The organism is Gemmatimonadota bacterium, from assembly GCA_009838645.1.
In the GTDB taxonomy this organism is placed as follows: Bacteria; JAAXHH01; JAAXHH01; order JAAXHH01; family JAAXHH01; genus JAAXHH01.
The window spans coordinates 1-57,671 of sequence record VXRC01000017.1; the positions used below are offsets into that span (position 1 = coordinate 1).

Sequence of the window (57,671 nt, forward strand, 5' to 3'; positions counted from 1 at the left end):
GGCGAGAAAACCGTGACCCCGGACTCGGTCACCCAGGGCGCCATCTCCATGTTCGTTGGCGCGGGATTGATGCCAAGGTGATCCTGATACCATTTCGCAAGTCCTTCCGGATCCTCTGCCCGAAAGAAGAACCCGCCGAATCCCTGAACTTTATGCACGCTTCGTACCCTCCTGGCAATGTGGGAAAGAACACCAGTAGATCAGGTTCACTCCACGTAAACAGCAATTCGGTGCATGGCATTGTTCAAATAGCCGTCGGGATTCCACGCGATGGCGTGGGGCTGACTAACGCCGCGCGAATCCGTCGCCCTGGCCCAGACTTCGAAATACCCCTCCTGCGGGAATGAAACCTCCGCCCGCCAGTTCTGCCAGGCGTAGGCGTTCACCGGATCATCCAGCGTTGCGGGCATCCAGGTCGCCCCGAAGTCGCTCGACAGGTCCACCGAGTCGACGCGCCCCTCGCCCGTCCAGGCATGACCGCGCACTTCAACCGAGCCTTCCGTTGTCCGGTGTCCCGTCGCGGGATGAGTGATCAGCGACTTCACCGGCATGCGCTCGATGATGCGGAATTCCTTTTCGTCCACGGTCTCTCCGGGCGCGATCCCCCGGTCTGGCAAGCGGTATGAGGTCCCGGTCATCTTGGGACCGTCGTGTACCTGGTCCCGAACCTCAACGCGGATGAGCCACTTCTGGGAACAGGAACCGGGCCAACCGGGGACGATCAGCCGCAGCGGGCCGCCGTTCATCGGGTGGATCGGCTGGCCGTTCTGGGCGAAGGCGACGAGATTGTGCGGGTCCGTGGCCTTGTCGATCGGAACCCCGCGGGAGATGGGAAGCCCGGCCGAAGCGCCGGACAGATGGGTATCGGCGCCGTAGTGGGCGGTGTAGACGGCATCGGGCCGTACACTGGCGGCTGCCAGGACGTCAGACAACCGCACGCCCGTCCATTCCGAGCAGGCCACCGCGCCGTAGGTCCACTGTTCGCCCTTCGTCTTCGGGTCGAAGAAAGCCCGTCCGTTGCCCGCGCATTCCAGGGCCAGCGCGCGGGTTACGACTTCGAAGCGCGCTCCTAGATCATCGAGACCGAGCGTCAACGGGTGGTCGACCAGGCCATCGATCGCCAGTGTCCAGCGCGATGCGTCCAGGTCCTCGGGCATCAGCCCGTTGTTACGGACGAAGTGTCTTTCGGTGGGCGTAATGGCATCATCGAGGAAGTGCGGCGGGGTCTCCGCGCACATGGGCCGGTCATTGAGGACCGTGAGGCCGTCTTTGCCTGGAATGACCCCTTCGGCAGCCAGGGCCACGGGAATGAAGTGGGCGGGGATGTTGCGGTGGAAGGGGATCGCGGCGCCGACCAGCGCGCCCATGGCCGCCAGGCCTGCGTTCTTCAGGAATCCGCGCCGATCGGAATACGTGCGGCGTCCGAACAACAACCGGTCGGCCTCGTCGGGGTCTTCCCGGTAGAGTGTGTTAAGCCGCTTGATCGAAGGATCGTCGCCCATGTCCGTGCACCTCGAAACCGATTCGACCCCTGCAATGGCGGTAGACTACGACTCGTACAGATCCACCGCGGTCTGCCCCTTGGCGAACCGCAGGGCCGTCGCAGCGGCGGACTGGCTGCCCGTGGCGCGCCGGCTGTCGGTGGCCCAGCGTGCCAGACCGACCAGCAGCTGGTTGCGCGAGGGGTGATCCGCGCACAGGGTCCACTCGTCGAAGATCGTCCGCAGCGTGGAGAGGATGTTGCGGCCGTTGTCGTCCTTGAGGATCACCAGGCCGAGGCCGCGGAGCAGCGCGTCCCCCGAGTAGCCGGAGCGCAGGTAATCCCGGGTCTGCCTACCGATCTCCCTGATCTGGATCTTCTCGATGGACGAAAGGACGCTTTCGATCGCTTCGGACTCGTCCGCGCTCCCCGGCTGCAGACTGCCGCGGGACTCGGACAGGGGCCGGTGGGTGATGTTCAGCCACCGGTCGCCGTAGAACTGCCAGGCGACGTGATACAGGGCCTGGGCGGCGACCCGGGATCCGGCAAACCGCTGGGCCTTGCGCACCGCGGAGGCCATCATCATCTCCCGGACCAGTCCCCCCCAGCCGGGGTTCATGTTCACCGGCGTACGCGCCATGCGGTCCGCGGCGAGGATCACCATGGTCGTCACGATCCGATCGATGGATACACCATCTCTCAACGCCTGCGTGACCGCGCTGAAGGTCGGTCCGATTTCGCCGCTGACCAGGCCTTCGGCGAAGGCATCCTCATCGAACGCCACGGCGGAACCGCCGGCCTGTCCGTCTTCGAGGGCATCCAGCGTCGCCGTGTCGGCGATGAACCGGTCGATAGCCGACTGCCGGATCTCGTCGGGCAGTCCCCGCTCCTGGCCCAGGATCTTGGCCGACAGGTTGCAGACCAGTTCCTCCGACTCGTCCCATCCGAACTCCTCGAGCACCTCCGCGATGTAGCCGATGTTGAGCAGGTTGTTCGAATTGCCCAGGAAATGGGGCGCCATGGCGCATTCGAAGAGCAGCGGAAGGATCTCGTGGTCATGTCCGCCCATCCGCCGGGCGGTGATCAGGCACTTCTCGATGCCTTCCCATTTCTTGTCTTTCGAAAATACCCGGATCCAGCCTTCGAGTTTCTCCCAGGTAACCGGGTCGGGCAGCCGCTGGATGCTCGGCCGGTCCCCGGCGCGGCCCGACAACCCGTGGGCGGCGAAGGTCAGCGGGATGATCCGGTCGTCGCTCTCGTACTGACGGGCTACCTTGATCCCGTTGACAAAATCCGAAACCTCTCCGCCGCCGTCGTTGGCCCCCCGCTCCGTAGCGATGTGCCGGCCGCCGTGACGGATGATGAGGTTGAGCGTGTCCCGCTCGGACACGCCCCGCGCCAGCATGATGGCGACGGCCTTGGATATGGTCCACTGGTCCGTGGAATAGAGCCCTTCCTTCAGCAGCAGTAAATGGGCGTCAGACCGTTTCGATCCGCCGTCTCCCACACTAACGTATACGTCGCCGTTTCGCTCTTCAACCGGGAAGGTCTCCAGGTCGTCGCACCCGCCGGTGAAACAGCCGCCCCCGCCGAGGTCGTAGCTCCATCCGTGCCAGTCGCAGGTCAGCACGCCGTTGCGGACGCGCCCCCGGGTCAGCGGGTAGCCCATGTGGGGACACTGGTTGTCCGTGGCGTAGATCGACCCGTTGTGCCGGAAGAGGGCGATGCTCCGGCCCTCCACTTTCACGGCCTTGGGCTTGCCGTCCACCACCTCGTCCGCACCTGCCACCTTCACGTAGCCATTCTGTTCAGTTGACATGACTGATTACCTCTCCGATGTTTCGCGTATTTTTTTGTCAGAAGATCCGCGTCTGCAGTCCGTTATCTGTAGTCCGGAGATCCCTAGTCGTCGAACACTTCGACCGTCGTCCGTCCTTCCGAGAACCGCATGGCCGTGTTGATGGATGCCATGCTGTTCTTGTTCAGGCGCACGTCCGTCGCGTACCTGGCCAGCCCCACCAGGAGCTGGTACCGGGACGGGTGACCCGATCCGCGGGCGGCGTCCGCGCCGCCTGCGTCCGCGCCGCCTGCGCCCGCGCCGCTCGTGCCTTCCCATTCATTGAAGGTGACGCGCAGCGTGGGCAGCAGCTCCATGTTGGTATCGTCCCACAGGATGGCCCGGCCGATTTCCCTGAGCAGCTCCGAACCGTCGAAGCCGCTGTTCAGGTAACCCACCACCTGGTCGCCCACCCCGTGGATATCCAGCGACTTGATGGCATGGACGATGCGCTCCGAAGCGGAGACCCCGTCCGGCGCGTCCGAAGCATGATCCGGAAGGGGTTCGTCGAGGGCGCGGGAGGGAATGTTGATCCAGCGGTTGTCGAAGATCTGCCAGGCCGCGTGGAAGAGGCCCTTCGCCGCGGCCGCGGGACCGCCGTAAACGAGGACGTGCCGCAGGGAGGCCGCCAGGTTGTACTCGGTGGACAGGGAACCCCATCCGGCGTCGACGTTCACGGGCGTGCGGGCCATGCGGTCCGCCGCGAGCAGGACGAAGGTCGTGATGAGGCGCTCGATGGCCACGCCTTCCCGCAGGGTCTTGGCCACGGCTTCGAAAGCGCGTTCGACGTCCACGCTCAGCAGGGCGTCCACGAAGGCGTTCTCGTCGTAGTCGGTGCGGGTGTTCGCCCCGTAATCCCGGGATTCGAGTTCAGGCGCGAGGCCTTCGAGCAGGCGCACTGCGTCCCGGTGAAAACGCTCCGGCTCGTCCCGTCCCCGCCCGACCATCTTGGCGCCGAGGTTGCAGACCAGTTCGGACGCCTCGCCCCATCCGAAGGTATCCACCACCCGGGCGAGGTCCCCCAGGTTGGCCACGTTCCGGGCGAAGCCCAGGAAATACGGAGCCACGGCGCATTCGAACAGCAGCTTGAAGATGTGCTCTTCCTGGCCGTTTTCGCGGGCCGTGTGCAGGCACCGTTCGATCCTGAAATCCTGCATGTTGCGGGAGAACATGCGCACCCAGCCGTCGATCTGATCCCAGCTCACGGGCGGCGGCAGCGTGATGACCTCGAGCCGTTCAGACGCCCGCCCCGACGCTGCGCGACCGGCCAGCGACAGGGCCATCAGGCGGTCCTCCCCGTCGTACCTACGGCCGACTTCGAGGCCGGAGACCAGGAGGGAAACGATGTCGCCGCCCCCGCCCGCGCCCTGCTCCGACGCCACGTGACGGCCCAGGTGCCGCAGGACCAACTGCACGATGTCGTGTTCCGAAACGCCGCCGGACAGCAGCAGGGCGGTGGCCTTGGAGATCGTCCACGAATCCCCGCTCAGGAGTCCCTCCCAGAGCAGCTGCAAGTGCTGGTCGCGGCGCCGGTAGGTCGCGTCCCCGGCCTGAACCCACAGTTCGTCCCCGCGGATGTCGACCGGGAAGGTCTCCAGGTCGTCGCATTCGTAGTTGAAGCAACCGCCGCCTTCGAGATCGAAGCTGCGTCCGTGCCAGTCGCAGGTCAGGACGCCGTCCTTCACCACCCCGCGCGTCAGTGGAAATCCCATGTGGGGACACTGGTTGTCCGTGGCATGGATGCGTCCATCCACGTTGAACAGGGCGACGCTGCGCCCTTCGCTGATCTTGACGGCGCGGGATTCGCCGGGCGGCACGTCCGCGAGGGAACCTACCCGGATCCAGCCGTTTCCTGCGCTCATTTGAACCTTTCCTTTCTTTCAGGTGTTTTCAATTGTGGCCTTTCAGTTATCATATGTTGCCGGCCTGCGGTCCTGAATCCGACGCTCCCGCGAGCATCCGGGCCGCTAGTGGGCTTCCAGCCAGTTCGCGCCGATGCCGATTTCCACTTCGATGGGCACGGTCATGGGCAGCGCGCCCCGCATGCATTCCTCGATCAGGCCGGGCACGGTGTCCTGTTCCGATTTATGCAGGTCGAAGACGAGTTCGTCATGCACCTGCAGCAGCATCCGCGTGCGGCACGCCTGCTTTTTCAACTCGTTGTGAATCCGCGTCATGGCCAGCTTGATCAGGTCGGCCGCCGTGCCCTGGATGCGGGAATTGATGGCGACGCGCTCCTCGGCGCGCTTGGTGGTGTTGTTCCGGGAATTGATGTCCCGCAGGTACCGGCGCCGGCCCGTCATGGTCTCGACGAATCCGTTCTCCTCCGCGAACTTGACCGTTTCGTCCATATACTTGCGCGTCCCCGGATACTTCGCGAAGTACTGGTCGATCAATTCCTGGCCCTGACCCCGCGGGATGTTGAGCCGTTCGGCCAGCCCGAAGGCGGAGATGCCGTAGATAATCCCGAAATTCACGGTCTTGGCGCGCCGGCGCATCTCGTCGGTCACGCCGTCGTAGTCCACGTCGTAGATCTTCATGGCCGTCGCCGAGTGGATGTCCTCGTGCTGGATGAAGGTCTCCATCATGCCCTCGTCACGGCTGAGCTCGGCCGCGATGCGCAGTTCGATCTGGGAATAGTCCGCGGCCATCAGGAGGTAGTTGTCGTCCCGCGGCACGAAGGCCTTCCTGATCTGCCGGCCCATCTCCGTACGGACCGGGATGGTCTGCAGGTTGGGCCCGTGGGACTGGATCCGGCCGGTGGCGATCACGGCCTGTTCGTAGGAGGTATGCACGCGCCCGGTCTGCTGGAACACGGCGTGGGGCAGCTGGCTGACGTATACGGAATTGAGCTTGGTGCACATCCGGTAGTGGAGAATCTGTTCCACGATCTCGTGCTTGGGCGCAAGCCGGCGCAGTATGGCTTCCGCCGTCGAATACTGGCCGGTCTTGGCCGTGCGCTTGGCGTTGGGATCGATTTTCAGCTTGTCGAAGAGGATGTGCCCGAGTTGCTTGGCCGAATTGAAGTCCACGGATTCCCCGGCCAGTTCGGTGATCCGGTCCGAAGACCGCTGTATCTCTTCATCGAGCAGGCTAGAAAGGTGCTCGAGCTGCCCCACGTCCATCCGCACGCCTTCGTGCTCCATTTCCACGAGAGCGGGCACGAGGGGGCACTCGATGTCCGTGAAGACGGTATCCTGGTTCATCTCGCCGATCCGGGGCCGCAGGAGTTCGGCCAGCTGCAGCGTGATATCCGCGTCCTCGGCCGCGTATTCCACGACCTTTTCCAGCGGCGCATCCTTCAGCGTGCCCTGATCCTCGCCCTTCTCGCCGATGAGCGTGGTGATGGAGATCGGCGTGTAGCCCAGGAGGGCCTGGGAGAGGTAATCCATGGTGCGGCGCAGGTCCGGCACGGTCACGTAGGCCGCCAGCATCGTGTCGAAGATGCGGCAGGACACGGTGATCCCGTGCCACCGCAGCACGGAAAGGTCGAACTTGATGTTGTGCCCGATGAGCTCCCTGCCGGTATCGTCGAAGAGGGACTGGAACTCGCCGGCGACCCTCAGTACCTGCTTCCGTCCGTCGGGCATGGGCACGTAGTAGCCGATATGCGGCTTGATCGAGAAGGCAAAACCCAGGATTTCGCAGGTCTTGGGATCCAGGCTCGTCGTTTCCATGTCGAAACAGAAGGAAGACGCACGGGAAAGCTCGTCGATAAGTGCCGCGCGGGCTTCTGCGGTGTCAACGCAACGGTAGTCGTGCTCCACCTCCGCGATCGTCTTCAACTGGTCGTCGGAAAACAGGTCTTCCTGGCTGCCGGCGACGGTCAGCCGGGGGGCCGCCGAGAAATCGTCCCCGAAGAGCCGCTTGCCCAGGGTATTGAACTCCAGCTCGACGAACAGCTTCTTGAGTTCCTCCTCCTTACGTTCCTTGACGGTCAGCGCGTCCGGGGTGACGTCCAACGGCACGTCCCGCTCGATGGTGACCAGGCTCTTCGACAACACGGCCATGTCCCGGTTATCCTCGATGCGCTCTTTCTGCTTTCCCTTCAATTCGTGGGTGTTTTCCAGCAGGTTCTCTACGGACCCGAACTGGGCGATGAGCTTCTGCGCGGTCTTTTCGCCGACCCCCGGGACGCCGGGCACGTTGTCGCTGGTATCCCCCATGAGTCCGAGCACGTCGATCACCTGGTCGACCCGCTCGATTCCCCATTTCTCCAGCACCTCGGCCACGCCCATGGTTTCGAAGTTGTCCCCGGTGTTCCCGGGTTTGCAGATGTAGGACTGCTCGGAAACGAGTTGCGCGTAGTCCTTGTCCGGCGTGACCATGAAGGTGGTGAAACCCGCTTCGTCGGCCTGCTTCGCCAGGGTCCCGATCACGTCGTCGGCCTCCCAGCCCGGGACGCGGATCACCGGGATGTTGAACCCTTCGATCAGCCGGAACAGGTAGGGCAGCGCGATGCTCAGGTCTTCGGGCATGGCGTCCCGCTGCGCCTTGTACTCGGGATACTGCTCGTGACGGTGGGTCGGTTCGGGCGTATCGAACACCGCGGCGATGTGGGTGGGCCTGTTCTTGTTCAGGATGCCGAGGATGGTATTGGCGATGGCGAACACCATGGATACGTTCATTCCCGTCGAAGTCATCCTCGGATTACGGATCAATCCGAAATGACCGCGATAGGCCAGTGCCATCCCGTCCAGCAGGAACAGGGTCTTCTGGGCCTCAGTCATAGGTGGTACGCTCCGGCTTCAAGGGAACCGGGCGGGGATGGACGGCCCGGGACGAGACAGGACGGCCCGTGTAGATCCCGTGCATCTCTCTTCGACCCGCGGTTCCGGCCTGATGCAGTGTGCTTTCATTGCAGTGTGCTTTCATTATAGCGCGGTAAACTGATTTTACCATTGAATAACGCTATTCCTTCAAAAGTCCTGCCGCGTTCCGGCCGACGATGCGCCGCCTGGCCGCTTCATCCAACCCCAGTTCATCGATGGTCCGCAGCCCCAGGCCGACGTCGGCGATCTGCTGGGGGAAGTCGGAACCGAACATCACCCGGTCGATACCGGCGAAGTCGATTGTAAGGCGAAGCGCTCCGCTGTCCGGCATCCCCGCGGACTCATAGTACATGCGCTTCAGGTACTCCGACGGCGGTCGGTCCAGTTTCTCTCGAGCCTCGGGGTAGGAACGGTAGGCCTGGTCGATCCGGCCCGCGAGAAAGGGGATGGTGCCGCCCAGGTTACCCAGCACGACCTTCAGGTCCGGGAAGGCCGCCATCGTTCCACTGAATACCAGGTGCAGGGCGGCCACCGACGTGTCGAAAGGGAACCCGGCCATGGGCGTCAGCCTGTACGCCGCGTAAACGTCATGGGCATGTGGCGTGGTGGGATGTACGAAGAGCGGCAGGTCCAGGGAAGAGGCCGCCTCATAGAGTTCTTGAAACTCATGGGCGCCCAGTGACAGGCCGTTGATATTTGAAAACAGCATGCCGCCCCGCAGGTTCAGCGACTCCGCGGTGCGGAGCAGTTCCGCCGCCGAAGCGGCCGGGTCTTGCAATGGAAGGACCGCCAGGGCGGACAGCCGTCCTGGATGGCGCGCTACGGTCTCGGCCAGGGCCTCGTTCACGATCCGGGCGAGGCGGCGGCCGGCATCCGGTTCCTCGACGTGCAGTCCGGGGATCGAAAAACTGAGCAGCTGCCGGTCCACCCCGTGACGGTCCATATGCTCTATCACGCGATCCGCGTCGAAATGACCCGGCGCGATCATGCTGTAATCGCCATCCAGCTTCAGCAGGCGATTGCCGGCGGCATCCCTGACCATCACTGCCTGGTATCCTCCCTGTTCGATCTCATCGAGGTAGGCGGAGGTATAGAAATGGGTGTGGAAATCGAATACCAAACGGACCCTCCAGCGGTTGTACCGGGCGTTCCATCAGCGCGCGGCCGATTGCGCGGCCGATTCACGGGAATCTACATAATATAGCCCGTTTTACAACAATAACAACGCCGGAGGTGACGCACGGTAACGACCTCCCGAATTCCCTGTACAAAAACAGCGCAGGCGGATATCTTGGCAGTCGAATTCGCGACCGACCGAAACCGCGGCAATTTCAACTGGAGACGGTGATGCTGATAGATCCTTCCGAGTTCATTGGAACCCAGGGAATAACCCACCTGTGTACCGGCGGCGAGTCGCCCATGCTGAAGACCCATGGCGACGCTGTTCACCGATTCTTCGAGGACAAGCTTTTGGGAGAAGAAGGACGCAGGCGCCTGGAATTGGTTTCCTCGAGATGCAAGGAAAAAGTCGGGCGGCTGTTTGGCGTACAGCCCGACGATATCGGTTTCCTGACCTCTACTTCCGAAGGCATCAATCTGCTGGTCTACGCCCTCGACTGGAAACCCGGCGACAACGTGGTAGTGGCCGACGTGGAGTTCCCTTCGGACGTATTGCCGTGGACTCTGTTGAAGGACCGCGGCGTGGAACTTCGGATCGTGGAAAACAATAACTGGCACACGGACTTGGAAGATCTTGATCAAGCGATAGATGAAAACACCAGGGTGGTTAATGTCAGCCATGTCAGCTATTTCACCGGCCAACGCCTTCCCCTTCCCGAGCTTGCCGATATCGTACACCGCAAGAACGCCCAACTCTGTCTCGACGTCACCCATTCCGCGGGCGTCGTTCCGGTCGAAGCGCAGTACGCGGACTTCGTCGTATCCAGCTGCTACAAATGGCTCATGGCCGTGCACGGGGTCGGTATCTTCTACTGGAACCGGGAACGCGTACCCGAGTTGAACCCGCCATTCGTCGGCTGGCATACGCCGGCCTACCTGCCCGACTGGAAGGATCCCTCCGCGTACATTCCCCGGGAGGATGCCAGCCGGTTCACGCCGGGCAACGAAACCTGGATCGGAGTGTACATCCTGGACAACGCCCTGGACTGCCTGCTGGGCATCGGGATCGACCGCATCGAGGAGCACGTGCTACACCTGAGCACCCGCGTGTGGGACGGCCTGTCGGACCTGGGCTGGGAGGTCATCACGCCCCGGGCGGAAGCGGAACGAGCCGGAAACGTCTGCTTTACCGCGGCGGACGTCAACGCGGTAACCCATGCCCTGGAGGATCAGAACATATTGATCTTCGGCGCCTATGGCGGCGTGGGCAGGGCCCGTGTGTCCACCCATTTCTACAATACGGACCGTGACGTGGACCGGTTCCTCGAAGTGATGCGGGAGATTCCGGTGACCCGTCCGGCGTCGACCCCCGGCAGAGACTTCAGTAAAGCGGGCGGGGTGGCGGCCGAAAGCCAGGGCTGAATAACCAGGTCTGAATATGGAATTCGAGTTAAGCGAAGAACACCAGATGGTCGAACGGATGGTCTATGATTTCGCCCGCAACGAGATCCTGCCCTCCATCCGGGAGCACGATCGAAACGGAACTTTCCCCCACGACCTGCTGCCCAAAATGGCGGCGCAGGGATTCATGGGCATCTGCCTCCCGGTTCGCTACGAAGGGGCCGGCATGGACTTCATCTCCCTCGGCCTGCTGGCGGAAGGCCTGGAATGGGCCGACTCTTCCGTACGGGAGACGATCGCGGTCCACCTCGGCCTGCACGCCCTGCCCATCTTCCAATGGGGCACCGAAGAACAGAAGGAACGGTTCCTGCCGCCCCTGGCCACCGGCGAAAACATCGCCTGTTTCGGACTGACCGAACCCGGCGCGGGTTCGGACGTGGCCGCCATGGGCAGCCGGGCCCGGAAGGAAGGCGACACCTACCTGGTCAGCGGCGAGAAGATGTGGATCACGCTGTCCGACGTGGCGGACCGCTTTCTCGTTTTCGCGAAGACGAACCAGGAGGAAGGCACGCGAGGCATCACCGCCTTCCTGCTCGAACGCGGGTGGGAAGGTCTGACCACCGGCACGATCAAGGGCAAGATGGGGGTGCGGGCCAGCAACACGGGCTGGATCAACATGGACCAGGTCCCCGTGCCCGAGTCCCACCGGCTGGGAGAAGAGGGCGAAGGATTCAAGATTGCCATGTCCTGTCTCGACAATGCCCGCTATACCGTGGCGGCTGGCGCCGTAGGCCTGATGAAATACTGCCTGGAAGCGTCCGTGTCGTACGCCCGGCAGCGCCGGACCTTCGGCCAGCCGATCGGCGACCATCAACTCGTCAAGCAACTCATCGCCCAGATGAAGCAGCGCGTCGACCTGGGTGAACTGGCGGTGCGCAAGGTCGGATGGCTAAAGAACCGGGGAACGCGGAACACCCGGGAGACTAGCATGGCCAAGTGGTACTGCACGGAGTCGGCCTTCACCACGGCCAGCGACGCGGTGCAGGTCCACGGCGCCTACGGATACTCCGACGAATACGACGTGGAACGACATCTGCGCAACAGCAAGAGCGCGGTAATCTACGAGGGCACGTCGCAGATCCACCAACTCATGCAGGCGGACTACGAGTTCGGCAACCGGACGGACCGCCCGCTCCGGTGCGAGATGCCCGCTTACGATCCGGATTACTGGCAGAACTGACCGCTGACCGTATGCGGCCGCGACGAACGCCGACCGTATGCGGCCATGCTGTCATGTCGAAGTACACAACGAGGTAGAGGTACACAGCGAGGTAACGGTTCCTTGAACATCATCGCCCTGGTGAAGCAGACGCCCGATACGGCGCAGTTGTCCGCCTCCATGGACGGCCTCAAGCTGTCCGCCGAGGGCGGACCCCGTATCGTCAACCCCTGGGACGAGTACACGTTGGAAACGGCCATACAAGCCCGGGAGGAGCACGGCGGCGAGGTGACCGCGCTGTGCCTGGGGCCTCCCGAAGCGGCCGACGCGTTGAAGACCGCGCTGGCCATGGGCGTGGACGAAGCCGTCCTGGTATCGGACCCGGCCATGGCGGATAGCGACAGCCTCACGTCGGCGCGTATCCTGGTTGCGGCCATCCGCAAAATCGGTGCCTTCGACCTGATCGTTGGGGGCCGGGCGGCGATCGACGGCAATACGGCCGCGACGGCCGTGCAGGTCGCGGCCCTGCTCGATGTACCGCTCGTTTCCTATGTGGCTGAGCTCCGGAACCTGGACCCGTCGAACGGGACCATCTCGGCGGTCAGATTACTCGAGAAAGCGCGGGAGACGGTCACCAGCCGGCTTCCGGCCCTGATCTCGGTCGTCAAGGAGATCAACGAACCCCGGTATCCGAGCCTCATCGGCATACGCAAGGCGGCCCGGACCAGCATTCCCGTATGGCGTTGCGAGGATCTCGGTCTCGATGCGTCGGGCGTGGGCGCCGGGGCCTCGGGGGTCGAATGGCGGACGGCCCTTCCTCCCGTGCGGGAAGCGCACATCGAAATGATCGATGGCGGCCCCGAAGACGCGGCCAGGACCCTGGTGGACCGGTTGATGGAAGAAAAGGTCATTTAGGCGGGAAAATCGAACGGATGGCAAGCAACTTACTCGTATGGATTGAACTGGTGGACGGGCAGGCGGACCCGATCGCATGGCAGGCGATGGCCGCTGCGGGCAAAGTCGCCGGCGAAATCGGCGGTTCCCTGACCGCCGCCGTGTTCGGTGACGGTGTCGACGAGATCGCCCGGCAGGCCGTCGAGGCCGGCGCGGACCGCGTGTACACCGTCGATGATCCTTCACTGGGCCGCTACCGCGTGGAGCCCTACGCGAAGCTCCTGGCGCGGATCCTGGAGAACGAACCGCCTTCCGTGGTCCTGATGGGGGCGAGTACGGCCGGCCTGGAGCTTTCGGCCTACGTCGCCGCCCTCGCCGGTGCGGGCCTGGCGCCGGACTGCACCGACCTGCTTGTGGAAGGCGATAGGTTGGCCGCGGTCCGCCCCGCGCTGGTCGGCAACCTGATATCCACCGTGACGTTCCGGGGCACCGGGCATCGTTTCATCACGGTGCGGCGCAATATCTTCCAGCCGGCGGATCCGGATCCGTCCCGGTCCGGGGAGATCATCGAGGTGCCTGCCGTGCTGTCCGAGGACGAGATCCCCACCAGCGTGACGTCCGTGGAGACCGCGGACAGCACCGTCAGCCTGACCGAAGCAAGCATCATCGTATCGGGCGGCCGCGGCGTGGGCGGACCGGAGGGTTTCCAGCCCGTTCGCGAACTGGCGGACGCCCTGGGCGGCGCCCTCGGCGCCAGCCGGGCCGCGGTGGACGCCGGGTGGATACCCTATGCCCACCAGGTCGGCCAGACCGGAAAGACGGTACAGCCCGACCTGTACATCGCCTGCGGGATTTCCGGCGCGATACAGCACCTGGCGGGCATGAAGAACGCCCGCGTGATCGTGGCCATCAACAAAGACGCCGACGTGCCGCTGTACAAGTACGCCCACTACGGCATCGCCGGCGACCTCTTCAGTTACCTGCCCGCCATCGCGGAAGAAGTGAAGAAACGGCTGGGCCGATAGCCCGGACACCGTGCATCGCGTCTTCCTTCGGCGGCACATCGGGATTGCGGGACGCCGATGCTTTCTCCGTACGAAAAGATCCTCTTCGCCCTCCTTGCGGCCGTCTCGCTGTACCTCGCGTCCGTCACCTTCAGGCGCATGACAGGGACGATTATGCGGGGCCAGGGCCGCCTTGCCTGGGATGGTCTTCCGGGCCGGCTGTGGACCGGAGTCAAGGCCCTGGCCGGCCAAAACAACATGATCCGCAACCGGCCGCTGGTTTCCCTCGCGCACACCGGGATTGCGTGGGGATTCATCCTCTACATGGCGGTCAACCTGGTGGACGTGCTGGAAGGCATGTTAACCGGTTTCGTTTTTCTGGAGGAGGGGGCCGCCGGTCAGGTCTATCGCCTGCTCGTCGATCTCATGACCCTGGCCGCGCTGGCGGGTATGGCCGCCCTGCTCATCCGCAGGTTCATCGTGAAATCCACGGACCTCGCCATCGCGCCCAACGTCAAGCTGCACCCCCGGGCAGCCGGCGGCATCCGGCGGGATTCCCTGATCGTGGGGCTTTTCATCCTCGGCCACGTCGGTTTCAGGCTCGTGGGTGCATCCTTCGACATCGCACTGCGCGGACCGGACCCCTGGCAGCCGGTCGCGGCGCTGGCAGCCGGTCTCTGGTCGGGCCTGGAACCTTCCGTGCTGACCTTCGGCCTGCACGCCAGCTGGTGGATCGCCATCGGGCTGGTACTGGTATTCCTGCCCTGGTTCCCCTTTTCAAAACACGCCCATCTGTTCATGGGCCCCTTCAACCTGATGACCACCCCGGAACGGACCGGTCCGGGCGCGCTGGATGCCCTGGATTTCGAAGACGAGACCATCGAGCAGTTCGGCGCGGGCCGGATCACCGACCTGGACCGGACCCAGATTGCGGACGCCTTCGCCTGCATCATGTGCAACCGGTGCCAGGACGCCTGTCCGGCCTATGCCACGGGCAAGGAACTGTCTCCCGCGGCCCTGGAGGTGAACAAGCGGTATCACCTTCGCGACCACATGACATCTCTGGCGGCGGGCGGAGAAGACACGGAACCGATGCTGGGCTACGCCATGAGCGAGAGCGCTCTCTGGGCCTGCACGGCCTGCGGCGCCTGCACGGAGGCCTGCCCCGTCGGCAACGAACCCATGTTCGATATCCTCGCCATGCGCCGGAACCAGGTGCTCATGGAGAGCGCATTTCCTAACGAACTGAAAGGCGCCTTCACCGGTATCGAGCGGAACGGGAACCCCTGGCAGATGGCCGGCGACCGGATGGAATGGGCCGAATCCCTGGACTTCAAGGTGCCGACCGTCGCGGAGAAACCGGACTACGACGTGCTGTTCTGGGTCGGCTGCGCCGGCGCTTTCGACCCCGGCGCCCGGGACACGGCCCGGGCCATCGCCACGGTCCTGCACCGGGCGGGGGTGGACTTCGCCGTGCTGGGAAACGACGAATCCTGTACGGGAGATCTGGCGCGAAGGGCCGGAAACGAGTATCTTTTCAGTATAGCCGCCGAAGGGAACATCGAGACGTTGAACGCCGCGGGCGCCGACCAGGCCGGCCGGAAGCGCATCGTCACGGGTTGCCCCCACTGCCTGCATACCCTCGGAAACGAGTACGGCGCGCTGGGCGGCCGTTTCGAGGTCCTGCACCACACGCAACTCATCGGTGAGTTGTCGAAGGCGGGCAGGCTCGCGATGCCGGGGCGTGACGAAACGCGCACCACCTATCACGATCCGTGTTACCTGGGCCGTCACGGCGGAGAATACGAAGCGCCCCGCCAGGCGTTGGCGGCAGCCCGGCCTTCCCTGGTGGAAATGGCCCGAAGCAGGAACCGGTCTTTCTGCTGCGGCGCGGGCGGCGCACAGGTCTGGAAAGAAGAAGAGGAAGGCAGGGAGGCGGTCAGCGACAACCGCTTCCGGGAAGCCCGGGAAACCGGGGCCGACACCCTGGCCGTGGGCTGTCCCTTCTGCGCCAGGATGATGAACGACGCCAACAAGCGGGCCGGCGAACCCATGCGGGTCCGGGATATCGCCGAAATCGTGGCGGAATCCATTCAAGACGAGCAGGGAGCGAACGCACCATGACGACCGTTAGCGAACGCATGGTCTTCCTGGACGGATCCAGGCTGATCATCGAGGCGATGGCCCGGGCCGGCGCGGGCGCCTACATCGGATATCCCATCACGCCCGTCAACTGGCTCTTCGCGGGCGCCAAGCAGCGCATCCCCATCGCCCTCGAGGCGCCGGACGAGATCACGGCGCTGCAATGGGCCGCCGGATTCTCCTCATCGGGCGTGTTCCCCGTCACGGCCTCCGCTTTTCCCGGTTTCGCCCTGATGATCGAATCGATCAACATGTCCTTCATGATGGAACTGCCCATGGTCATCATTCTCGCCCAGCGACTGGGACCGAGCACCGGGTCGGCCACGACGGGCGGCCAGGGGGACCTGCTCCTGCTCCGGGGATGCATCTCGGGCGGGTATTCGCTTCCGGTTTTCTGCCCTTCGAACCTGAACGACTGCTGGGACATGGCCGCGGCCAGCGTGCACACGGCGGTAAACCTCCGCACCCCGGTCGTATTGCTGACCTCGAAGGAAATGGTCATGACCAACCAGAACCTGGACATTTCCGGCCTGAAGGAAATCGAGCGCGCGGAACGCCACATGCACGAAGGGAACGGGGAATACAAGACCTACGGGGCAAATGGCAACCTGGCGCCGCCCTTTCTGCCCCTGGGCAACGACCTGCACCAGGTCCGGTTGAATTCATCGACGCACGACATGGAAGGCATCACGCAGAAGAACAGTCCCGAGGCCCTCGGCAATACCGAGCGGCTCAAGGACAAGGTCGAACAGAACCTCGATGACTATACTTATTACGACCATGATCGGGACGAAAGCGCCGATACGGTCATCCTGACCTACGGCATCTCGGCGGAGGCCGCCAGGGAGGCCGTCGTCCTGCTGAGAGCGGGCGGCGAATCCGTATCGCTCCTGGTCATGAAGACATTGCTGCCCGTACCGCCTCGCATCTACGAACTGCTCGCGAAATACCGGCACGTCGTCGTCGTCGAGGAGAACATCGTCGGCCTGCTGCGGGAACTGCTCTACGGTAACCATCAGCACGACCGGGTCCACGGCGTCAACAAAATCGGCCACATGATCACCCCGCAGGAGATCTCGGAAGGAGTAAGGCAATGCAGGAAACCATCCTGAACGACCTGAAAATGCCCTACTGCCCGGGCTGTGGTCATACCGTTGCCAACAAGTCCATGAGCAAGGCCCTGGCGGACATGGACGTACATCCCCTCGACGTCATCGTGGTGAGCGACATCGGCTGCACGGGACTCGTGGACCCGCTGCTGACCTGTCATACCATCCACGGGCTCCACGGCCGGGCGGTCGCTCTGGCCATGGGTATCCGCATGGGACTCGAGCATCCGGACAAGAAGATCATCGCCCTGCAGGGAGACGGCGGCGCCACGATCGGACTGCAGCACCTGCTCGAGGCGGCCCGGCACAACCTGGACCTCACCCTCGTCGTGCAGAACAACATGGTCTACGGCATGACGGGCGGCCAGACCAGCGGGCTGTCCTCCACCGAGTTCAAGGAACCTGACCGGCCCGAGTCGGCCGTGCCGGGGTACGACATCTGCGCGCTGGCCCACAACGCCGGCGCGGCCTACACCGCGCGGACGTTTATCGGCAAGGATACGGCCGAACTTTGGAAGGAGGCCCTTTCCACGCCGGGGTTCTCGCTGATCGAGATCGTTGAAATGTGCCCGGCGTACGGTATGCGGAAGGTCCAGGAACTCCACGATACGGCGGACTACGAAAGTGTGGTGACGAGGAACACGCGCGCGGTCGGCTTGCCGCACAAGATGTCCGGCCGCTCCCTCCTGGATGGTTTGAAACCGATCGAACACACCTGCGAGGCGCCGCTCGACGGCCGGCTGGAAATCATCGTAGCGGGGTCGGCCGGCGAGGCCATCCAGTCCGCGGGAGACCTGCTCTCCACGGCGGGCATTACCGCCGGCCTTTCCGCCACCAAAAAGGGCGACTATCCCATCACCATCGGAACCGGGTTCTCCGTGGCGGAGGTGATCCTTTCCCGGCAGCCGATCCACTACACCGGGATCGACTGTCCCCACATTATGATCGTCATATCGCAGGACGGACTGGACAAGGTGCGGTCCCGCATCGGCGAACACACCCTGGTGATCGCGGACACGAAACTCGGCCCCGAGCTTGCGGGGCTGGCCAGACCGAACGGTGCCGCCAGACCGAACGGTGCCGCCGGGCCGAACGGTACGCCGGGTCCGAACGGTGCGAATGGTCCGAACGGTCCGTCCAACCTGGTGACCCGCGACTTCAGAAAGACGGGCGGTTTAAAAGGCGCCGCCCTGGCCGCCATCGCCCACTGGCTCCAGGACAACGGGTTTCTGCCCATCGAAGCCCTTATCGAAGCCGCCGGCCGCCACAAGCACGGCGACAAGATGAAGGTCATCATCGACAAGGCCATCGCGGCCTAGCGGCAATTACTTACCCAGGACACCGGTAATCCTCTTTGCGCATCGTCTTCTTCGATATCGACAGTCTGAGGCCCGACCACCTGGGTTGCTACGGTTATGGCCGGCCAACCTCCCCCGCCATCGACGAGATCGCCGCGCAGGGCATGCGTTTCGACCGGTACTACTGCGCGGACTCTCCCTGCATGCCGTCGAGGCACGGATGGATCACCGGCCGTTTCGGGATCAACAACGGCGTGGTGACCCACGGCGGTCCCGCCTCGAAGCTGCATATCCTGGAACAGCGGTACGGCGGGCCCGACGAGCGGAACCAGCTGGTCCAGAGAAGACTGCGCCAGCACGTCTACGACACGGTCTGCTTCTCTAATTTCCCCACCCGGCACTGCGCGACCTGGTTCGGGCTGGGTTGGTCGGAGTTCCATTCGCCCAACCTGAAGACGGGATCGGAGACGGCGGACGAAGTCAACGAGGCCGTGCTTCGCTGGATCGCCGCGAACGGCGGCCGGGACGATTTCCTGCTGTACATCAACTACTGGGACCCGCACCGGGTCTACGAAGCGCCCCGCGACGGGTTCGACCGCATGGCGGCCCAACCGCCGGCGGTGGACTGGCCCGACGAAGAAGCGATACGCGGCCACCAGGATATCGACGGATGGTTTACCGCGTCCCACCTCTTTCCCGGGGACCGGCCGAGCCCCACGGCGAACATGCCGGACGCCATCCGGAACACGGACGACCTGAATCACATGGTGACCGGGTATGACGCGGAAATCCGCTACTCCGACCATCACGTTCAGCAGGTGCTGGACGCCCTGGGCGACCTGAACGACACCGCGGTCATCATCTCGGCGGATCACGGCGAAGCCATGGGGGAGCACGGCATCTACGGCGATCACGTCTGCGCCGATGAGTGCATACACCGGATTCCGCTAATCATCAAGTGGCCTGGGGTGACGCCAATCGGGTCCTCCTGCGGCGATCTGCTATACAACGTGGATCTCAGCGCCACCCTGATCGACCTGGTCGGCGGGGAAGTGCCGGAATACTATGACGGACGGTCCTTCGCGGAGGGACTCGCCACCGGACAGTGCCGCCTGCACGACTACCTGGTCTGGGGCCACGGGCTGTACACGCTGCAGCGTGCGGTGCGGACGCCCGACCACCTCATGATCAGGACTTACGACGACTTCGGATACCGGTTCGACCCGGTGGCCCTGTACGACATGCGGAACGACCCGTACCAGACGCAGAACCTGGCCGATCACCAACCGGAAATCCTGCACAGGATGGATCACTATCTGTCGGAATGGCTGCACGAACAGCGGGTCAAGCCCTACGCCATCCCCGATCCCATGGAGGTCGTGTGGCAGGAACGCCAAACTCCGTAATCACGTCGCGGTCCCTCGCCACGGGCCTCGTCCTGGCCATCGTCCTCAACCTCTGGGTGACCTACGGGACCTATATCCTGCACTCGTCCCGCATGTCGGTGGCCCACCTGCCCATCTCCGCCCTGGCCCTGTTTCTGCTCGTCGTATTCGTATACAATCCCTTCGTCCGGGGCATCGCCCAAAGGGCCGCCTTCACCGGCCGCGAACTGGCGCTGATCTTCTGCATCCTGCTCATTTCGAGCCTTATACCCGGCAAGGCCTTCGTTTCGTACTTCCTGACCATCATTTCGACGCCCTTTTATTTCGCCCAGCCCGAGAACCAGTGGGTGGAGCTGTTCCACCCCTATCTTCCGGGATGGCTCGTGGCGAGCAACCAGAACAACGCCATGGGATGGTTCTACGAAGGATTGCCTCCGGGCGGGACCATACCCTGGTCGCCCTGGATCATACCCGTTGCCTGGTGGATGAGCTTCTTCGTCGCGATATTCGTCGTCGGCGCCTGCGTGGCGACCATATTCCGGAAACAGTGGGTGGATTACGAGCGGCTCACCTTTCCGCTGGTACAGGTCCCCCGGGAGCTCATTGCCGGGGACCAGTCGCCCGGCCGCTGGCCGAACCTGGTCTACGACCGCCTCTTCCAGATCGGATTCGGCCTCGCGCTGGCCGTCGCGGTCTGGAACATCTTCTCCTTCGCCCTGGTCGTACCGCAGCTGCCCGTGGGCACCTTCTTGGAGACGCCGCTCCAGCTGAGCCCGATGTTCCCCTCCATCCCCCTGCGCATCAGCCCCTACATGCTCTGCTTCGGGTATTTCATCAACATCGACATCCTCCTGAGCATCTGGGTCTTCTTCATGCTGGGTCTCTTCGAGATCGGCGCGCTGAATTTCATCGGGCTCAACACGGCCAGCAGCGGTCCCGGCGGCAGCGGCGGCGTCAACGCCCAGTTCTTCGGCGGGTTCCTCGTGTACGTGGGGTACAGCCTCTGGACCGCGCGTCGGCACCTGGAGGGGGTGTTCAGAAAAGCGTTCGGACGTGATGCCGGGAATGAAGTCGGACCGGACGATTCGAAGGAGCTCGTATCATACCGGACCGCCGTGATCGGGTTGCTGCTGGGATCCGCCTTCATCTGCGCCTGGCTTTACCAGTCCGGTCTGTCTCTGCCGGTCATGGCCGTGTTCCTGGCCTTCCTGTTCATTCTCTACTTCGGCACCACGAAGGTCATCGCGGAAACGGGCGTGGTGTTTCTCGACCTGCCCGTGAACGCCCACCAGATCACGGTGCTGTCCCTGGGATCTGGAAATGTGCCGGGACCGAGCCTCACGTCACTGGGCCTGGCGAGCGCCTACGCGCGGAACTGGCGCGGACTGGGGATGGGATCGGTCGTGCTGGCCGACCGCCTGACCGATGGCTTCTGGCCGCGGAAGAAGGGGCTGCTGCTCGTGCTCACCGCCACCTTCCTGGTGAGCATGGTCACGGCGCTGGCTTACTCGATCCAGTCGGGATATGCGATCGGGGCGTACAACTTCGGAGGCGGGGCGTTCACCAATCTGAACACACACTACTATGAAGAGATCGTGACCTGGATGAAGAACCCGCTGTCCCTGGGGCAGAACGAGCCCTGGTTCATGGCGGCGGGCGCGGTGATCTTCCTGGCCCTGCTGAAACTCAGGCACTGGCTGGTCTGGTGGCCCCTCGCCCCGGTGGGATTCGCCATCTGCTTCGCCAGCAATATCCGGGACTCGATCCTGTCCGTCTTCCTCGCCTGGCTCGTCAAGTTCATCCTGCTGAAGGTCGGCACGAACGCATACCGCACGGGCCAGCGGTTCTTCCTGGGCGTGCTGCTAGGATACACCCTGGGCATCGTCCTGTCCTTCATCGCCGATGCCCTGTTCTATCCCGGACAGGGCCACATGATGCACGACTGGTAGCAGGCGGTTACCGGCCGCTAGTACGTACTCTTCGCCGTCGTCAGGGGACACCACCGCGAGGCCTGCAGCCAGTGCAGCAGCGTGCGCAGTGCCTCCGGCGTGCCGATCTGTTCAAGGGCGATGGCGGCCTGGCCCTGCACGTACCGGTTTTCATCGTAGCACGCGTCCGCGAGATGCGGAATGGCCGTCTGGGCCTCGTCCCCGAACCGGGCCAGCGCGTAGGCGCTCCTGGAACGCACCTGCTCGTCCTCGTCCTTCATCATGCCGACCAGCGCGGGAACGGACGCATCCGCGGCCAGCTTGATCTGGCCCAGGGCATCGGCCACGTTTTGGCGGACAAAGGGCGACGGGTCGTCTGTCAGATCTGCCAGGCGCCCCGCAACCGAAGGGTTGTGGTGCCGGATGTCTCCGAGGGCGTAGACCGCGTAGCCCCGGACGCGTTCGTTTCCGTGTCCGAGCAGGGAGACCAGCGGTTCGACGGCCGCGGCGCCCAGCGCGCCGAGCCCGTAGCACGCTTCCCGCCGGACTTCGTCCTGTTCGTGCTGAATCGCCTCGAGGAGATGCGGAAGCGCGGCCTCACCGCACTCCGCCAGGGTATAGGCCGCGTGCAGGCGCTTCTGTTCGAGTTCGTGGGTCAGATCGCCGGCGAGCGCTTCGACGTGTTCCGCGCCTTCCCGCCGGGTCCCGGCCGACCAGTTTCCGGCAAGCCAGTGCCACATGTTCCGCCACATGGCGCTCCGGGGATCTTCCGACAGGTTTCCGAGGTCGATATCATCGCATTGCCGGTTCCACCACGGGCGCTCGGGCTCCGACATCCGCGTGAACTGGAACTTCATCATGTACCGGACCTTGTCCGTCTGGTTCGGAAACGCCCGGTGCCATAGATCGAAGTGTATGATGGTAACGGTTCCCGCCTTGCCGCTTGCGGGGAACCCGTCGGGGACGGACCCGTTCCCGCCGACCGTCTCCTCGCGGGACTCGACGTAGTGGCTGCCCGGTATCACCCCCGTCGGACCGATTTCCACCGGGGTGTCCTGGGGATAGTACATGGCCATGATCCAGCGCGGATGGTGGTCCCGCACCTTGGTATATCCCCAGTAGCTGTCCTTGTGCCAGGCGCCTCCCCGGCTGTTCGGCGGGTTCACGTGCGGGTGGCGGTGGGCGTGCATGACGTAGTCCGGTCCAAGCAGGCTCGTCAGCGCGCCCTGCACCCTGGGATCGTCGTAGACCTGTTGGATCTCGGGCACACGAGGCAGCAGGTTGTTTCCCGGATTCCCGTCTTCGTCGATGATCGCCTTCGTTTTCTCGTATATGTCATCATGCAGCGCGGCCGGCTTTTCCACGCTGATCACGTGATAGCCGTTCACGATGAAGTCGCGCATGGCGTCATCGTCGAAAAGGTAGGTTCTGTCCACCATGAGTCACTGCTCCTTTTTAGTATGGCTCCCTTTGGCATGGCGGCCGGCCAGGACGGTCGCCATCCACGATGGTCGACATGACGGGCCCCACACGGTTCGTTCGAGTCGCGATAGCGACCAGATGCAATCTTTCATCCATCAGTGAAGCAGACCGACATATCTTCAAGAAACGCTTCAGGTTCCACGGGTTTAAACCGGTTCTCGAACCACGGCCGGGAGGTCATTTCCGTGTCGCCAAGCTTCTCCACGCTTCCACGAGGCAGACGTTCCAGGCTCTCCCTGATGACGTCCGCGGCAGACCCCGATGCCCGGACTTCCAGGTTCCCATCCTCGCAGTCGTAAAACCAGACGGATTTCAGCCTTCCGCTCAACAGTCTGTACGCATAATGCGAAAGCGGTTCATCCACGGTACCGGGTTTGAATGAAGCCGGCCAGAACAGGCGGTTGACCTGGAGGCGGAATGCCGTCTCGAGCATGCCGGCCGGCGTCGCCGGACAGAGATGCCAGTTGGTTTCCGGCCAGACGTCAAGCCATCCCCAGGCACTTCCCATCTCCGGGATGGAGAGGTCCCGGTCACCGCTTCGCGTGTGAACGCGCCCATCCCGTCCCCCGATGAACACGTGATGCTGGGGATAATTGAAGAACTCGCTCCCTTGCAACCGGAGGCAGTCGTAGAACCCGGTCGCCAGGCCGAGGACGGCGCCGGCCAACCCGAACACGCCGTCTTCCAACCGGGGTGAGACCAGTCCCACGCGGTCCTGCGGATGGTAATCGGGATACGCTTCGGAAAAGGACAGGACTTCCGACTTCGAATCCTGCCGCCGGCGATAGAAGAAGTTCGATTGCGTTATGCGTTCGCTGGTATGCAAAACATCACCCGTTTCGCACGTATGATGTTCCTTATTGATTCGCCGCGTAATTACCGGACTAGCCGGCTGCGCGTCAAGCAGAATATCCCAGGCTCATGCGGTTACGGGACCGAGTCCACGACGGTTTCCGGATGCTCGTCCAGCTTCAATTCGACCATCTCGATACCGGATTCCTCCACCAGCCAGTCATACACCTTTTCGACGGACTTCGTGTAGGCGTACTCCTCTGCGTAGACCACCCGGCGAATCCCCGCCTGGATGGACTTTTTAAGACAGCCCAGGCAGGGCTTGTTGGTCGTGTAGAGCGTGGCGCCGCTCGTCGACGACCCGTGGCGCGCGGCGAAGACGATGGCGTTTTCCTCGGCGTGTATGCAGACGCATTCGTCGAGGTTCGCGCCGGACGGCCCGTCCGAGTTGCATCGCTTGCATCCGCCGTCGAAGCAGTTGGGTATGCCCATGGGGGTGCCGTTGTAGCCCGTGCTGGTGATGATCTTTTCGTTCACGATCACGGCGCCGATGTGCCGGCGAATGCAGTTCGATCGCGCCGAAACGGCATAGGCGATGCGCAGGAAATACTCGTCCCAGGAGATTCTATCCATTCACTGCTCCTTCACCGGTTGAGATCCCTTCAGAAACCGTTTGTAGTACGAGTGGGCAAGGAACGTCACCGGCAGCGCGATCAGCAGCCCCAGGATACCCAGCAGTTTTCCCCAGATGGACAGGGAAAGGAGGATCACGGCCGGGTTGAACCCGGTTGCCTTGCCCATAATTCTGGGCACCAGGATGGCGTCCTGGATGACCTGTACGACGGCGAACACGGCCAGGACGAGGACGAGCATGATCCAGATGCTCTCGCCGGCGCCCAGGGCTCCGACAATCGCGAAAAGCACCGCCGGGATGAGGCCCACGACCTGCAGGTAGGGCACCATGTTGAGCAGCCCGATGAAAAGGCCCAGCAAAATCCCCATGGGCAGGCCGATCAGCCAGAAGCCCAGCGCGAAGAGCAGTCCGACGATGAAGGCGATGAGGGCCTGGGCGCGGAAATAGACCCGCATGGCCCTCGTAAAGTCGGATACGACGTCGAGTACGACCTGCCGGTACTGGTCGGGGATCAGTTCCTTCCAGCCTTCGGAGATCTCGTCGAAGTCCAACAGGATGAAAACCAGGTAGAGCAGGATGACGATGACGACCGCGAGCCCGATGATGAAGCTGATGGTGCCTGAGAATACCCCCCAGATGCCGGGCAGGACCTGTTGAAAGAACAGCCGGATGTTTTCGAAGTTCAGCAGCTGGACCAGTTCTTCAAACCGGACCAGGTCCGCGATGTATATCCTGATTTCCTCCGGAACATAGTCCTGCAGTCTCGCCTGCCACTGGTCCGCGTCCACCAGCCCGGAGAGCAGCCGCTGCATCTGCGCGACTTCGGACACGACCATCGGGATCAGGAGGGAAAGGAACAGGACCACGGCGGCGAGGATGATCGTCAGGCTCAGCAGTACGGAGACGATTCGTTGCTTGAAGGGCAGTTTCCGTTGCAGCCAGGAAGTCAGGGGATTGATCAGGTAGGCGAGCAGCAGTGCGACGGCAAAGGGTATGAGCACGTCGCTCAGATAAGCGACAAGGGTGATCAACAGCCAGATCACGCCCACGGCGATTGCGATGCGGACTACGCGGTCGAAGGTAATGGGGCTTTCGGACAGCATGAGCATGACCCGGGATGGAACACCGATCTTGACGAAAACGCCGTGTAATCAAGTAGGCGCGGTGATGGCGGATGTCAAGCAAATACAGGACGACGGACAATCTCTTGACCTGCCTTCGCCGGCGGGCCTATATTGACCGCTCATCGACGGTACAGACGACTCAGAATCAGCTAACCCCGGAATCCCATGCACAAGGTACTTTCCGTACTTTCCGTCCTGCTGCTGGCCGCGGCCATCCTGGCGCCGGCCGGTGTTTCCCATGCCCAGTACACGAATTCCGTCGGCGTCGCGCTTCCGGCCGACGCGGCGCCGCCCGACCGGCAGGTATTCCGGGTGATGAGCCCGGAACCGCGCAGCCTCGACATCCAGATCAATCTGTACGACGGGGAATCCACGCTCCTCCCCTTCGAGACCCTGCTCATCCGGGACGAACTCTGGCAGCCCATTCCAGGCGCCGCCACCCACTATGACGTCTCCGACGACGCCATGGAATGGACGTTCCACCTGCGGCCCGGCGCCCGGTGGAGCGACGGCAGGCCCGTAACGGCCCACGACTTCGTCTTTGCTTTCAGACGGATGCTGGATCCGGCCAACGCCAATCCCTACGCCTTCTTCTACTACGACATAAGGAACGCGAAGGCCATCAGCCTCGGAGAGATCACCGACCTGACCCGGCTCGGGGTCCGCGCCGTCGACGATCTCACACTCCAGGTGGAAATGGAGCGCGGCGCGCCCCATTTCCCCCACGTGGTATCCTTCGGACTGGCGTACCCGGCGCCGCGCTGGGCCGTGGAAAAACACGGACGGAAGTGGACCGAGGTCGACAATATCGTGTCGAACTCCGGTTTCAGGATGGCCGAGTGGGCCACGGGCAGCCACATGACCTTCGTCCCCGATCCCATGTACAACGGCCCCCACAAGCCCCTGCTGGAAAAGGTCATCCATCCATTCCGCTACGCGGCGGCACAGACCGTCCTGGCCTATGAGAACAACGAGGTGGACGTGGAGACGGTCGATATCAACGACATGGACCGGATAGAACGGCATCCCGTACTGAGCCGGGAACTCGTGAAGACGCCGGGAAGAACGACCTGGTACCTGTTCTTCAAGGTAGCGGAGCCGCCCTTCGACGACATCCGCGTGAGAGAAGCCTTCGCCCGGGCGCTGGACCGGGACGCGATTTGCCGGGTCGTCCTCAGGGGCGCGGCGGCGCCGGCCTATTCCATGATGCCGCCCGACTTCAAGGAATACAACGGCGACGCGATGAAACCGTACCAGGCATTCGATCCGGCCCGCGCGAAGGCGCTGATGCGTGAGGCCGGCTATCCGAACGGCAGGGGGTTTCCGAGACAGGAAATGTGGTTGCGCGCGCCGACGCCGTCCATGAAGATGGCCGGCGAGGCCATTCAAAGCATGCTGATGGAACACCTGGGGGTCAACGTCACCGTTCGTACGCTCGACCGGACGGCCTACATGAGCAAGCTGTACAACTGGGAAATGGACTTCGGCTTTCTCCGGTTCGTCGCCGATTACATGGATCCACGCAACATGCTCGACATGACGTGGCACTCCCAGCCGAAAGGCGCGGGACGGCACGACTGGGCACGGCCCGAATTCGACGCGCTGGTCGAGAGAGCCGGGGCCGCACTGGACCCGGCCATGCGAACGGACCTCTACAGGCAGGCGGAGGAGATACTCGTGGGGGACTACGCCGCCGCCTTCGTCTTCCATCCCCTGACGCTTCAGCTCCGCAAGTCCAGCCTCAAGGGCTATTCCAGGGATTACGACGGGATCGTGGGCGCCCTCATGTATTCCCGGCTATACAAGACACGGGAGTAGGGGAGAGTAACACCGAATACCGTTCACCGTTCAGACCGAGGGAACCGGACAGGCGACCCGCAACGCGCCGGGCACCGCGATGATCTCCGCGGGAGTCTCGCCTGCGGGCTCGCCGTCGGCGAACAGTACGACCGGCCGCTCCGTTTCCATGCTCAGACGGCCCGTCCTGTAGGAAAAGATGTCGGGGTGGGTCAGGTGTCCGCCCCAGTATACCCGGGGAAACACGCGCAGGATGCGGCCCGCGCTCATCATGCGAACGAGGCAGATGTCGAGGGCACCGTCCACCGGGCTGGCGTTCGGCACGATCCTGATCCCGCCGCCGTACGTGCTGGTATTCCCGGTGGCCGCGAGCAGGACCGTCTGGTCGATGGTGCCGAAGTCTCCGGTCATGCGCAGGGCCACGCCGCGATAGACGCGAAGCATGCGCGCCAGGCCCCAGAGATAGGCCGCCGTGCCCTTGAACGGAACCTGCCCTTCGTACACCAGCCTGGCCACCTCCGAATCGAATCCCAGCGTCACCACCGTCGCGAAGTACCGGTCGTTCACCTTGCCCAGGTCGAAGGGACGGACATAGCCCTGCTGCAGGACGGATGCGGCCTTTTCGGGCGGGGACGGTATCTCCATCGCCCGGGCGAAATCGTTGCCGCGTCCGCAGGGCAGGATGCCGAGCGCGACGTCCGTTCCGGCCAGCCCGTTCACCACCTCGTGGACGGTTCCGTCGCCCCCGCAGGCGGCCACGCAGGCATACCCCTCCTGCACCGCTTCCGCCGCGAATGCTTCCGCCTCGCCCCGGGCCGAGGTAGGGCGGATCTCGACGTCCGCATGGTTTGCGGCCAACAGGTCCCGCACCCGCTCCGCGTATCTCATACCGCGTCCGCTGCCCGATGTCGGGTTCGCGACGATAAGCGTCTTACCGGTCATTTACTTTCTCCAGACGAAGTCGACTGCGCCGACCCCGCGCGCGGCGCAACACATCCCTGGACCCGGATGCGCCCGGCCGGAGCCCGGAAGCGCCCGGCCGGAGCCTGGTAGCGCCCGTCGGGTCCCCGGACCGAACATCTTGACAGGGGCAGGCCCCCGTCCTAAGATAGTGGGCTGGCCGGACAAAGCCAATGCAACCCACCGGATTGAAGGTCGCAAGGACGTATATCGCGCAAGGACCTACACCGAACAAGATCGAAATCGTCCATCATCCGGACCACGGTATGACTGACTACAGAAGGCTCTTCGATTTGACCGGCCGAAACGCGCTGGTCGTCGGCGGCGGTAGCGGCATCGGCCGCAGTTCGGCCCGGTGCCTGGCCCAGTTCGGCGCCCACGTGGTCTGCGCGGACGTGCGGCAGGTGGCGGCAGAATCCGTCCTGGCGGAGATTCGCAAGGACGGCGGCTCGGCCGAAGCGGTAACGCTGGACATGCGAGATACGGGTCAAATTCAGCGCGTGCTCGACCGGATTGCTCCCCCGGACGTCCTCGTCAGCACGCCCGGCGTCAACATACGCAAACCGCTCCTCGAGTACACCGACGAGGAGTACGACCGGGTCGTCGACCTCAACCTGAAAGGCACCTTCCGCCTGGTGCGCGAAGTCGCCCGGTCCATGTCCGAGAAGAGCGGGGGCAGTATCATCGTCTTCTCGAGTATTCGATCACAGGTCGTAGAGCCCGGCCAGGGCGTCTACGCCGCGACTAAGTCCGGCGTGGTGCTCATGATCCGCGCGCTGGCGGCCGAACTCGCCGACCGGGGCGTGCGGGCCAACGCCATTGCCCCGGGCGTGGTGGACACACCGCTGACCGCCCAGATCAAGCAGCATCCGGAGTGGTACGGCGCGTACGCCGACAAGACGATGCTCCGGCGATGGGCCAGGCCCGAAGAAATCGCGGGTGCCGTCCTCTACCTGGCTTCGGACGCCAGTTCCTACACCACCGGTTCCGTCATGTTCGTCGACGGAGGGTGGACGGCGGCGGACGGCCGCTTCGATCCCTTCGGGGGCTGACAGCCGTACAACGCACCCACGCTAGTTCATCCGAATCCCATCCCCGGCGACCCGATGCCATTCCTGAACATCCTGCTCGACATCATCGCCCCGATTTTCGTCCTCATCTCCCTCGGCTACCTGTTTCAGAAGAAATGGCATTTCGACATGCAGGCCCTGACGCGGGTCCTGCTGTACCTGGTCATGCCCGCGACCCTCGTCGTATCCCTTACCCAGTCCGAACTCTCCGCCGATTTCGTCTGGGACACGAGCGTGTTCTGCCTGCTCATGCTGGTCGCGCTCTATGTCTTGAGCCTGGCCGGCTCCCTGATCATGCGGTACCGGAAGGACATGAAGCAGGCCTTCAGCCTGTCGGTCATGTACTACAACAGCGGCAATTACGGCTTTCCGGCCAGCGAACTGGCCTTTCCCACGCTGGGCCTGGCCGTGCAGTCCATCGTCCTGGCCGTCCAGAACTTTCTCGTGTTCACCCTGGGGCTGTTCTTCGTCTCGGTCGGCCACATTTCAGCCCGGAAGGCGTTCCTGCAGTCCTTCAAGATGCCTTTCGTATACGCGCTGATCCTGGCCTTCGCCATCCGGAACTTCGGCCTGCAACTCCCCGGCTTCGTCTGGCTTCCCATCGAATACCTGGCCGAGGCGCTCGTTCCCATGGCCCTGGTCACCCTGGGCATGCAGCTGGCCCGGACCCGCATCACGCAGGCGTGGCAGGCCAGCCTGGCCTCCCTGGTATGCCGCCTGGTGATTTCCCCTCTGATCGGCTACGGACTCGTGCTTCTGCTGGACATCGATCCCAGGATCGCCCCGATCCTGGTGGTGTCCACCAGCTATCCCACCGCGATCAACACCGTGCTGATCGCCCTGGAATTCGGCAGCAGGGAGGACTTCGCGGCCAACGCCGTGTTCCTGTCCACTGTCTGCAGCATCTTCACGGTCGCGGTGGTGATCTTCCTGGTCAGGTGAGTGCCGGCCGGGCCGGTGAGCACGCCGGCCGGTCGTAGGATGTCTCCGCCTCAGACGTATCCGTCGCGGTCGCCGTACACCCGGGCGCCCTTGCTGACGGCCGTTGAGAGAGCACCCAGCGGTTTGTCGGACCCCGGGTACCGGTCATCGTGGGACGTGCCGTTCTCGAGCTTGAGCACGCCGCGGGGACACACGGCCGAGCAGACCCCGCATCCCACGCAGGAAGACCGGACGATGTTCTCTCCGCGCTCGGCGTAGGCCCGCACGTCGATCCCCATTTCGCAATAGGTGGTGCAGTTGCCGCAGGACATGCACTGGCCGCCGTTGGTCGTGATGCGGAAGCGGGAGAAGAAGCGCTGGATGATACCGAGCACCGCGGCCATCGGGCAGCCGAAACGGCACCAGACCCGGTTTCCGAGGACGGGATAGAACCCCACGCCGATGACGCCCGCGAAGACCGCGCCGATGTAGAAACCGTACCATTGCTGCAGTGGGGCGGAAATGCTGCTCAGCGCGCCTTCGGACGTGCTGCTCACCCAGAGCACGGCCGTCGTCAGGATGATCAGCAGGAGCACGGCATAGATGATCGCCCGTTCGATCTTCCACGACACGGTCGACTTGGGCGTCAGGTGCCGCCAGGGATCGCCGAGGGTCTCGGCGAGTCCGCCGCATCCGCATACCCATGAGCAATACCACCGCTTGCCGTAGTAATAGGTCAGCACAGGCGTGGCGATGAAGGAGCAGACCGCGCCCCAGAACACCATGAAAGAGCCCAGGGCGCCCGGACTGTTGACGAGGTAGTCCACGGTGCCGGGGAACAGGTAGTCGTACTTCAGCGGCCAGAAGTAGCTGAAATAGAACTCCGGTTCGTTCAGGGCGCGGAGTAAATGGGGCAGTATGAAGGCCAGCACCAATTGAAAGAACATGACCGAAATGGTCCGGATGATGTGGTAGCGGTTGTGGCGGTACCGCATGAACATGCGGAAACCGAAGAGCACCACGGCCATGGTGTAGAGAAACCCGTAGAGAAACCACTGGTTCGCCGGTTGCCCCGACAGGACCAGCGAGAGCGGCTCGACGAGCGCGATGGCGCGCGCCAGGTATTCGGGCCACCAATACAGCACGACGTAGAATCCGGTGAGCGCGATGCCCAGCGCCCAGGCGATCGCGCCGCGGTGCGTGGTGTTTCCGAACATGATACCGTCGTGCTTGATACCGGGCACGGTGTCCTTGTAGGCGAACCAGGCGTAACCGATCGTACCGGCCGACAACAGGCCGAAGGAGAGCAGGAAGGGCGTCCAGGCGCCGGCGAGGGGCATACTGCCGAGCAGGGAGACGGCGAGTGCGAGGAAACCCAGTCCGATCACGCCGGCGGAGACCATCAGGCCCGGGTTCCTGGGCGCCTCGGCCGCGGAGGCGGGTTCACCGAATCCGTCGGCCTCTTCGTCGTAGAAGTACGCGATGGTCTCCGGGTCGATCAACGTCGTTCCAGCGGGCGGTGTGCTCATGCGAGTTGCTCCTTTAACGAGCGAACGATTTCCGTCTCGTGGCGGACGAAAAATTCCGGATCGAAGTTGGCTTCTTCCAGGTGGTCCAGGACGTACTCCACGGTGCGCCGCTCGGCGATCCAGCGTTCGCACACCTCGTGGCGGGCGCGTATTCCCATGAAATTGAAGGCCTTGATGCAGCCGTCGACGCCGACGACGCGGACGGCGTGGCGGTGGGAGGGATGTTCCCAGTACAGGTGCTGCTCGCCGGGCTGTGGTGTGCTCAGTATCATGCCGTAGGTCTGGTATTCCAGGTCGAAGAACTTGGCCGAATTGAACCAGATCCCCGGATCGTATGCCGTATCCTCCCCGGCCAGCACCTCACCGGCCGCCTTGCCCTGTTTCTTTCCCGTATACCAGACCTGCTGGATCAGGTTGCGGCCTCCGTTCCGGCTGACGATTTCCGCGCAGTCTCCGGCGGCGTAGATGTCGGGGATATTGGTGCGGAAGGAATGGTCGACGAGGACGCCCCGGCCGGTTTCGATGGGGGTCGACTTGACCAGGTCCGTATTGGGCGATACGCCCGGCGTCAGGCCGACGAGCTGGCAGTCGATCCGGTCGTCGAACTCGGTGACGACCGCTTCGACCCTGCCCGAGCCGTCGTCCACGATCTCCTTCAGGTTGGTCTCCCGGATCAGGCCGATGCCCTGCTCCTCGATCAACCGGTTGATCATGCCCGACTCCTCCATGGGCAGGATGTTGCACCAGTAGGACGACTCGCGGATGAGAAAGGTGACGTGGATGTGCCTCGAATGGAGCATCTCGGCCAGTTCGATGCCGATCAGCCCGCCGCCGACGATGACCGCTTGACGGGCCTGCTCCGCGTTCTTGTAGAGCTGGCGCAGGTCTTTCAGGTTGTACAGGCCCTGAACGCCCTCGAGGTCCTGCCCCAGCCAGCCAAACTTGTTGGACTTGGCGCCGGTGGCGATCAACAATCGGTCATAGGGCAGCCGACCGTTCCGGTGCAGCACCAGCTGCTTGTCCTCGATATCGATGCCGGTGACCCAGTCCCTGACGAGGTCCAGGCGCTGGTCGCGCCAGAAACGGTCCTCGAAGGGTTTCGTCGCCTCGTAGGTCATGTGCCCCATGAAGATGTACATGAGGGCGGGGCGGGAGTAGTGGAAGGCCGATTCACCCGATACCAGCGTGATCTTCCAGTCCGGCTGAAGCTGCCTGAGCCGCGTGGCGGCCGTTACGCCGGTTACGCCGTTCCCAACGATCACGGTGTGCAATGGTCCACCTCCGTCAGGCCGTTCGCCCATAGAACAGTTTCTGTACCTCCCGGCTGTTGCGGACATTGGGCCGGTCCTTATAGCAGAACGCGGCGACGTACCGGGTTACCGGACCCTCGACGGGAGTCACCCGGTGCATGGACCGGTAGCCAACGAAGAGGATGAGCGTGCCGGGTTTCACCGCGAGCGTACGAATGTCGGGGTAGCTGCCACGCAGCACCTGGTCCACGATCTCGTAGCCGTCTCCGTCCGCGGGACGTACGTCCGGGGCGTACTCGAAAACACCGCCCGCTTCGGGCGCCTGCAGCATCAGGGTGGTCGTCGCCTCGGATTCGTCGAAGTGCCAGCCGTGATTCTGGCCCTCTCGCATCACGTTTACGGTCAGCGCGGCCAGCGGGTCCGCCATCCGGTAGTAGTGCTCCTTGTCGAGTACATCGGCGACAAAGGACAGAAGCGGATCCCAGGCGTACAGCCGGGGCAGACCGTCGGAGGGGCGGAACTGGTCGAAGGCGACCGAATCCAGCTCCGTGGCCTGGGGCCTCCGCCGCGGGTGGTCGGGCGGAAAGGCGTCGTCGTGTTCTTCCAGGTAGACGTTATGGGGTCTTCGGCACGGAAAGGCGTCCGGGGCGGCGCGGTCCACCTCGGCCACCATGCGCACCCGCGCTTCCTCCGTGACGAAGCCGGGCAGCAGGCAGGCGCTCTGGGCCGCCAGGTCGTCCCTGCACTTGGCGACCAGCGTGCGGTATGCGGCCGATCCGGGCTGGTGAATAGGGTAGGTCGTCGAGTCGATGAAGTCCAGCGCCGAATCGTTCACCTCGGGGTTCCTTTCCGCTTTGCGGTCTCGCCCGGTTGCGTCCGCCCGTGCCTGGCCGTGCCTGGTCGTGCCTGGCCGTGCCTGAACCTGCCCAGTCAGTCCCGCCTTGACTTCGGCGGGCCGTACCGGTAAAATGGACGTTCGTTTTCGACTTCTCTATGCCTGTGCCGGCGATAACCGCACCTGCCGGATGCGGCTGCCCGGCGGAACGACTTCTACCCTCAATATATGGCAATTCCGAGCGAGCAAAAAGAAAAGACTGGCCTGGTCCGCCAGCTTGGCCTTTTCGACACGACGATGATCATCATCGGCATCGTGATCGGATCGGGGATCTTCCTCACGACCGGCCTGATGGCCCGGGGCATACCATCCGCGTCGCTCATTCTCCTGGCCTGGCTGTTCGGCGGCCTGCACGCCCTAGCCGGCGCGCTGGCCTACGGTGAACTCGGAGCCGCCATGCCCCGTGCAGGCGGCCAGTACGTGTACCTCCGGGAAGCCTACGGCCCGTTCTGCGGATTCCTGTTCGGCTGGGTATCTTTCACCATGTACCTGACGGGCATCATCGCCGCCCTTGGCGTGGGATTCGCCGAATACGCGGGCTACTTCATCCCCGCGATCGGGATGACCAAGGTATTCTTCGAAACCGAAATCGCTCTGCCCGGCTGGACCTTTCCGTACGCCCTTTCCGCCGGGCACCTCTCCGCGCTCTTCCTCGTCCTCCTGCTCACGGTGGTGAACTACCGCGGCGTAAACTTCAGCAAGTACATCACAAACGTTTCCTCGGTGATCAAGGTCGCCGCGCTAGGGTTGTTCATCCTGTTCGGGCTTTGGACAGGGTCCGATCAGCCGATCGACTTTCGAATCAACGCGCAGGGGATCGACTTCGGGCAGTTGGTGGTCGCCTTCGGCGTCGCCCTGATCGCCGTGTCCTGGGCCTTTGCCGGCTGGGAGGAGGTCACCTTCGTCGCCGGCGAAGTCAGGCAGCCCGGACGGAATCTGCCGCGGGCCCTCGTCATGGGCACCGCGACCGTCACCATCGTCTACCTGCTGGTGAACTACATCTACCTGAAAGCTTTACCGGTGGGGGAAATGGCCGGGGTCGTCCGGGTAGGGGAAGCGGCCGCCAACGTGCTCTTCGGTGAAACCGGCGCCGTACTGCTGTCGGCCGCCGTCATCGTGTCCATCGTCGGCGCGCTGAACGCCACCGTCCTGGTGGGCCCCCGCGTCTATTTCGCCATGGCGAGGGACGGGCTGTTCTTCAGGCGGGCGGGATCGGTCCATCCCAGGTTCCGCACGCCGGGGCCGGCGGTGGTGTTTCAGGCGGCCTGGGCCTGCGTGCTCACCCTGAGTGGCACCTTCGAAGACCTGATCACCTTCGTCACCTTCGCCAATCTAATGCTGTGGATCGCCGGCGCCGCCGCGGTATTCACGCTTCGCAGGAAACGGCCCGACCTGCCCAGGCCCTACCGCGCCTGGGGCTACCCGGTCGTCCCCCTGCTGTTCATCGCCGGTTCCGCCGGTATTCTCGCCAACATGCTCTTCGAGACGCCCGTCGAATCCATCGCGGGTCTCGCGCTGACCGCCCTGGGTGTCCCCGCCTACCTGTTCCTGCGACGTCGCACGCCTGCGCCGTCAGCAACAGACAGCTAGGCCGGTCCGTCCGTGACTGGCTGGCCTGCGGGCGTCAATCGTGTTCTCCTGTCAGACAGGTCTGCCTCGACTGGGTTTCCTCGACTGGACCGCCAATCAGGGTATGTAGACCAGTCCGCCCGCGGGTCCGAGGGGGATGCCCATCGCCATCCAGGCCACGAGGAGAACCGTCCAGATGACGGCGAATACCACAGTGTAGGGAAGCATCGTGGTGATCAGCGTCCCCATGCCCCCCCTGGGCACGAACTGGCGCATGAAGACCAAGATGATCACCAGGTAGGGGTTCAGGGGCGTGATGATGTTGCTTACGGAGTCGCCGATCCGGTAGGCCGCCTGTGTCAGCTCGGGACTGATGCCCACCATCATGAACATGGGGATGAAGATCGGCGCGAATAGGGCGTACTTGGCGGACATGGAGCCAATCAGCAAATTGAACGCCAGCGTGACGAGGATAAAGGCGATCATCAGCATCCACGCCGGCATCTGCGCCTGGCCGAGGGCCTGGCCGCCGGCCATCGCCAGCATCTGGCCGAGTCCCGAATACTGGAAGTAGGCGATGAACTGGGCGGCGAAGAAGGCCAGGACGATGATCGGGGCCATGGTGGCGATCGTTTCGATGAGCAGCCGGGCCGCGTCCTTGTCGCTCTTGATAGCGCCTACCGAGATCCCGTACACGATGCCGGGCAGGATGAAACAGAAAAGCAGCAGGGGTACGATGGCCTCCACCCACCGGTCGAACAGACTGCCGGTGCCGTGCAGCGGAGCGCCGGGCCACAGGATCATGAACACGATGGCCGAAAGTACCGCCAGGAACGCCAGGGACGCCCGGGCCATGCCCCGCTTCTCCACGGCGGTCAGGGCGTGTTCTTCCGGACCGTCAGACGACGCGGGCGCGGGGCCGCCTTCCTCGGGCGGCTTGCCCGCCAGGCGCCGCTCGACGAACCAGGCCGTGACGAGCCATCCCGCCAGGGTCATGACGACCGTCGACACGATCATGAAATACCAGTTGCACGTGGCAGCGACCTGGTAGGCCGCGTCGATCGTCTGCGCCCCGGCCGTGGACAGGCCGGCCAGCAGTGGATCCAGGCCCGTCACGAAAAGGTTGGCGTTGAATCCCGCGGACACCCCCGCGAATACGGCGGCAAGTCCGGCCAGCGGCGACCGGCCAACCGCCTTGTACAGCGCGGCCGCGAGGGGTGGAAGTATGACGTATCCGGCGTCGAGCGTCATGGACGACATGATGCCGATGAAGACCATGGCCGGGGTCAGCAACCGGCCCGGGACCGCCAGCATGAACGCCTTGAGCAGGGCGCCGATCATGCCTGTCCGCTCCGCCACGCCGATGCCCAGCATCCCGACCAGCACGACGCCGAGAGGCGGAAACCGCATGAAGTTCTCCACCATGTTGGCCACGACCCAGAAGAGCCCGTCTCGGGAAAGCAGGCTGGTGGACCTGAAAGTCTCCCCCGTCTCGTGCCATTCCACGCCGGTCGAACCGTCGGGCAGGACCACCTGTTCCGGCAGGCGCTGGACCACGGTCCACTGGCCGCGGGCCGCGATGTCGGAGAGGACGATGATGAACAGTGCGCCGATCAGGAAGAGCGTCGCGGGATCCGGCAGGCGGTTCCCGACCCGCTCGATGGCGTCGAGGAATCCGCCTGTAGGTGCAGCGCCCGCGGGTGTCGCTCCCGCCGGTGCTGCGCCCGCGGGTGCCGGTTGCTGCTGCGGGGGTGGTTGCCGATTATCGGTATTCATGGCCCTTCCGTGGCGTTTATTGTGGCGAGAGGTACCGCCGAGGCGGGAGGCGCCGCCGTCGCGGGAGGCGCCGCCGTCGCGGGAGGCGCCGCCATCATGGTGATTCGGTCCGGCCTGCTCAGTGCGCGGATCTCGAAGACTTCGCCCGCAACAGGTCGTTCAGCGCAGCCTCCAGGTCCCCTTGTTCGAACTGGAAACCCGATTCCAAAAGCTGTTCGGGTACGACACGCGCGCTCGAGAGCAGCAGGTCGCTTCCCATTTGGCCGAACAACAGGCGGACGGCGAAGGCGGGTACCGAAAAAGGGGTCGGACGATGCAGCACCCGGCCCAGCGTCCGGGTAAATTCCGCGTTGGTGACGGGTTGCGGAGAAACCGCGTTCACGGGACCGGCCAGCACATCCGACTCCAGGGCGTAACGGATGACGGAAACCAGGTCGTCCCGGGTGATCCAGTTCATGTACTGGCGCCCGTCCCCGACCTTTCCGCCCAAAGCCAGCCGGAAGGGCGCACGCATGGCGGCCAGCGCGCCACCCTCCGGGGTCAGCACCATGCCGATGCGAAGGTTGACGACGCGGATCCCGGCGTCTCGGGCCGGTTCCGTCGCCGCTTCCCACTTCCGGCTCACCGTCGGCAGAAACCCGTCCCCCGGCGGCGACGCCTCCCCGAGCGGTTCGTCGCCTCGGTGGCCGTAATAACCGGTGGCCGACGCGCACACCAGGACCGAAGGCGGCGACGCCATCCCGGCGAGAAACGTGCACAGGTTGCGTGTGGGGCCGACGCGGCTGTCCCGGATCCGAGCCTTCTTGGCCTCGGTCCACCGTCCCAGGATCGACTCGCCCGCCAGATGGACAATGGCGTCAATGGAACCGGATTCGTCCCATTCAAAGACGCCTTCCGAGGTGGACCAATAGACCGCCTTGTCGCCGGCCAGGTCCCTGGACCGGACCATGCGAAGGACGCGATGGCCCCGCTGCTCGAGGCAGGGGATCAGCCGGCGGCCGATCAACCCCGATCCGCCGGTAACGAGTGTGGTCATAGTGTGGCGAAAGTTAAAACCGGCACGGCAAGGTGTCAAGGCCGGGGAGACCGCCCGACCTGGCTGCCCGGCCTCCCAGCCCGGCTAATGTGGTTTGACTCGCTTCGACGATTCCCGTAGTATCCAGATAGCGCGGTTGCGTTCCGTGCCGGTCGCCCGTAGACGCCATGGACCGGCCGCGCCTTGACTGCATTGACAGGAAGGGAAACCCGGACTGGAGCGCTGAATTCCCATGCACGTCTACCGGTTGCATCGCACGCAGATCCTGCCCGTATCCCTGGATGCCGCCTGGGATTTCCTGTGCCGGCCCGAGCACCTGCGCGACCTGACCTCTCCGGGTGTCCGGCTGACCGTGACTTCCGATCTCCCGGACCGCATGTACCCGGGTCTCCTCATCACGTACCGGCTCGGACTCTACTCGATGTTCTACTTTAACTGGGTCACGGAAATCACTCAGGCAGAACCACTTAGCTACTTTATTGATGAACAGCGATCGGGTCCGTACAGGTTCTGGCACCATGAACACCGGCTGCGTTCCGTGGAGGGCGGAGTGGAAATGGATGACCTGGTCCATTATGCCTTGCCATTTGGTGTGCTGGGCCGTATGGTACATGCGGCGATCGTGAAGAACCAGCTCAACGCCATTTTCGACTACCGGCGCGAAGCCCTCGCCGATAGATTCGGTACTCCCGTTCGCTGAGGGTTCATACGTTCCCAACGACCAACACAGACTGACTTCTCTCCGTAAATCCCCGGTACCATGAACGACCTCATTATCGTACTTCTGCTGGTCGCGTTCAACGGCTTCTTCGTAGCCGCGGAATTCGCCCTGGTCAAGATCCGGATGGCCGAAATCGAGGTCATGGTCCAGGATGGAAGCCGAATCGCGCAGACCGTCCGGAATATACTGCAGAACCTGGACACCTATCTTTCCTCGTGCCAGCTGGGGGTAACGCTTGGAAGCCTGGGCCTGGGCTGGTTCAGCGAACGGACGGTGGCCGCCCTGCTGGAACCGCTCGTGCTGTCACTGGGTTTTTCCGCGGCGACCGCCCATCTCATCGCGATCCCGCTCGCTCTCGTGGTGATGACTTTCCTGCTCATCACGGCCGGCGAGCTCGTGCCCAAGTTCGTCGCCCTGCAGAAGTACCGGCAGGTGGCGCTGGTCATCGGCATTCCCCTCGTCGTGTTCTACCGGGTGTTCAGGCCCTTCATCTGGCTGCTGAACGTAAGCGCGAATCTCATGCTTAGATGCCTGGGCATCCGGGTGATCGACGCGCACGGGGAATCGTTCACCGAATCGGAACTGCGCATCGCCCTGGTCAGCATGGTGGCCGGCGGGCACGTCTCCCGTCGGGAACGCCGGATCATGGAAAACGTGCTCGACCTCGAGGAAAAGGTGGCCCGGCGCTACATGCTACCCCGCAACCAGATCGTGTTCGTGAACCAGAACGACCCCACCGAAGAGAAACTGCGCGTCGTGGCCGAATCCGGACACACGCGCTTCCCGCTCTGTGACGAGGATCTGGACCAGATCATCGGGATCATTCACGTCAAGGACCTCATGAAGGGCCTTTACGACGAAGACCAGTTCGCCTCCCTGGAAAGTATCGCCCGCGAACCGCTGTTCCTGCCCGAGACCATCCGCCTCGACGCGCTGCTCCTGGAGTTCCAGCGGCGCAATTCCGTACTGGCCGTCCTGGTGGACGAGTTCGGAACGGTTTCCGGGATGATCACGCTGGAGAACGTACTGGAAGAACTGGTGGGCCCGATTCAGGATGAATTCGACAGCGAAGCGCCGCTTATCGTGCGGACGGGACCTCACCGGTTCGAGGTCGATGCCAGTTGCCCCGTCGACCAGGTCGTCCGCGCCTGCGGCCTGGAACTGCCCGATGAACTGACTTCGGATACCACGGGCGGGGTCATGACCGAACTGCTCGGCCACATCCCCAGGCAGGGAGAACAGGTCCGCGCCGGCACACACCTGATGACGGCGCTGCGCGTGGAGCCGACCCGCGTCCAGCGGCTCAGGATCGACCGCATGGCCGGCATGCCCGATGCGGCGGATGCGAATGCGGGAAACGGTCAGGGGTAAGCGCTACTCAACCCGGCCGAGCCGGTCCGGAGAGGAAGCCTCGTCCAGTCTGCTTCGCATCTCGGGGGGCAGTTGCCAACCCGCTCCGCCGCAAACCTCTTCCACGTGTTCCGGCAGGTCCGGCCCCGTCATGGCGGCCGTCACCTCGGGATGGTCCAGGATCCACGCGAAGGCGACCTGCGCGGGGGTTCTACCGAGTTCCGCGGCCACGTCGATCAAGGTGGCGACGAGATCATCGACGGCCGGGGTCATGATCTTCCTGAACCGATCGACGTCCTTCGCCCAGGCCGAACCCGCGGGGGGATCCTCGCCCCGTCTGCACCGGCCCGTAAGCAGGCCGACGGCGATTGGGCTGTACGTCATCATCCCCAGTCCATGCCGGCGGCACCGGTCGAGCAGTTCGGTCTCCACGCCGGTTCGATGGATCAGGTTGTACTGGTTCTGCAGGCATACCGGCGACGCGAAGCCGTGCCGGTCGGCCACCCACAGCGCTTCGACGACCTGGGCGGCCGTGTAATTGCACATGCCGACATACCGGGCCTTGCCCTGCCTCACCACGTCGTTCATGGCGTCCAGGGTCTCGTCCAGGGGCGTGTCGGGATCGAAGTGGTGCAGGAGATAGAGATCGATATGATCCAGCCCCAGGCGCTTCAGCGAACGGTCGATCTCCCGCATGATATGGTAGCGGGAGGTGCCCTTGTCGTTCGGCCCCGGTCCGATCTCGCTCCAGACCTTGCTGGTGATCACCAGGTTGTCCCGCTTGTCCTTCATGGCGGCCAGGGCCTTGCCCAGCACTTCCTCGCACCTGCCTCCGAAGTAGAAGTTCGCGCAGTCGATGAAGTTGATCCCGAGATCCACCGCGGTTTCGATCGTGCGTATGCAGGTTTTCTCGTCCGTCCGGCCGGCCCAGAAGCCCCGGAACGCCGTACCGAGACAAATGGGGGACACGCGCACGCCGTAGCGGCCGAGTTGCCGGTATTCCATGAGTTCCTCTCCGTTTTCGGACGCGGCTGAAGGCCGGAACGCCCCGGTTGCACCGCAGGCGCATGTGTCGCAGGAATGAAACGGTATGGCAATGTAGCGTCTCGCCGATAAATAAAAAGCACTATCTTAATCACGTCGTCCTGGTGCTCCGACCGCCCAGGTCCCGAGACCCCTATCCGGCAGCCCCTGGTCCCGCGGTCCGTTCGAACCGGAACGTCCGGTGCTGTCATGAGCGCTCCCGCAGATCGGGTTACGCGGCGTCCGGCCAGCGTGCGGACCGCATGATCAACTTGACAGGACCCCGGGGCGGCGTATCTATGGCAGTAACACGTTTCCCGGATTTTCGCCGGGTTCGATTTTCGCCGGGATCGATTTTCGCCGAGATCGATCTCCTACGGGTTCCCGACGAACTGCCACCAGATCATGACTGAAACCGAATCGAAAGCCCCATCGCCCATCGGTCTCATCGACTGCGACCTGCACCACGGGGTCGTGGAAATCGATGATCTCTTCCCCTTTCTCCCCAGCCATTACGTGGAATATGTGAAGGATTTCGGGTCCATGATGCCCGGCCTAGTGTATACCAATCTCCCCAAGGGCGGCTGCCGGGCCGAACTCTGGGAACACACCGAAACCCATCCCAGCAGCAACATCGAACTGGCCCGCAGGCACCATCTCGATGAATACGGCATTGACGTCGCCCTGTTGACCGGAGTAACGGTGTACGGCGCGGCCGTCCACCCGGACGCCGACTTCGGCGCCGCCATGTGCCGGGCTTTCAATGACTGGACCCTGGAGACCTGGATCAAGTCGGACGGGCGATTCCGGGCATCGGTGGCCATCGCGCCGTCCGATCCGAAGCAGGCGGCCGCGGAGATCCGACGCATCGGCGGTCGTCCCGAGGTGCTCCAGGTCATCATGCCCGCCGGGGGGCGCATGCCTTTCGGGAACCGGTTCTACGACCCGATTTACGAAGCTGCGCAGGAATGCCGGCTTCCCATGTGCGTGCACTTCGGCGTAGAGGGCGCCGGCTTTGCCAATGCGCCCACGGCCGCCGGATATCCCTCCTACTACCTGGAGATGCGCATGGCCCGGCCCCAGATCGCCATGGCGCATGTATCGAGCCTGATCTGCGAAGGCACGTTCGAGAAATTCCCCGGTCTGAGATTCCTGTTCATCGAACACGACACCTTCTGGGTGCCCGGCCTCATGTGGCACATGGACGCCGACTGGAAGGCGGTCCGCGACTACACGCCGTGGGTCAAGCGGCCGCCCAGCGAATATATCCGGGACCACGTAAGGTTCGGATGCCAGCCCATGGAACAGCCGCCGACCCGGAAGGACCTCAGGACCTTCCTCGACTGGCTGCATGCGGATGAGATCCTGGTCTATGCGAGCGACTATCCCCACTGGGACTGGGAGTCACCGGATTCGGTACTGCCCGGCGTGGATGCGGAGTTGAAGCGGCGGGTGTTCGTGGAGACGGCCCGGGAACTGTACGGCCTGGACGAAAACGGAAACCCCAGCGAATGAGCCGCCGTTACGTGGTATCCGCCGTGGATGACTTTCCGCCGGGTGAACGGCGCATCGTCCCCGCGGGCGGGCGCGGCGGGATCGGCGTGTTCAACGTCGGCGGCCGGTATTACGCCCTGCGGAACCGTTGTCCGCACAAGGGCGGTCCGCTCTGCCTCGGCCGCCTGAGGCCCCATGTAACGGCGGATGAGGTATACTCGGTCGAACATCACGAGAAGCAGGTCCTGAAGTGCGCCTGGCACCAGTGGGAGTTCGACCTGGCAACCGGCCAGGCGCTTTACGATCCTCGCATGCGTGTCAAGACCTACCGGGTGGAGATCGAAGCGGATAAAGTGGTCCTGTACCTGGATGGACCGGAATCGCCTGCGAGGGAAGAAGGGAACATCCCGTGACGGTCCGGTTTGCCATTGCGCTCCTCTCCGCGGCATTGATTGGCTGCACGGCGGCATTAGCCTGGCCGGACGCGGATCCGCCCGCGCCCTTCACCAATTCCATCGGCATTCCGATGCCGCCCGACGCGGCCCCGCCCGAGTACCAGGTCTTCACCAGTTTCAAGGCCGAGAACCGCTACCTGGACATGGCCACCTCTCACTACCAGGTGATCGGACACGACTACGCCCTGGTCAACGAACCGCTGGTACGCATGGACCGGGACTACAACCTGCTGCCGGCGGCCGCGACCCGTTGGGAGGTGTCCGGGGACGGGCTCACCTGGACGTTTCACCTCCAACCCGACCTGATCTTCGCCGATGGCTATCCCCTTACCGCTTACGACTTCGAGGACACCTTCAAACGGTGGGCGGACCCTGCCACGGGATTCGATCTCGAGTGGTACTATCGGTCGATCAGGAACTGGGGAAGCGTCGTTGCCGGCAGGCTGCCCCTCGATTCGCTGGGGGTCAGCGCGCTGGACGATCACACCGTCGCGTTTACGACCGACGATCCCACACCCTACCTGCCCCTGATCCTGACCTTCAGCTGGGTGACGCCCTCGCACCTGTTCGAGAAACACGGTCCGGGCTGGTCGACCCGTCCGGAGACGCTGCTGGGCAGCGGTCCCTTCAGGCTGGTGGAGTGGTCGAAGCTGGACCGGATCGTGATGGTACCGAATCCACACTACCGGGGGCCCCACAAACCCTACCTGGAAAAGGTGGTCTCGAAGCTCTTCAACGCCGCGGTACCCCCGCCGATGCTGTCGTCCTACGAGGCCGGCGCGGTGGACCACGCGACCCTGTCGAACCAGGCGGAAATCAACCGCGTTAAGCACGATGCAGGGCTCAGGGACCAGCTCGTCACCTATTCGGCCTTCGGGACCACCTACCTGATGATGGACACCTTCAAGGCCCCCTTCGACGATCTCCGGGTGCGGCAGGCCTTCAGCCACGCCATCGATACCGAAGCGCTGGTGGAGTCCGCCCTGCTGGGGGTCGCCGTACCCGCGGTGTCCATGCTGCCTGAAGGGTTCCCCGCGGCCAGTACCGGGGCACTCGCGCCGGTTCAGCGGTACGACCCGGACCTGGCGCGACGGCTGCTCGCGGAAGCCGGCTATCCGGAGGGCAGGGGGTTTCCCCGGACCGTGATGTGGATCAGGGGGACCAATCTACAGGGGGGACAGGCGCCCCAGGCGGTGCAGGCCATGCTGAAGCGCAATCTGAACCTGGATATCGGCGTGCAGAACACCGAGGCCAAACTGTTCATGGAAACCATGTACCAGGGAGACATCGCCTTCGCCATGATCCCCTACGGGTACGACTACATGGATCCCAGCAATCTGCTCGGTATCTGGCTTTCCACGGGCCGCCATGCCTGGTTCAACCAGCGCTTCGAATCCGTCATGGCGGAAGCTAATCACCTGATCGGCAACCCGGAAAGACGTTTAGCGCTCTACGAGGAGGCCGAACGCATCGTGGTCGAGGACGTGGCCGGCGTGTTCCTGTGGCACAGTCAGCACAACGAGCTGTGGAAGCCTTATCTTCGCACCGAAGCCCTCGAGCGGAACGAGCGGGGTGGTTACGCGATTCGTGTCGACAAGCATCTCAATCTGTCGACGACGTTGTACGTCACGGAGGAGGCCGTTCGGGACGGGTCCGACGGGGATCGGGGCAAGGGACTCTGGCACTGGTTGTTCGGACCCGGCCGTTAAAGGCTTAGGATCGCTCGAAAACCTCCCGGGCTGCCGCCACGCCCGCGCCTTCTTCCACCGCCCATCCCATCCGGTCCAGGGTCTGCTCCAGCGCCGAGATCGTACGCAGCACGTGCCCGGGTACGGCCATGAAGCCCATGGTGCCGATCCGGGCGAGGCTGCTGAGCGCGATCCCGTGTTCTTCGAAGAGGATCCGATTCAACGCGGTCGCGTCGAGGTGGTCCGGCAGTGCGATGCGCGTCGCCACCGGTGCGGCCGACGCCTCCGTCGCGGCCACGATCCCGAGTCCCAGGGCCCGCAATGCCGCGTGCACCGCCCTGGAGGCGACGTACTGGCGGCGGTAAACCCGGTCCGGCCCCTCGTCCATGATGGCCTTCAGCGAGGCGTGCAGCCCCGCGACCAGGGTGTATGACGCATGGGGGCCATGGACGGGCCAGTCCCTGGGATGGGGTTGTCGCGCACGTGGGACGCCGCCCTTTTCGACCGCGCCGTACCCCATCGCGGCCCCTCCTTCCATGCCGTAGCGCCGCCAGGAGTGGAGATCGAGGCACATGGCCCGCGGCGCGCTGCGAAGGTTTTCGATCTTGTCCCAGGCTTTTTCGCTGGCCGCCACGATCGCGAGGCCCTGGGGCGCGTTCAGGCACTTCTGGGTCGTGGTGACCATCAGGTCGATGCCCCATTCGTCGACGCGCACCTCGACCCCTCCAAAGGACGAAACGCAGTCCACCATGTAGATCATATCGGGGAACTCGTCCTTCAACATGCGCCCGACGGCCTCGATGGGATTCAGCGTGCCGGTCGTGGTTTCGCAATGGACCAGCGCGACCTGCCTGATTTCCGGGTCCTCGAGAAGGTGCCCGCGGATCGTTTCCGGGTCGACCGACTGTCCTTCCTCGAGGGCGATCTCGGTCGTGTCCCCGCCCGCGAACCTGGCCAGTTCCGTAAGCAGCCGCCCGAAGACGCCGGTCTGTACCGTCAGCACGCGGTCGCCGGACTCCACGGTGCCGAGCATGGCCGCTTCCAGGCCGTACACGGCGGATCCCGGTATGAGCATGGGACCGTTCCCCGTGTGCATCAGTTCTTTAAGCATGAGGCAGGTTTCTTTTTCGATCTCGGGGTAATGGGAATAGTAGACCGGTTCCACGAGCTGCTCCCCGATGGCCGCGAGGCAGGCGGGCGAAAGGGGCGTCTGCCCGCAACTCATGTTGATGCGCTGTTCCGTCTGAACGGCGGCTTGTTCTCCGGTCATATCGGGCCTCCTCGCCTGTCCTCAGTGCTCACCGATGTAGACCTCGGTCCACATCAAGCTACCGACCGTGCCGTCGGGCCGCTTCGAGTACCCCTTCAACCAGGGCTTGCGCAGGCCGTAACCGATCGGATGGTATACGAATGCCCCGCCGTAGTCGGACACCAGGACCCGTTCGGCCTGTCTGTACATCTTCGTGCGCCTGGCGGGATCGGTTTCCCCGATTGCCCGGTCCACGAGATCGTCGAAGGCGGGATTCGTCCAGTCCTGGCGTTGCGCTCCCCGCGGCCGGGAATGCCAGGTCATGTCCAGCATATTCCTCGGGTCCAGGTAGTCCGCGCCCCAGGCGATGAATCCGAGGGGAATCCGCCAGTCGAAAAGGGCGCTCATGTAGGAACCCATGTCGGCGCTGCGGAAGGTGATGTTCACCCCGATATGATTACTCGACATCCCCTGGATCGCCTCGGCGATGCGGCGGGTGATGGGATTGGGCGCCCGCAGCCAAGTTTCGACGGTCGGGAATCCCCTTCCACGCGGGTAACCGGCCTCGGCCATGAGCTGCCTGGCCCGGTCCGGATCATAGCCCTGCAACGGTTCATATTCCGGCCCCGCGTAGGCATCGAACCCGGGTGGTATCATGGAGTAGGCCGGGATGCCCGCGCCCTGGAGAATCACGCGGCAGATCGACTCGCGGTCGATGATCCGGGCAAATGCTTCCCTCACCCGAATGTCATTGAAGGGCGGTTCCAGGGTCCTGAAAATGAAGTACCAGGTCTGGTAACTCGGCGAACGGACGATCTCCTTGCCGAGCCGGGGGTCGCTCTGGATGCGCTGAAGCTCCGCCAGGTCGACCGCTTCCATGTCCACTTCGTCGTTCTCGTAGGGCAGGATATTGGCCGCCGCGGGCTCCCGGAACAGTTGGACGACCTGTTCCAGATAGGGTTTGTGGGGACCGTTGTACATGGGATCCGGCACGTACTTGATATGGCTGCCGGAGATCCACTCGGCCATCTTGAAGCCGCTGTTGGTAACGATCTTGCCCTGCTCGGTCCATTTGCGGCCGTACTTCTCCACCGCCCAGCGCGGCGCGGGGAAGGTGTCCGGAAAGGATATGATGTACAGCAGGTAGGGCGTCGGCTGTTCGGTCTCGATGACCAGGGTCAGGTCGTCCAGCGCACGGACGCCCAGTTGCGCCAAGTCCTCGATCTGCCCCTGGTTGATCGCCCGGGCATTCTTGAAGTCGTAGTAGAAATTCGCGTAGATGTTCGCCGACGCGGGATCGATGTTCCGCCGGAAGGTATACACGAAGTCGTGGGCGGTGACCGGTCGTCCGTCGCTCCACCGGGCGCCGGGACGCAGATAAAAGGTCCAGGACAGGCCGTCCTCGGACCGTTCGTAGCGCTCGGCGGCCCCCGGGACGGGCTGCATGAACTCATCGCGCCACATCAGCATTTCGAAGGGCCTCATCACCAGCCCCTCGTCATCATATGGATGGATGCCGGAGTCGATGCTGCGCGGCTCCATGTTCATCACGCGGAGGACCTGCCGGGACAGGGGAGCGGCATCGGGCGGCATGACCTTGCCCACCGAGTTCGTCAGCTGGTTCTGACCGGGCTGGCCGGACTGGCCGGGCTGACCGGGCTGGCCGGGCTGACCGGGCTGACCGGGCTGACCGGGCTGACCGGAGGATAGGGAGACGACGGCCAGGGTCGCCAGGCCGGCGATCAGGGGGACCAATAGACGCACCGGACACATAGGACGCCTTCCGGATGACGTGGACGGATATGTAAATCGTGATTTGAGGTTGGAATGCCGAAGCGCGGATTCGAACAACTCCCGTAACCCGCTTTTGCCCTTTAGGTTACGTTTCTCGATAATAAACTTTTATAACGTTCGTTAATCCATGCTACGGCGAAGGCACTGTATTTGTAATGTAAAATCCCAGGCGGCATGGGGCAACCCTGAAAAAAGATGTTGACTTGTCCATATTGTCATATTATTATGGACAGCAAGGACATCATGGACAATCAGGACAGACCCATATCAGGAGGAGATATCATGGTACGGGAACAGCTTGTCACCATCGACGCGGCTTCGTATCTGGTTGCTCGAGGCCGTGACGCGATTATCAAAGCTATGCAACGCGACCGAATCAAGAACGAGCATACGTTGAGAATCGGCGAAACATCGAAGGTAACGTTGCTGCCACTTTTTGAGGTCCTGAATTACTGGGCTGAGCAAGGCGTTCATAACTGGTTCAAGAGACGGTTAGAGGACATCAAATGTACGAGTTTTGTTGTCACGACTGAAGAAGGCGAGTGGGAAATCTTTCCGGGTCAAATCGATATCTACTCCGCAGACATCCTGAGGGAAAGGCTCGAAAAAATGCGGGAGGCCGACAGTGAATCAAAGTGACCGGTTGCTTACGAGGGCTCAGGTCCAGGATCGCCTCGCTATTTCGCGGAGCACGTTGCTTCGCTGGGTAGAATCCGGCCGATTTCCAAAGCCGGTCAGACTCGGCGAGCGGAGCCTCCGATGGTACGAGGACGAGATCACGTCCTGGATCGACCGCCGAGGGTCGTAAGACGAAGTTTAGTAAGTGCAGTTCTGGCCATCCGGTGTCGGTGATCCGCGAGAGCTGGGCGTGCACGCGGGGCGGACGGCGGGCAGGTGGTCTTGATCGAAGCCGATACCGTGAGGCGCTGAATTCGGCAGCCGCAGGCGAAGCAGGGAGCGGCAGCGGCGGGCCGGGAGGTCTCCGTCCAAGAGTCCCTGACCCCACAGGCAGACCATAAACTCGTCGTGTGGGGGCGTTCCGTCACTTGCATCTCGGAACGCGGATCCACCACGCGCACACGCGCGAAAAAAGGCTGTTGCGTCCGTCTTCCATGAGCAAAGAACTGACTCCCTCTATATACACTACAGTCCTTAGAGGGCAGGCAAATTTCGTGAATCACCGATATTTACCGATTCGGTGAAAGGAGAGGTACCATGAGCAGCTTGACGAAGATGGGTGAGATTGACCAGGCCGTGGATCGGAGCCTCAATGAATTGCGAAGCCTAGGCCGTCGCGCCGTCAAGGAGACGTATACTCTCGGCGTCTGGCTCACGAAGGCAAAGCGGGAACTACCTCACGGCGAGTTTTGGAAGTGGCACGAAGCGAAGCGGCTCACAAAGGACCTGTTGGTCCGGGCCATGAAGCTAGCTCGCCAACAAGAGTCGCAAATTGCGACTCTTGAAACGGTCCAAGCCGCCCTCGAGGGAGCACCGAAACGCCTGACGACGGTGGACAAGGCGGAGATGGAAAAGGCTGCCGTTCGGACGGAGATCGATGAACTGAAACGCCAGATCGCAGAGGCGAAGAAGGAGATCGCCGTGATGGAGGCCAGGAGGCCGGACCTCTACGAAAAGGCCTGTGCTGTGAGCGGGAAGGAGGAGGTAGACCGTAACCTGACCAAGCTCGATGATATGCAGAAACGCCTCCGCGAGTGCCAGGCCGCATCACTTGAGGAGGCGAAGGAATTGGCCATAAAGGAGGAGGGAGCAAACCTACGGCGGCAGATTCGGAAACTCAAAGCAGCATGACCATCATCAACATCACAAGGAGGATCAAGATGCGACTTTCATGGATTGAAGAAAACGGCAATCGGCGTTACGATGATTTCGAGATCCGAGTAGATCGAAATGAAACCAAAGCCTGGTTTCCGGAAAGCGATTCCGAACCTACGACTATAATCCGCAGTTACTATCGCTTGTTTCGCTGCATCAACCGCAGTCAGAGTATACCCTACACCCAGTATGAAAAGTACGCTTACCTGGTTGAGGAGATTACTGCGGAAGAGCGCGAACTATTCCGGAAATGGGTTGCGCAGGAAACAGAAGGAACGTAAACAACAACCCCTCTGAGCGTGGCGGAGCCGCAAGGTGCGCAAGTGCGCCGAACGCCAGACCGATATTTCGATGAGGCCGAATGCTGCGCGGTACTGCGAGGCATGCGCCTACGCCCGGCTATTACGGAGACAACGGACCGCCACTGTGAAATACCGTCAGACACGGCCCCGATTTGCATACTGCTCGGAGGATCAGTCCTTCGCCGACTGGCTGGACAGGCTGCTTTTCCAACGTCCCGTGCTGTCCCCTGACCTGAACCATGAGCAGGAAACTCGGCAGCCGTTCAACTTTCCCGAATACCTGAGATACGTCAGGAAACTCCCTTATCCCGAAAGCCTTTAACTTCCCATTCAAAATCGCGAAAGAGCTCCATATACTTACTCCGAGTTTCACTGTCTAATCTGGATAGATCCACATTGAATCTATCAAAAACTGAATTGGCGCGTCTATAGAATGGCGTATTCGGATTAATTTCCGAATCGACATGCGAACCTATAGTTAGAAGGAGTTCGATCCTTAGCCTTTCGTGAGCTAGGAAATCACCTGCCCCTGATTGATACACCAACGTGTTGAGGAAGTGAGTACCTGGTTCCATCTTTGCCAAAACGTAGTAAATGACTATACAGATACGTTTTAAAGCATGCTTTACTTCTATGATATTCAACGGCTTTAGTGGACTTGCAGATTCATATGGTATCGTGGTATCACGATCATGATGTGCGATACGCTTATCTCGATGTTGTCTGGCGTACTTGGCCTTCTTTTTAGCCTTCTTTACGAGTTCATCCAACTTTTTTACCCACTCGGGATCTCTGAATCTATCAGGTATTTCACGGTTCTGGTCATCTTTAATGCGAAGTGGAAGAATTCGAATAGACAAGCATTCATGTCCCCCCATTGTCGGTCTATCAGTTAATCGTGTTATGAAAAGTATCAAACTATCTTGCATGATTTGCTGGATGAGTCCGAAAAACCTACCTCCAATTGCATTTAACATGTTTACGTCTTTTGGATTGCCAAACAATACTCTGTATTCCTCAAATAGAACCTGAGCGTCGTGGTAGTCGCAATACAAGCCATAAAACTCATCACCAACATCTGAACCCAGCACTTCTCTAAATCGATCTCTAGTTTCTTGTCCTGAAATCACTTTAACCTCCTAAGAAATCATCCCACGTCTGCATTAGCGTGGTACGCTTCTACAGTAAATCGCTTCTCGAATAGGCCCGTTCGACTGCGTTACCTACTTATGAGCAAGTGCCATCTCGCACACATCGCGGGGTACATCCGTACACTAGGACGCCCAGGTCCTGAAGGATGTACGGAAGCCATGTACGGTCGTCCTTTCCCATAGACCGATCTGTTTCAATGCCTTAACCAGCGCCGCGCTTGTCATAGGCTGATGAGGGCTAACAGACGAAGGGGAATACCAGGCTGGAATCATTGCGAAGCGGTTTTGCCCGTTCAAGCACCGACAACGCGGATCGGGAAAGCGAAACGCGGTGTGGTTTGTCGGCCATCATCCGTTCTTTCGGGATCACCCAGATTGCCGTTTCAAGGTCGATCTCTCTCCACAGGGCGCCCCTTGCTTCAACGGTCCTTGAAGCCGTGTAAATCACGAACAGGATACACAGCTTCGACGGCAGGGACGATATCTCCGTTTCAATGGACTTCACCGCGGCGGGCAATTCTCGGTAATCAATGGCCCGGTAGTTTTCCTTCACCTTTGGCATGGCGGGTAATGCGGTTTTGAATGGTTTGTCCGCGACGTTCTGCTGGACAAAACAATGCTCCCTGCGCCAGTCCAGAATGGCACGGATTCGGCGCCGGACACGGCGACCGGTCTCCGGCTTGGAGGTCCAGATGGGTTTCAGGATTTCGAGCAGGTGGTCTTCGGTGATCCGGTCGACCGTAATGTTGCCTATCTTCGGGTAGGCGTACTTTTCAATAGCTTGAAGCCACATTTTTTCCGTATGGCGAGACTTCCACGTGGGTTTCAGTGATTCGTAGGTATTGATTGCCGCATCTTTAAAGGTCAGCAACTGTGCCCGTTGTTTTTCGATAAGGGGATGTTTACCCTAACGGACCAGCCTTCGATTGTCCAGGGCCTGATCTCGAGCTTCGGAGAGGGTTACAACAGGGTAGGGACCGAGGCTCATGTTGACGCGGCGGCCGTCAACGACAATCCGCTGGACCCAGCTTTTTCTCCCAGTGTCTTTCACGCACAGGTATAACGTATCGTCGGCGCGAAAGAATCCGGGCTTCGAGATCGTCTTGCACTGTGCTGCGTTCAGTCTTCGCATGTGTATATCCCCTTATGCCCCATACTGTCTGAATCCCCGGATCACCCAAGCCACTCCCATGCCGAAGAAGTACAGGAACAACCAGGCAATCACAAAAACCATGAACACCTTGATCCCCTCCCAGGGTCTGAATATCGGTGTCGGATCGCCCGTTTCAGGCTGGGTAAGTGATCGAATGACTTGATCGAAGTCAACAACCCACATTTCATTATATCCCGCTACTGCGCCGATAATGATCCAGAATATGCCCAAAAATACCCATAACCGCTGCCAACCGTGAAGTTTCCTCATGTGTACAAATCCCCCTTTGTACAAAAATAAAATCGGCGGACTCTAACCCGTCATTAACCTATTTATTATAACATATAAAACGGGATGTTATGACACATTGAGAAACCGAAAAATCCACAAAAAAACGCCGGAACGCCTGTGGTGTAGGCTTCCGGCGGTACTCTATGAATCACTGTGGCATTTTATGGTTCGATGCCGTAAGTGCCGAAGCGCGGATTCGAACCGCGACGGGATTTCTCCCACTGCCCCCTCAAGACAGCGTGTCTACCAATTCCACCACTTCGGCGTCATGACGACCGGCCGGCGGCTGGACCGCCTCGCAATGGTCGAATGACTAAGGCGTGGACCCTGGATCCCCGGGAGCGGCGGGCAGGCCCGATCCCGCGTCGGGCAATCCCTGGGCGGGGGATGCCTGCTGGTTTCTCAGGGCTTCATCCAGGATGATGCTTCGCGTGCCTTGCGAGTCGTCGGGCAACAGGTTCAGCCCGATGACGATCAGCATGTACAGCGTCGCCAGCACGGTCGTCACCTTGCCCAGGAATGTCGCGGCGCCCCGGCCGCCGAACATCTGGCCGGCCATGCCGCTGGTAGGTCCGCCCGCGCCGAAAGCGCTGGACAGGCCACCGCCCTTTCCCGACTGCAGCAGGACGGACAGGATCAGAACGAGACAGACCAGCACATGCACTGCAACCACGGTGGTAAACACGGTATGTATCCTTCGAATGTCGACCGACGGCCGGTCGGGTTCTGCTAGCCGCCATTGATTCCCAGTCCGGCCCGGACGATGTCCTCGAAAGAGGAGGCGTCCAGGCTGGCACCACCCACGAGCGCACCGTCGATGTGCGGCCGGGCCATCAACGCGCCCACGTTATCAGGTTTGACGCTGCCTCCGTATTGGATTCGGATTCGGCCGGCGAAGTCGTCGCCGAACAACCCCGCGATCACCTTCCTCAGGTGACCGTGCACCTGGTCTGCCTGATCGGGAGTAGCCACCTTGCCGGTTCCGATTGCCCAGACCGGTTCGTAAGCCAGGACGAGACCGTCGGGCGTCCCGGGATCCGTACCGGAAAGACCCGCTCGAACCTGTTCGCCGACTACCTGCTCGGTACGGCCGGCATCCCGCTCTTCCAGCGTCTCGCCGACGCACAGGATCGGGGTGAGACCCGATGAAATCGCCGATCTCACTTTGCCGTTGACGGACTCGTTCGTTTCATCGAAATACATCCGTCTTTCGGAGTGCCCCAATATAACGTACCTGCACCCCGAAGTCAACAGCATTCTGGCCGACACTTCCCCCGTGTACGCGCCTTCCGGGGCGCCGTGCATGTGCTGAGCGCCCAGTGAAATGGAACTGCCGGACAGCTGCGTGGCCGCCACGGTCAGGTGGGTGAAAGGCGGGCACAATACCAGATCCGCGGCCAGGGCGAGCGATTCCGTGCGTTCCATCACCTCGGCGACCAGCGAAGCGCCTTCGACCAGGTCGGTATGCATTTTCCAATTGCCGGCGATGATCAACCGGCGCGCCGCCGTTTTCACAACCACTCCGTTGGCAGGCTAACCAAAGAACACCTGGGCAATGTCATACAACTCCATGTCGACCGTGCGGATCCGGCCGGTCACTTCGGCCAGCGGCACGCTCTCGATCCTCGAGCCCTTCAACGCCACCATCTTGCCGAAATCCCCGTCGTGCACCAGGTCGGCCGCGGTTACACCGTACCTCGTCGCCAGGACGCGGTCGTAGGGCGTGGGCGATCCTCCGCGTTGAATGTACCCCAGGATGGTCACTCTGGTTTCAATGCCCGCCCGCCGTTCGATCTCGGCGCCGACCACTTCTCCGATACCGCCCAGCCGCACGTGACCGAATTCATCGACCTGATCGTCCTGGGTCACCTGGCCCGGAGTATCCTTCATCGTAAAACCCTCGGCGACCACGACGAGGCTGAACGTCTTGCCCCGGTCGATGCGCTGCTTGACGAGCGCGCAGACCTCGTCCAGGTCCATGGGGACCTCCGGGATCAGGATGCAGTCCGCCCCGCCGGCGATTCCCGACTTGATGGCGATCCACCCCGTATGCCGGCCCATCACCTCGATGACCATCACCCGGTGGTGGGACTCCGCGGTGGTATGGAGACGGTCGATGGCGTCGGTGGCGATCGTGACCGCCGTATCGAAGCCGAAGGTCATGTCCGTCCCGACGATGTCATTGTCGATCGTCTTCGGCAGGCCCACCATGGGAATACCCGCTTCGTTCAGCGCGGCCGCGGCGCCCAGGGTGTCCTCGCCGCCGATGGCGACGACTGCATCCAGGCCCAGATCCCGGACGTTCTCCTTGATCCGGTCGATGTTGCCTTCGTCCTTCATCGGGTTGGTCCTGGAAGTGCCCAGGATGGTTCCGCCCCGGTGCAGTATGCCGGATACGGAGACCAGGCTGAGTGGACTGGTATCGTTGTTGATCAGTCCGGCCCATCCATTGCGTATGCCCAGGACCGTCGAGCCATAGGACTTGATCGACCGCCTGGTTACCGCCCGGATCGCGGCGTTCAAACCCGGGCAATCGCCGCCGCCCGTCAGGATACCGATATGCATTTGAAGTCTTCTCTCCCGCGTGCAGGTGGTACGAAGGGGCCGGGTTGCCCGCGGCGCCGACAGTGAATCGGAGGGACTCAGGCGCGCGCGACAGTCAGGGCGAACACCCTACCGGCGCCTGCCTGGAGCAGGGCCCGGGCACAGCTGTTTATCGTTGCCCCCGTAGTGAATATGTCGTCGACCAGCGATACCGTGGCGCCGTCCACCGCGTCGGACCGGGCCAATTCGAACACCCCTTCGACGTTGGCCATCCGCGCTTCGGGACTCAGCGAGGTCTGCGTCGGCGTGTTCCGGTTACGCCCAAGCACGTCTTCCAGCACCGGAATGCCCGTTACGTCCGATATGCCCCGGGCGATGCACGCGCTCTGGTTGTAGCCCCTTTCCCGCCTTCTGAGCGGATGCAGGGGCACTGGTAAAACGCCCGTAATATGCGGTATCCCCGGTTCCTGTTCAACCCTTTTTGCCAGCAGGGATCCCAGGAACCGGCCGATCCCGGGGCGGTTCCGGTACTTGAGCAGGTGGATGAGATCCTGCAGAGGCCGGTTGAATACGAACGCGGAAAACGCGCCCTCGAAATAGAATGTGCGGCCCGGGCAGGCCGGACACGAGGCCACCGGGGTGCACAGCGGATGGCCGCATCGTTCGCAGTACGGCGCATCGATCGAAAGCAGTCCCGATCCGCAACCGTCGCACACGGCGCTACGTTCGTCGAAGATCCGGGCCTTGCAAAGGACACAGCACGGAGGATATGCCATGTCCAGTGCCGTGCGGCCTGCCGTGCGCAACGTATGGGCAAACAGGGCCATAGGTATCTTCCAGACCGGCTAGTGCATGATATGAACGATAGACACCCGCGTGTGTGCACGCATTGAAACCTCCGGACCGGCCGGACCGGACCATGCCGGAGTCCGGCAGTCCTTCCCTGTTATCAGTATGAAACAGGCCGGGTGATACTCGAATTTTAAGCGTATTGGGACCGGAAGCATACGGCATGCATCGGCGCGGCCGCCGCGTAACGAACCAATACGCGCGACACGCCGGCCGGTCTGAAGGAATTACAGCAGCGCAATGAACGCACGGCCATCGCGCACGGGACCATCACCCGCGGCGGGCTACCGCGCACGGATCCATTACGCGCGATCGGACCGCTACCCGCGGCGGACCCGGCTTCGCGACGAGCGTTGCCGCGCACGGTTCCTGGCCAATCCCAGGAGGAGGAGTCCCAGGCCGCACAGGACGATGCTGATGCCCTGGTTCACGGACAGGGCCATCCCGCCCAGGCTGCCGAGGGTCATGCTCGATTCATAGTACCTGAAGAGATCGACTAAGAACCGGGTGACGGGTTCGGCGATCAGCAGCACGGCGAAGATGAATCCGTCGTATCTGGGCTTGCGGTCCAGCCACATCAACAGGCCGAAAAGACCGAAGCCCAGCACCGCGTTGTAAAGCTGGGCGGGATGCAGGGGTACGTCCGGGTAGAACGAGCCCGCCGCGCTGAACGCCGGGAAGACGACACCCAGGGCGGACTCGGTGGGAAGTCCGAAACAGCAGCCGTTCATGTAACAGCCGACGCGGCTCACGCCGATACCGAGCGCGATACTCGGCGCAAAGGCGTCGCAGGCCCTCCAGATGGACAACCGGTTCACGCGCAGGTAGAGGATGGATACCAGGACCGCCGCGATGAACCCGCCGTACATGGTCAGGCCGGTCAGGCCGATCGAACCGGAGCTTTGAAAGGGACTGATGATGTCGAGGGGGTTCGCGCTGAACTCGTTCCAGTGGGGTATGACGTACATGATCCTGGCGCCGACGATGCCCGCGACCATGATGAGCAGGCTCATGTTGATCATCTGGTTCTGGTTCAGGCCACGCGCCCTGGACCGCCTCAGCGCCAGAAGAATGCCTGCGATGAATGAAACGGCCAGTAACAGGCCATAGGTGCGTACGGTTAACGGACCGATCTCAAAAAGGATGGGATGCATGGACTTTCCTCGTTCGCGGCGGTAGCCGGCATTCAGGCGTGAAACCGCATTCAGTAGTCAAATCGATGGCGCCAGACATTCAACAGCAGGCCGCACAGGATCAGGCTGGTCATCAGAAAGGAGCCGCCGTAGCTGAGAAAGGGCAGGGGTACGCCGGAGATCGGCAGCACACCGACGGCCATCCCCACGTTCATGAT

At 62.7% G+C, this 57,671-nt stretch carries 51 protein-coding genes and 1 tRNA gene (1 of these 52 running past the window's edge); 22 read left to right on the forward strand and 30 right to left on the reverse strand.

What is annotated here, in order from left to right; genetic code table 11:
- The 6 genes from F4Y38_04745 to F4Y38_04770 all read right to left on the reverse strand — a co-directional run.
- The coding region (locus tag F4Y38_04745; protein MXY48594.1) for a VOC family protein at positions 1–158 on the reverse strand (158 nt) is incomplete at its 3' end.
- Positions 159–206: 48 nt separating this feature from the next.
- On the reverse strand, positions 207–1,502 hold the full coding sequence (locus tag F4Y38_04750) for a sulfite oxidase (protein ID MXY48595.1): 1,296 nt from the start codon (positions 1,500–1,502) through the stop codon (positions 207–209).
- A gap of 45 nt (positions 1,503–1,547) precedes the next feature.
- A complete protein-coding gene (locus tag F4Y38_04755) occupies positions 1,548–3,299 on the reverse strand; it encodes a Rieske (2Fe-2S) protein (GenBank protein ID MXY48596.1) in 1,752 nt (583 codons plus the stop codon).
- A gap of 83 nt (positions 3,300–3,382) precedes the next feature.
- The gene (locus tag F4Y38_04760) at positions 3,383–5,179 is read right to left on the reverse strand and encodes a Rieske (2Fe-2S) protein (protein MXY48597.1); all 1,797 of its coding nucleotides are present in this window, start codon (positions 5,177–5,179) and stop codon (positions 3,383–3,385) included.
- A gap of 105 nt (positions 5,180–5,284) precedes the next feature.
- Positions 5,285–8,047, reverse strand: a complete 2,763-nt coding sequence (gene polA, locus F4Y38_04765; protein ID MXY48598.1) for a DNA polymerase I — start codon at positions 8,045–8,047, stop codon at positions 5,285–5,287.
- A gap of 181 nt (positions 8,048–8,228) precedes the next feature.
- Entirely contained in the window at positions 8,229–9,209 is a 981-nt protein-coding gene (locus F4Y38_04770; protein MXY48599.1) for an amidohydrolase, read from the reverse strand.
- Between the two features lie 227 nt (positions 9,210–9,436).
- Here F4Y38_04770 and F4Y38_04775 point away from each other — a divergent pair, with 227 nt between their 5' ends.
- Genes F4Y38_04775 through F4Y38_04815 form a run of 9 tightly spaced genes read left to right on the forward strand, consistent with a single transcriptional unit; the run spans position 9,437 to position 21,609 of the window.
- Positions 9,437–10,630, forward strand: coding sequence for an aminotransferase class V-fold PLP-dependent enzyme (locus F4Y38_04775; GenBank protein MXY48600.1), 1,194 nt, complete (start codon positions 9,437–9,439; stop codon positions 10,628–10,630).
- Positions 10,631–10,646: 16 nt separating this feature from the next.
- Positions 10,647–11,849: a butyryl-CoA dehydrogenase gene (locus tag F4Y38_04780; protein ID MXY48601.1), complete on the forward strand. Its 1,203-nt coding sequence runs from the start codon at positions 10,647–10,649 to the stop codon at positions 11,847–11,849.
- 45 nt (positions 11,850–11,894) lie between these two features.
- Positions 11,895–12,743 carry an electron transfer flavoprotein subunit beta/FixA family protein gene (locus F4Y38_04785; protein ID MXY48602.1) on the forward strand — a complete coding sequence of 283 codons (849 nt, stop codon included), beginning with the start codon at positions 11,895–11,897 and terminating at the stop codon, positions 12,741–12,743.
- Positions 12,566–13,747, forward strand: a complete 1,182-nt coding sequence (locus tag F4Y38_04790; protein ID MXY48603.1) for an electron transfer flavoprotein subunit alpha/FixB family protein — start codon at positions 12,566–12,568, stop codon at positions 13,745–13,747. Before F4Y38_04785 ends, F4Y38_04790 begins: the two co-directional genes overlap by 178 nt.
- A 57-nt stretch (positions 13,748–13,804) precedes the next feature.
- A complete protein-coding gene (locus F4Y38_04795) occupies positions 13,805–15,850 on the forward strand; it encodes a (Fe-S)-binding protein (protein MXY48604.1) in 2,046 nt (681 codons plus the stop codon).
- Positions 15,847–16,980, forward strand: coding sequence for a hypothetical protein (locus F4Y38_04800; protein MXY48605.1), 1,134 nt, complete (start codon positions 15,847–15,849; stop codon positions 16,978–16,980). Before F4Y38_04795 ends, F4Y38_04800 begins: the two co-directional genes overlap by 4 nt.
- Positions 16,962–18,296: a hypothetical protein gene (locus tag F4Y38_04805; GenBank protein ID MXY48606.1), complete on the forward strand. Its 1,335-nt coding sequence runs from the start codon at positions 16,962–16,964 to the stop codon at positions 18,294–18,296. Before F4Y38_04800 ends, F4Y38_04805 begins: the two co-directional genes overlap by 19 nt.
- Positions 18,297–18,331: 35 nt before the next feature.
- Positions 18,332–19,681 (forward strand): sulfatase-like hydrolase/transferase, encoded by a 1,350-nt coding sequence (locus tag F4Y38_04810; protein ID MXY48607.1) that lies wholly within the window; start codon positions 18,332–18,334, stop codon positions 19,679–19,681.
- A complete protein-coding gene (locus F4Y38_04815) occupies positions 19,657–21,609 on the forward strand; it encodes a hypothetical protein (protein MXY48608.1) in 1,953 nt (650 codons plus the stop codon). Before F4Y38_04810 ends, F4Y38_04815 begins: the two co-directional genes overlap by 25 nt.
- Before the next feature lie 17 nt (positions 21,610–21,626).
- Here F4Y38_04815 and F4Y38_04820 read toward each other — a convergent pair whose 3' ends face one another.
- From F4Y38_04820 to F4Y38_04835, 4 genes are all read right to left on the reverse strand, one after another.
- Positions 21,627–23,027, reverse strand: a complete 1,401-nt coding sequence (locus F4Y38_04820; GenBank protein ID MXY48609.1) for a phytanoyl-CoA dioxygenase — start codon at positions 23,025–23,027, stop codon at positions 21,627–21,629.
- Positions 23,028–23,158: 131 nt separating this feature from the next.
- Positions 23,159–23,896, reverse strand: a complete 738-nt coding sequence (locus F4Y38_04825) for a hypothetical protein (GenBank protein ID MXY48610.1) — start codon at positions 23,894–23,896, stop codon at positions 23,159–23,161.
- Between the two features lie 101 nt (positions 23,897–23,997).
- Positions 23,998–24,495 (reverse strand): dCMP deaminase family protein, encoded by a 498-nt coding sequence (locus F4Y38_04830; protein MXY48611.1) that lies wholly within the window; start codon positions 24,493–24,495, stop codon positions 23,998–24,000.
- The gene (locus F4Y38_04835; protein MXY48612.1) at positions 24,496–25,605 is read right to left on the reverse strand and encodes an AI-2E family transporter; all 1,110 of its coding nucleotides are present in this window, start codon (positions 25,603–25,605) and stop codon (positions 24,496–24,498) included. It abuts the gene before it with no gap.
- A gap of 180 nt (positions 25,606–25,785) precedes the next feature.
- Between F4Y38_04835 and F4Y38_04840 the strand changes: the two genes are divergently transcribed.
- The gene (locus tag F4Y38_04840; protein MXY48613.1) at positions 25,786–27,438 is read left to right on the forward strand and encodes a peptide ABC transporter substrate-binding protein; all 1,653 of its coding nucleotides are present in this window, start codon (positions 25,786–25,788) and stop codon (positions 27,436–27,438) included.
- 30 nt (positions 27,439–27,468) lie between these two features.
- Here the strand turns inward: F4Y38_04840 and F4Y38_04845 are convergent, their stop codons facing one another.
- Entirely contained in the window at positions 27,469–28,359 is an 891-nt protein-coding gene (locus F4Y38_04845; GenBank protein MXY48614.1) for a diacylglycerol kinase family lipid kinase, read from the reverse strand.
- Positions 28,360–28,643: 284 nt separating this feature from the next.
- On the opposite strand from F4Y38_04845, the gene F4Y38_04850 reads away from it, so the two are divergent.
- Both F4Y38_04850 and F4Y38_04855 read left to right on the forward strand, forming a co-directional pair.
- On the forward strand, positions 28,644–29,429 hold the full coding sequence (locus F4Y38_04850; GenBank protein ID MXY48615.1) for an SDR family oxidoreductase: 786 nt from the start codon (positions 28,644–28,646) through the stop codon (positions 29,427–29,429).
- Between the two features lie 54 nt (positions 29,430–29,483).
- The gene (locus F4Y38_04855) at positions 29,484–30,389 is read left to right on the forward strand and encodes an AEC family transporter (protein MXY48616.1); all 906 of its coding nucleotides are present in this window, start codon (positions 29,484–29,486) and stop codon (positions 30,387–30,389) included.
- Between the two features lie 50 nt (positions 30,390–30,439).
- Here the strand turns inward: F4Y38_04855 and F4Y38_04860 are convergent, their stop codons facing one another.
- The 3 genes from F4Y38_04860 to F4Y38_04870 form a co-directional block, all read right to left on the reverse strand.
- A complete protein-coding gene (locus F4Y38_04860) occupies positions 30,440–31,771 on the reverse strand; it encodes a 4Fe-4S binding protein (GenBank protein MXY48617.1) in 1,332 nt (443 codons plus the stop codon).
- A 122-nt stretch (positions 31,772–31,893) separates the two neighbouring features.
- A complete protein-coding gene (locus F4Y38_04865; protein MXY48618.1) occupies positions 31,894–33,198 on the reverse strand; it encodes an NAD(P)/FAD-dependent oxidoreductase in 1,305 nt (434 codons plus the stop codon).
- Complete coding sequence (locus F4Y38_04870; GenBank protein ID MXY48619.1) at positions 33,182–33,982, reverse strand: hypothetical protein; 801 nt, start codon at positions 33,980–33,982, stop codon at positions 33,182–33,184. The genes F4Y38_04865 and F4Y38_04870 overlap by 17 nt, the downstream gene beginning before the upstream one ends.
- A 228-nt stretch (positions 33,983–34,210) precedes the next feature.
- Here F4Y38_04870 and F4Y38_04875 point away from each other — a divergent pair, with 228 nt between their 5' ends.
- On the forward strand, positions 34,211–35,632 hold the full coding sequence (locus tag F4Y38_04875) for an amino acid permease (GenBank protein ID MXY48620.1): 1,422 nt from the start codon (positions 34,211–34,213) through the stop codon (positions 35,630–35,632).
- A 96-nt stretch (positions 35,633–35,728) separates the two neighbouring features.
- Here the strand turns inward: F4Y38_04875 and F4Y38_04880 are convergent, their stop codons facing one another.
- Positions 35,729–37,387 carry an AbgT family transporter gene (locus tag F4Y38_04880; GenBank protein ID MXY48621.1) on the reverse strand — a complete coding sequence of 553 codons (1,659 nt, stop codon included), beginning with the start codon at positions 37,385–37,387 and terminating at the stop codon, positions 35,729–35,731.
- Between the two features lie 118 nt (positions 37,388–37,505).
- Entirely contained in the window at positions 37,506–38,423 is a 918-nt protein-coding gene (locus F4Y38_04885) for a TIGR01777 family protein (GenBank protein MXY48622.1), read from the reverse strand.
- Between the two features lie 232 nt (positions 38,424–38,655).
- Here F4Y38_04885 and F4Y38_04890 point away from each other — a divergent pair, with 232 nt between their 5' ends.
- Positions 38,656–39,123, forward strand: coding sequence for an SRPBCC family protein (locus tag F4Y38_04890; protein MXY48623.1), 468 nt, complete (start codon positions 38,656–38,658; stop codon positions 39,121–39,123).
- A 60-nt stretch (positions 39,124–39,183) separates the two neighbouring features.
- Complete coding sequence (locus F4Y38_04895) at positions 39,184–40,515, forward strand: HlyC/CorC family transporter (protein ID MXY48624.1); 1,332 nt, start codon at positions 39,184–39,186, stop codon at positions 40,513–40,515.
- A 3-nt stretch (positions 40,516–40,518) separates the two neighbouring features.
- Here the strand turns inward: F4Y38_04895 and F4Y38_04900 are convergent, their stop codons facing one another.
- Complete coding sequence (locus F4Y38_04900) at positions 40,519–41,499, reverse strand: aldo/keto reductase (GenBank protein ID MXY48625.1); 981 nt, start codon at positions 41,497–41,499, stop codon at positions 40,519–40,521.
- 423 nt (positions 41,500–41,922) lie between these two features.
- On the opposite strand from F4Y38_04900, the gene F4Y38_04905 reads away from it, so the two are divergent.
- From F4Y38_04905 to F4Y38_04915, 3 genes are read left to right on the forward strand one after another with little or no spacing between them, the layout of a single operon-like run.
- On the forward strand, positions 41,923–43,032 hold the full coding sequence (locus F4Y38_04905; protein MXY48626.1) for an amidohydrolase: 1,110 nt from the start codon (positions 41,923–41,925) through the stop codon (positions 43,030–43,032).
- Positions 43,029–43,424 (forward strand): Rieske (2Fe-2S) protein, encoded by a 396-nt coding sequence (locus F4Y38_04910; protein MXY48627.1) that lies wholly within the window; start codon positions 43,029–43,031, stop codon positions 43,422–43,424. Before F4Y38_04905 ends, F4Y38_04910 begins: the two co-directional genes overlap by 4 nt.
- Positions 43,421–45,175, forward strand: coding sequence for a peptide ABC transporter substrate-binding protein (locus F4Y38_04915; GenBank protein ID MXY48628.1), 1,755 nt, complete (start codon positions 43,421–43,423; stop codon positions 45,173–45,175). Before F4Y38_04910 ends, F4Y38_04915 begins: the two co-directional genes overlap by 4 nt.
- A gap of 4 nt (positions 45,176–45,179) precedes the next feature.
- Here the strand turns inward: F4Y38_04915 and F4Y38_04920 are convergent, their stop codons facing one another.
- Positions 45,180–46,424 carry an alanine--glyoxylate aminotransferase family protein gene (locus F4Y38_04920; GenBank protein ID MXY48629.1) on the reverse strand — a complete coding sequence of 415 codons (1,245 nt, stop codon included), beginning with the start codon at positions 46,422–46,424 and terminating at the stop codon, positions 45,180–45,182.
- A 21-nt stretch (positions 46,425–46,445) separates the two neighbouring features.
- Positions 46,446–48,158 (reverse strand): peptide ABC transporter substrate-binding protein, encoded by a 1,713-nt coding sequence (locus F4Y38_04925; protein MXY48630.1) that lies wholly within the window; start codon positions 48,156–48,158, stop codon positions 46,446–46,448.
- 321 nt (positions 48,159–48,479) lie between these two features.
- Here F4Y38_04925 and F4Y38_04930 point away from each other — a divergent pair, with 321 nt between their 5' ends.
- From F4Y38_04930 to F4Y38_04945, 4 genes are all read left to right on the forward strand, one after another.
- Entirely contained in the window at positions 48,480–48,836 is a 357-nt protein-coding gene (locus tag F4Y38_04930; protein MXY48631.1) for a hypothetical protein, read from the forward strand.
- Positions 48,823–49,005 (forward strand): AlpA family phage regulatory protein, encoded by a 183-nt coding sequence (locus F4Y38_04935; GenBank protein MXY48632.1) that lies wholly within the window; start codon positions 48,823–48,825, stop codon positions 49,003–49,005. Before F4Y38_04930 ends, F4Y38_04935 begins: the two co-directional genes overlap by 14 nt.
- Positions 49,006–49,412: 407 nt before the next feature.
- On the forward strand, positions 49,413–50,006 hold the full coding sequence (locus tag F4Y38_04940; GenBank protein MXY48633.1) for an aminoacyltransferase: 594 nt from the start codon (positions 49,413–49,415) through the stop codon (positions 50,004–50,006).
- A complete protein-coding gene (locus F4Y38_04945; GenBank protein ID MXY48634.1) occupies positions 50,003–50,311 on the forward strand; it encodes a hypothetical protein in 309 nt (102 codons plus the stop codon). Before F4Y38_04940 ends, F4Y38_04945 begins: the two co-directional genes overlap by 4 nt.
- A 311-nt stretch (positions 50,312–50,622) precedes the next feature.
- On the opposite strand, the gene F4Y38_04950 is transcribed toward F4Y38_04945, so the two are convergent.
- From F4Y38_04950 to rodA, 11 genes are all read right to left on the reverse strand, one after another.
- Positions 50,623–51,462, reverse strand: coding sequence for a hypothetical protein (locus F4Y38_04950; GenBank protein MXY48635.1), 840 nt, complete (start codon positions 51,460–51,462; stop codon positions 50,623–50,625).
- 259 nt (positions 51,463–51,721) lie between these two features.
- Positions 51,722–52,354 carry a tyrosine-type recombinase/integrase gene (locus tag F4Y38_04955; GenBank protein ID MXY48636.1) on the reverse strand — a complete coding sequence of 211 codons (633 nt, stop codon included), beginning with the start codon at positions 52,352–52,354 and terminating at the stop codon, positions 51,722–51,724.
- Between the two features lie 36 nt (positions 52,355–52,390).
- On the reverse strand, positions 52,391–52,615 hold the full coding sequence (locus F4Y38_04960; protein ID MXY48637.1) for a DUF4102 domain-containing protein: 225 nt from the start codon (positions 52,613–52,615) through the stop codon (positions 52,391–52,393).
- A gap of 12 nt (positions 52,616–52,627) precedes the next feature.
- A complete protein-coding gene (locus tag F4Y38_04965) occupies positions 52,628–52,906 on the reverse strand; it encodes a hypothetical protein (GenBank protein ID MXY48638.1) in 279 nt (92 codons plus the stop codon).
- Between the two features lie 202 nt (positions 52,907–53,108).
- Positions 53,109–53,192, reverse strand: a tRNA-Leu gene (locus F4Y38_04970).
- 48 nt (positions 53,193–53,240) lie between these two features.
- Complete coding sequence (gene secG / locus F4Y38_04975; protein MXY48639.1) at positions 53,241–53,612, reverse strand: preprotein translocase subunit SecG; 372 nt, start codon at positions 53,610–53,612, stop codon at positions 53,241–53,243.
- A 44-nt stretch (positions 53,613–53,656) separates the two neighbouring features.
- Positions 53,657–54,397 carry a triose-phosphate isomerase gene (locus F4Y38_04980; GenBank protein MXY48640.1) on the reverse strand — a complete coding sequence of 247 codons (741 nt, stop codon included), beginning with the start codon at positions 54,395–54,397 and terminating at the stop codon, positions 53,657–53,659.
- A gap of 63 nt (positions 54,398–54,460) precedes the next feature.
- Positions 54,461–55,492 carry a 6-phosphofructokinase gene (locus F4Y38_04985; protein MXY48641.1) on the reverse strand — a complete coding sequence of 344 codons (1,032 nt, stop codon included), beginning with the start codon at positions 55,490–55,492 and terminating at the stop codon, positions 54,461–54,463.
- Positions 55,493–55,569: 77 nt separating this feature from the next.
- Positions 55,570–56,298 (reverse strand): ComF family protein, encoded by a 729-nt coding sequence (locus tag F4Y38_04990; protein MXY48642.1) that lies wholly within the window; start codon positions 56,296–56,298, stop codon positions 55,570–55,572.
- A 342-nt stretch (positions 56,299–56,640) separates the two neighbouring features.
- On the reverse strand, positions 56,641–57,474 hold the full coding sequence (gene lgt / locus F4Y38_04995) for a prolipoprotein diacylglyceryl transferase (protein ID MXY48643.1): 834 nt from the start codon (positions 57,472–57,474) through the stop codon (positions 56,641–56,643).
- 50 nt (positions 57,475–57,524) lie between these two features.
- Positions 57,525–57,671, reverse strand: the final stretch of a protein-coding gene (gene rodA / locus F4Y38_05000; GenBank protein MXY48644.1) for a rod shape-determining protein RodA. It continues 1,071 nt past the right edge of the window; 147 of the gene's 1,218 nt are visible here — the last part of the coding sequence; its start codon lies off the right edge, out of view; its stop codon occupies positions 57,525–57,527.

Bases quoted from the DNA above. Each gene is read 5' to 3' on its own strand.
- F4Y38_04750 (MXY48595.1), bottom strand. From the start codon at position 1,502: ATGGGCGACGATCCTTCGATCAAGCGGCTTAACACACTCTACCGGGAA.
- F4Y38_04755 (MXY48596.1), bottom strand. From the start codon at position 3,299: ATGTCAACTGAACAGAATGGCTACGTGAAGGTGGCAGGTGCGGACGAG.
- F4Y38_04760 (MXY48597.1), bottom strand. From the start codon at position 5,179: ATGAGCGCAGGAAACGGCTGGATCCGGGTAGGTTCCCTCGCGGACGTG.
- polA (MXY48598.1), bottom strand. From the start codon at position 8,047: ATGACTGAGGCCCAGAAGACCCTGTTCCTGCTGGACGGGATGGCACTG.
- F4Y38_04775 (MXY48600.1), top strand. From the start codon at position 9,437: ATGCTGATAGATCCTTCCGAGTTCATTGGAACCCAGGGAATAACCCAC.
- F4Y38_04780 (MXY48601.1), top strand. From the start codon at position 10,647: ATGGAATTCGAGTTAAGCGAAGAACACCAGATGGTCGAACGGATGGTC.
- F4Y38_04785 (MXY48602.1), top strand. From the start codon at position 11,895: ATGCTGTCATGTCGAAGTACACAACGAGGTAGAGGTACACAGCGAGGT.
- F4Y38_04790 (MXY48603.1), top strand. From the start codon at position 12,566: ATGGCGTTGCGAGGATCTCGGTCTCGATGCGTCGGGCGTGGGCGCCGG.
- F4Y38_04795 (MXY48604.1), top strand. From the start codon at position 13,805: ATGCTTTCTCCGTACGAAAAGATCCTCTTCGCCCTCCTTGCGGCCGTC.
- F4Y38_04800 (MXY48605.1), top strand. From the start codon at position 15,847: ATGACGACCGTTAGCGAACGCATGGTCTTCCTGGACGGATCCAGGCTG.
- F4Y38_04805 (MXY48606.1), top strand. From the start codon at position 16,962: ATGCAGGAAACCATCCTGAACGACCTGAAAATGCCCTACTGCCCGGGC.
- F4Y38_04820 (MXY48609.1), bottom strand. From the start codon at position 23,027: ATGGTGGACAGAACCTACCTTTTCGACGATGACGCCATGCGCGACTTC.
- F4Y38_04830 (MXY48611.1), bottom strand. From the start codon at position 24,495: ATGGATAGAATCTCCTGGGACGAGTATTTCCTGCGCATCGCCTATGCC.
- F4Y38_04835 (MXY48612.1), bottom strand. From the start codon at position 25,605: ATGCTCATGCTGTCCGAAAGCCCCATTACCTTCGACCGCGTAGTCCGC.
- F4Y38_04840 (MXY48613.1), top strand. From the start codon at position 25,786: ATGCACAAGGTACTTTCCGTACTTTCCGTCCTGCTGCTGGCCGCGGCC.
- F4Y38_04845 (MXY48614.1), bottom strand. From the start codon at position 28,359: ATGACCGGTAAGACGCTTATCGTCGCGAACCCGACATCGGGCAGCGGA.
- F4Y38_04850 (MXY48615.1), top strand. From the start codon at position 28,644: ATGACTGACTACAGAAGGCTCTTCGATTTGACCGGCCGAAACGCGCTG.
- F4Y38_04855 (MXY48616.1), top strand. From the start codon at position 29,484: ATGCCATTCCTGAACATCCTGCTCGACATCATCGCCCCGATTTTCGTC.
- F4Y38_04860 (MXY48617.1), bottom strand. From the start codon at position 31,771: ATGGTCTCCGCCGGCGTGATCGGACTGGGTTTCCTCGCACTCGCCGTC.
- F4Y38_04865 (MXY48618.1), bottom strand. From the start codon at position 33,198: ATGGGCGAACGGCCTGACGGAGGTGGACCATTGCACACCGTGATCGTT.
- F4Y38_04875 (MXY48620.1), top strand. From the start codon at position 34,211: ATGGCAATTCCGAGCGAGCAAAAAGAAAAGACTGGCCTGGTCCGCCAG.
- F4Y38_04880 (MXY48621.1), bottom strand. From the start codon at position 37,387: ATGAATACCGATAATCGGCAACCACCCCCGCAGCAGCAACCGGCACCC.
- F4Y38_04885 (MXY48622.1), bottom strand. From the start codon at position 38,423: ATGACCACACTCGTTACCGGCGGATCGGGGTTGATCGGCCGCCGGCTG.
- F4Y38_04890 (MXY48623.1), top strand. From the start codon at position 38,656: ATGCACGTCTACCGGTTGCATCGCACGCAGATCCTGCCCGTATCCCTG.
- F4Y38_04895 (MXY48624.1), top strand. From the start codon at position 39,184: ATGAACGACCTCATTATCGTACTTCTGCTGGTCGCGTTCAACGGCTTC.
- F4Y38_04900 (MXY48625.1), bottom strand. From the start codon at position 41,499: ATGGAATACCGGCAACTCGGCCGCTACGGCGTGCGCGTGTCCCCCATT.
- F4Y38_04905 (MXY48626.1), top strand. From the start codon at position 41,923: ATGACTGAAACCGAATCGAAAGCCCCATCGCCCATCGGTCTCATCGAC.
- F4Y38_04910 (MXY48627.1), top strand. From the start codon at position 43,029: ATGAGCCGCCGTTACGTGGTATCCGCCGTGGATGACTTTCCGCCGGGT.
- F4Y38_04920 (MXY48629.1), bottom strand. From the start codon at position 46,424: ATGACCGGAGAACAAGCCGCCGTTCAGACGGAACAGCGCATCAACATG.
- F4Y38_04930 (MXY48631.1), top strand. From the start codon at position 48,480: ATGGTACGGGAACAGCTTGTCACCATCGACGCGGCTTCGTATCTGGTT.
- F4Y38_04940 (MXY48633.1), top strand. From the start codon at position 49,413: ATGAGCAGCTTGACGAAGATGGGTGAGATTGACCAGGCCGTGGATCGG.
- F4Y38_04945 (MXY48634.1), top strand. From the start codon at position 50,003: ATGACCATCATCAACATCACAAGGAGGATCAAGATGCGACTTTCATGG.
- F4Y38_04960 (MXY48637.1), bottom strand. From the start codon at position 52,615: ATGCGAAGACTGAACGCAGCACAGTGCAAGACGATCTCGAAGCCCGGA.
- F4Y38_04965 (MXY48638.1), bottom strand. From the start codon at position 52,906: ATGAGGAAACTTCACGGTTGGCAGCGGTTATGGGTATTTTTGGGCATA.
- F4Y38_04980 (MXY48640.1), bottom strand. From the start codon at position 54,397: ATGCATACCGACCTGGTCGAAGGCGCTTCGCTGGTCGCCGAGGTGATG.
- F4Y38_04985 (MXY48641.1), bottom strand. From the start codon at position 55,492: ATGCATATCGGTATCCTGACGGGCGGCGGCGATTGCCCGGGTTTGAAC.
- F4Y38_04990 (MXY48642.1), bottom strand. From the start codon at position 56,298: ATGGCCCTGTTTGCCCATACGTTGCGCACGGCAGGCCGCACGGCACTG.
- lgt (MXY48643.1), bottom strand. From the start codon at position 57,474: ATGCATCCCATCCTTTTTGAGATCGGTCCGTTAACCGTACGCACCTAT.